At 66.9% G+C, this 57,671-nt stretch carries 44 protein-coding genes and 1 tRNA gene (2 of these 45 running past the window's edge); 28 read left to right on the top strand and 17 right to left on the bottom strand.

Annotation, left to right across the window (positions count from 1 at the left end; genetic code table 11):
• The 5 genes from KME80_RS03255 to KME80_RS03275 all read left to right on the top strand — a co-directional run.
• Window positions 1–274 carry the 3' end of a cellulose binding domain-containing protein gene (locus KME80_RS03255; RefSeq protein ID WP_219500088.1) on the top strand. It extends 1,055 nt beyond the left edge of the window, so only the last 274 of its 1,329 coding nucleotides appear in the window; its start codon lies beyond the left edge, outside the window; it ends in the stop codon at window positions 272–274.
• 455 nt (window positions 275–729) lie between these two features.
• On the top strand, window positions 730–1,767 hold the full coding sequence (locus KME80_RS03260; RefSeq protein ID WP_219500090.1) for a ketoacyl-ACP synthase III family protein: 1,038 nt from the start codon (window positions 730–732) through the stop codon (window positions 1,765–1,767).
• Window positions 1,764–2,033 (top strand): acyl carrier protein, encoded by a 270-nt coding sequence (locus tag KME80_RS03265; RefSeq protein WP_219500092.1) that lies wholly within the window; start codon window positions 1,764–1,766, stop codon window positions 2,031–2,033. The genes KME80_RS03260 and KME80_RS03265 overlap by 4 nt, the downstream gene beginning before the upstream one ends.
• Window positions 2,030–3,073, top strand: a complete 1,044-nt coding sequence (locus KME80_RS03270; RefSeq protein WP_219500094.1) for a ketoacyl-ACP synthase III family protein — start codon at window positions 2,030–2,032, stop codon at window positions 3,071–3,073. The genes KME80_RS03265 and KME80_RS03270 overlap by 4 nt, the downstream gene beginning before the upstream one ends.
• 45 nt (window positions 3,074–3,118) lie before the next feature.
• A complete protein-coding gene (locus tag KME80_RS03275) occupies window positions 3,119–7,036 on the top strand; it encodes a type I polyketide synthase (protein WP_219500096.1) in 3,918 nt (1,305 codons plus the stop codon).
• An 88-nt stretch (window positions 7,037–7,124) separates the two neighbouring features.
• On the opposite strand, the gene KME80_RS03280 is transcribed toward KME80_RS03275, so the two are convergent.
• Entirely contained in the window at window positions 7,125–7,832 is a 708-nt protein-coding gene (locus KME80_RS03280; RefSeq protein WP_219500097.1) for a hypothetical protein, read from the bottom strand.
• 307 nt (window positions 7,833–8,139) lie between these two features.
• Here KME80_RS03280 and KME80_RS03285 point away from each other — a divergent pair, with 307 nt between their 5' ends.
• The 6 genes from KME80_RS03285 to KME80_RS03310 all read left to right on the top strand — a co-directional run bounded on the left by KME80_RS03285 (window position 8,140) and on the right by KME80_RS03310 (window position 17,476).
• Window positions 8,140–8,874, top strand: coding sequence for an NUDIX hydrolase (locus KME80_RS03285; RefSeq protein ID WP_219500100.1), 735 nt, complete (start codon window positions 8,140–8,142; stop codon window positions 8,872–8,874).
• Window positions 8,871–9,989 carry a 5'-methylthioadenosine/S-adenosylhomocysteine nucleosidase family protein gene (locus tag KME80_RS03290; protein ID WP_219500102.1) on the top strand — a complete coding sequence of 373 codons (1,119 nt, stop codon included), beginning with the start codon at window positions 8,871–8,873 and terminating at the stop codon, window positions 9,987–9,989. The genes KME80_RS03285 and KME80_RS03290 overlap by 4 nt, the downstream gene beginning before the upstream one ends.
• A complete protein-coding gene (locus KME80_RS03295) occupies window positions 9,986–11,950 on the top strand; it encodes a hypothetical protein (RefSeq protein WP_219500104.1) in 1,965 nt (654 codons plus the stop codon). Before KME80_RS03290 ends, KME80_RS03295 begins: the two co-directional genes overlap by 4 nt.
• Before the next feature lie 136 nt (window positions 11,951–12,086).
• On the top strand, window positions 12,087–12,629 hold the full coding sequence (locus tag KME80_RS03300) for a hypothetical protein (RefSeq protein ID WP_219500106.1): 543 nt from the start codon (window positions 12,087–12,089) through the stop codon (window positions 12,627–12,629).
• A 54-nt stretch (window positions 12,630–12,683) separates the two neighbouring features.
• Complete coding sequence (locus KME80_RS03305) at window positions 12,684–13,550, top strand: hypothetical protein (protein WP_219500108.1); 867 nt, start codon at window positions 12,684–12,686, stop codon at window positions 13,548–13,550.
• On the top strand, window positions 13,547–17,476 hold the full coding sequence (locus tag KME80_RS03310; protein ID WP_219500110.1) for a CHAT domain-containing protein: 3,930 nt from the start codon (window positions 13,547–13,549) through the stop codon (window positions 17,474–17,476). Before KME80_RS03305 ends, KME80_RS03310 begins: the two co-directional genes overlap by 4 nt.
• 158 nt (window positions 17,477–17,634) lie before the next feature.
• Here the strand turns inward: KME80_RS03310 and KME80_RS03315 are convergent, their stop codons facing one another.
• Both KME80_RS03315 and KME80_RS03320 read right to left on the bottom strand, forming a co-directional pair.
• The gene (locus KME80_RS03315) at window positions 17,635–18,513 is read right to left on the bottom strand and encodes a hypothetical protein (protein ID WP_219500111.1); all 879 of its coding nucleotides are present in this window, start codon (window positions 18,511–18,513) and stop codon (window positions 17,635–17,637) included.
• Window positions 18,514–18,725: 212 nt separating this feature from the next.
• Window positions 18,726–21,794, bottom strand: coding sequence for a DEAD/DEAH box helicase (locus tag KME80_RS03320; protein WP_219500113.1), 3,069 nt, complete (start codon window positions 21,792–21,794; stop codon window positions 18,726–18,728).
• Window positions 21,795–22,804: 1,010 nt separating this feature from the next.
• On the opposite strand from KME80_RS03320, the gene KME80_RS03325 reads away from it, so the two are divergent.
• Window positions 22,805–24,265: a S1 family peptidase gene (locus KME80_RS03325; RefSeq protein WP_219500115.1), complete on the top strand. Its 1,461-nt coding sequence runs from the start codon at window positions 22,805–22,807 to the stop codon at window positions 24,263–24,265.
• Between the two features lie 1,075 nt (window positions 24,266–25,340).
• Here KME80_RS03325 and KME80_RS03330 read toward each other — a convergent pair.
• From KME80_RS03330 to KME80_RS03340, 3 genes are all read right to left on the bottom strand, one after another.
• Window positions 25,341–26,543 carry an McrC family protein gene (locus KME80_RS03330; RefSeq protein ID WP_219500118.1) on the bottom strand — a complete coding sequence of 401 codons (1,203 nt, stop codon included), beginning with the start codon at window positions 26,541–26,543 and terminating at the stop codon, window positions 25,341–25,343.
• 2 nt (window positions 26,544–26,545) lie between these two features.
• Window positions 26,546–28,663 (bottom strand): McrB family protein, encoded by a 2,118-nt coding sequence (locus tag KME80_RS52565; RefSeq protein WP_219500120.1) that lies wholly within the window; start codon window positions 28,661–28,663, stop codon window positions 26,546–26,548.
• A 233-nt stretch (window positions 28,664–28,896) separates the two neighbouring features.
• Window positions 28,897–30,210: a hypothetical protein gene (locus KME80_RS03340; protein WP_219500122.1), complete on the bottom strand. Its 1,314-nt coding sequence runs from the start codon at window positions 30,208–30,210 to the stop codon at window positions 28,897–28,899.
• Window positions 30,211–31,638: 1,428 nt separating this feature from the next.
• Between KME80_RS03340 and KME80_RS03345 the strand changes: the two genes are divergently transcribed.
• The 5 genes from KME80_RS03345 to KME80_RS03365 all read left to right on the top strand — a co-directional run bounded on the left by KME80_RS03345 (window position 31,639) and on the right by KME80_RS03365 (window position 40,255).
• Window positions 31,639–33,585 carry a type I restriction-modification system subunit M gene (locus KME80_RS03345; RefSeq protein ID WP_219500124.1) on the top strand — a complete coding sequence of 649 codons (1,947 nt, stop codon included), beginning with the start codon at window positions 31,639–31,641 and terminating at the stop codon, window positions 33,583–33,585.
• Window positions 33,582–34,799: a restriction endonuclease subunit S gene (locus KME80_RS52570; protein ID WP_219500126.1), complete on the top strand. Its 1,218-nt coding sequence runs from the start codon at window positions 33,582–33,584 to the stop codon at window positions 34,797–34,799. Before KME80_RS03345 ends, KME80_RS52570 begins: the two co-directional genes overlap by 4 nt.
• A complete protein-coding gene (locus KME80_RS03355) occupies window positions 34,796–37,912 on the top strand; it encodes a type I restriction endonuclease subunit R (protein ID WP_219500128.1) in 3,117 nt (1,038 codons plus the stop codon). The genes KME80_RS52570 and KME80_RS03355 overlap by 4 nt, the downstream gene beginning before the upstream one ends.
• 5 nt (window positions 37,913–37,917) lie before the next feature.
• Complete coding sequence (locus KME80_RS03360; RefSeq protein WP_219500130.1) at window positions 37,918–38,127, top strand: helix-turn-helix transcriptional regulator; 210 nt, start codon at window positions 37,918–37,920, stop codon at window positions 38,125–38,127.
• Between the two features lie 88 nt (window positions 38,128–38,215).
• Window positions 38,216–40,255, top strand: a complete 2,040-nt coding sequence (locus KME80_RS03365; RefSeq protein WP_219500132.1) for a hypothetical protein — start codon at window positions 38,216–38,218, stop codon at window positions 40,253–40,255.
• Window positions 40,256–40,921: 666 nt separating this feature from the next.
• On the opposite strand, the gene KME80_RS03370 is transcribed toward KME80_RS03365, so the two are convergent.
• The 4 genes from KME80_RS03370 to KME80_RS03385 all read right to left on the bottom strand — a co-directional run bounded on the left by KME80_RS03370 (window position 40,922) and on the right by KME80_RS03385 (window position 43,992).
• Window positions 40,922–41,170, bottom strand: a complete 249-nt coding sequence (locus KME80_RS03370) for a GntR family transcriptional regulator (RefSeq protein ID WP_246643939.1) — start codon at window positions 41,168–41,170, stop codon at window positions 40,922–40,924.
• Window positions 41,171–41,757: 587 nt separating this feature from the next.
• Window positions 41,758–42,348: a guanylate kinase gene (locus tag KME80_RS03375; RefSeq protein WP_219500135.1), complete on the bottom strand. Its 591-nt coding sequence runs from the start codon at window positions 42,346–42,348 to the stop codon at window positions 41,758–41,760.
• Window positions 42,345–43,097, bottom strand: a complete 753-nt coding sequence (locus KME80_RS03380; protein WP_308125599.1) for a P-loop nucleotide/nucleoside kinase family protein — start codon at window positions 43,095–43,097, stop codon at window positions 42,345–42,347. The genes KME80_RS03375 and KME80_RS03380 overlap by 4 nt, the downstream gene beginning before the upstream one ends.
• Window positions 43,098–43,620: 523 nt before the next feature.
• The gene (locus tag KME80_RS03385; protein WP_219500137.1) at window positions 43,621–43,992 is read right to left on the bottom strand and encodes a winged helix-turn-helix domain-containing protein; all 372 of its coding nucleotides are present in this window, start codon (window positions 43,990–43,992) and stop codon (window positions 43,621–43,623) included.
• Window positions 43,993–44,143: 151 nt separating this feature from the next.
• Between KME80_RS03385 and KME80_RS03390 the strand changes: the two genes are divergently transcribed.
• From KME80_RS03390 to KME80_RS51665, 9 genes are all read left to right on the top strand, one after another.
• Window positions 44,144–44,473 (top strand): SCO3933 family regulatory protein, encoded by a 330-nt coding sequence (locus KME80_RS03390; protein WP_219500138.1) that lies wholly within the window; start codon window positions 44,144–44,146, stop codon window positions 44,471–44,473.
• Window positions 44,466–45,800 carry an FtsK/SpoIIIE domain-containing protein gene (locus tag KME80_RS03395; protein WP_219500139.1) on the top strand — a complete coding sequence of 445 codons (1,335 nt, stop codon included), beginning with the start codon at window positions 44,466–44,468 and terminating at the stop codon, window positions 45,798–45,800. Before KME80_RS03390 ends, KME80_RS03395 begins: the two co-directional genes overlap by 8 nt.
• Window positions 45,801–45,828: 28 nt before the next feature.
• Window positions 45,829–46,518 (top strand): DUF2637 domain-containing protein, encoded by a 690-nt coding sequence (locus tag KME80_RS03400; protein WP_219500374.1) that lies wholly within the window; start codon window positions 45,829–45,831, stop codon window positions 46,516–46,518.
• A 14-nt stretch (window positions 46,519–46,532) separates the two neighbouring features.
• A complete protein-coding gene (locus KME80_RS03405) occupies window positions 46,533–46,856 on the top strand; it encodes a hypothetical protein (protein ID WP_219500140.1) in 324 nt (107 codons plus the stop codon).
• Between the two features lie 12 nt (window positions 46,857–46,868).
• On the top strand, window positions 46,869–47,030 hold the full coding sequence (locus KME80_RS03410) for a hypothetical protein (protein ID WP_219500141.1): 162 nt from the start codon (window positions 46,869–46,871) through the stop codon (window positions 47,028–47,030).
• Window positions 47,030–47,188, top strand: a complete 159-nt coding sequence (locus KME80_RS03415) for a hypothetical protein (RefSeq protein ID WP_219500143.1) — start codon at window positions 47,030–47,032, stop codon at window positions 47,186–47,188. The genes KME80_RS03410 and KME80_RS03415 overlap by 1 nt, the downstream gene beginning before the upstream one ends.
• Before the next feature lie 135 nt (window positions 47,189–47,323).
• Window positions 47,324–48,646, top strand: coding sequence for a replication initiator (locus KME80_RS03420; RefSeq protein ID WP_219500145.1), 1,323 nt, complete (start codon window positions 47,324–47,326; stop codon window positions 48,644–48,646).
• Complete coding sequence (locus KME80_RS03425) at window positions 48,643–48,834, top strand: helix-turn-helix transcriptional regulator (protein WP_219500146.1); 192 nt, start codon at window positions 48,643–48,645, stop codon at window positions 48,832–48,834. The genes KME80_RS03420 and KME80_RS03425 overlap by 4 nt, the downstream gene beginning before the upstream one ends.
• Window positions 48,831–50,195 (top strand): tyrosine-type recombinase/integrase, encoded by a 1,365-nt coding sequence (locus KME80_RS51665; RefSeq protein WP_219500147.1) that lies wholly within the window; start codon window positions 48,831–48,833, stop codon window positions 50,193–50,195. The genes KME80_RS03425 and KME80_RS51665 overlap by 4 nt, the downstream gene beginning before the upstream one ends.
• 796 nt (window positions 50,196–50,991) lie before the next feature.
• Here the strand turns inward: KME80_RS51665 and KME80_RS03435 are convergent.
• The 5 genes from KME80_RS03435 to KME80_RS03455 form a co-directional block, all read right to left on the bottom strand.
• The gene (locus KME80_RS03435) at window positions 50,992–51,411 is read right to left on the bottom strand and encodes a hypothetical protein (RefSeq protein ID WP_219500148.1); all 420 of its coding nucleotides are present in this window, start codon (window positions 51,409–51,411) and stop codon (window positions 50,992–50,994) included.
• A gap of 128 nt (window positions 51,412–51,539) precedes the next feature.
• Window positions 51,540–53,540: a hypothetical protein gene (locus tag KME80_RS03440; RefSeq protein ID WP_219500149.1), complete on the bottom strand. Its 2,001-nt coding sequence runs from the start codon at window positions 53,538–53,540 to the stop codon at window positions 51,540–51,542.
• Window positions 53,541–53,581: 41 nt separating this feature from the next.
• Window positions 53,582–53,824 (bottom strand): hypothetical protein, encoded by a 243-nt coding sequence (locus KME80_RS03445; protein ID WP_219500150.1) that lies wholly within the window; start codon window positions 53,822–53,824, stop codon window positions 53,582–53,584.
• A 119-nt stretch (window positions 53,825–53,943) separates the two neighbouring features.
• On the bottom strand, window positions 53,944–54,594 hold the full coding sequence (locus tag KME80_RS03450; RefSeq protein ID WP_219500152.1) for an HAD family hydrolase: 651 nt from the start codon (window positions 54,592–54,594) through the stop codon (window positions 53,944–53,946).
• A gap of 220 nt (window positions 54,595–54,814) precedes the next feature.
• Window positions 54,815–54,887, bottom strand: a tRNA-Arg gene (locus KME80_RS03455).
• 207 nt (window positions 54,888–55,094) lie between these two features.
• Here KME80_RS03455 and KME80_RS03460 point away from each other — a divergent pair.
• Together KME80_RS03460 and KME80_RS03465 are read left to right on the top strand one after the other, a co-directional pair.
• Entirely contained in the window at window positions 55,095–55,550 is a 456-nt protein-coding gene (locus KME80_RS03460; RefSeq protein ID WP_219500156.1) for a hypothetical protein, read from the top strand.
• A 425-nt stretch (window positions 55,551–55,975) separates the two neighbouring features.
• Window positions 55,976–57,061, top strand: a complete 1,086-nt coding sequence (locus KME80_RS03465) for a D-alanyl-D-alanine carboxypeptidase family protein (protein WP_308125600.1) — start codon at window positions 55,976–55,978, stop codon at window positions 57,059–57,061.
• On the opposite strand, the gene mscL is transcribed toward KME80_RS03465, so the two are convergent.
• Together mscL and KME80_RS03475 are read right to left on the bottom strand one after the other, a co-directional pair.
• Window positions 57,058–57,459, bottom strand: coding sequence for a large conductance mechanosensitive channel protein MscL (gene mscL / locus KME80_RS03470; RefSeq protein WP_219500158.1), 402 nt, complete (start codon window positions 57,457–57,459; stop codon window positions 57,058–57,060). The two genes, KME80_RS03465 and mscL, sit on opposite strands and share 4 nt — an antisense overlap.
• Before the next feature lie 23 nt (window positions 57,460–57,482).
• Window positions 57,483–57,671, bottom strand: the end of a protein-coding gene (locus tag KME80_RS03475; RefSeq protein WP_219500159.1) for an SAF domain-containing protein. The gene runs 375 nt beyond the window's last position; 189 of the gene's 564 nt are visible here — the last part of the coding sequence; the start codon falls outside the window, past its right edge; the stop codon is at window positions 57,483–57,485.

Below are 57,671 nucleotides of genomic sequence, written 5' to 3' on the forward strand. Positions count from 1 at the left end.
CGGCACCGTGACCATCAAGAACACCGGCACCACGCCCATCAGCGGCTGGCGCCTGTCGTGGAACTGGGCCGGCAACCAGCAGGTGACCGCCTTCTGGAACACCAACCTGACCCAGACCGGCACCCAGGTGGTCGCTCGCGATGCCGGCCACAACGCCAACATCGGCCCGAGCTCCAGCGTCAGTTTCGGGTACGAGGCCAGCGTCACCGGCACGAACGCCCCGCCCGCCGAGTTCAGGCTCAACGGCATCCCCTGCGCCCGCGTCATCGTGTGAGCCCCGGCGCCCGCGGCCCAGGTCGCGGGCGCCAATTTCGGAAAGCCGTAATGGAACCGTCCAATCGGCGGAACCGCAGCTCGGCCGAGAAATGTGCATTTCAAAAATGAACACGTTCCGCCGGGTTGCGGTCACGGAATGAGGCCGTCCAGATTTCGGACCTTATATTGCTTTACCCGAAGGGCGGCCCTATCCTTTCCCCTGTGATCGCCGAGGACAGAGAGAGGGCGCTCGTGACGGCATCGACCGGCGGGAATCGCGCAACTCGACATCGCAAAAACGCCTGACCGCCGACTTCCGAAATTCACGACGCTCTCGTCCGCCGGCCGCCTTTTCCGGCCTCACGCGCCGACTCGCTGCCGCTGGCCGGCTGACTCCGCTTTCCCCTGGTGCTCCGTCCGCACGACGGCGCCCTTGCCATGCTCAGAGTTAGGGGACGTGTGCGTACTTCCAACATGTTCGTCAGGAGCCTCGGCGTTCACGTGCCGGACGCCGTGACCGTCGAGCAGGCGGTCAGCGAAGGCCTGTACCCGGCCGACGAGGCCGAGAAGTTCCAGCAGATCGGCGCCGCCGTCGCCGGCGACATGCCCGCCCCGGAGATGGCCAGGCGCGCCGTCGTGGACGCCTACGAGCGCTGGGGTGAGTCCTCCCCGCGCGAGCTCGACCTGCTGCTCTACCCGTCGGTCTGGCACCAGGGCCCCAACGGCTGGCAGCCGCAGCACTACCTGCAGATGCACCTGCTCGGCGGCGGCGTGCCCGCGTACGAGATCCGCAGCGGCTGCGTCGGCATGATCAGCTCGCTGGAGCTGGCCGCCAGCTACCTCCAGGCCGACCCGGGCCGCGAGACCGCGATGGTCGTCTCCGCCGACAACCATGGCACCCCGCTGGTCGACCGCTGGCGCATGACGCCCGGCGCGCTCATCGGCGACGCCGCCTGCGCGCTCGTCCTCGGCAAGGACTACGGCATGGCCCAGCTCCTGTCGGTGAACGCCACGACGATCCCCGAGGCCGACGCGGTCAACGACGGCGCCTACCCGCTGTTCCCCCCGGACGCCACCGTCGGCCGGGGGCTCAGCTTCGGTGACCGGCACGAGGAGTTCCGCCAGCGGCTCCTCAAGGAACGCGGCACCGGCATCCACCTGACGATCCAGAAGACGATGATGCAGCAGGTCGAGCAGACCCTGGACGAGGCCGGGATCGAGCTGTCCGACATCACCCGGGTGGCCTTCCCGCACGGCCGCCGCGAGGACCTGGACGGGCAGATGTCCTGGCTCGGCATCGAGGTCGAGCAGACCACCTGGGACTACGGCAGGCGCGTCGGCCACTGCGGCGCCGTCGACCAGTTCATCGCCTTCGAGCACCTGATCGCCACCGGCGGGCTCGTGCCCGGCGACCACCTGCTCGTGGTGGGCTTCGGCTCCGGGACGTCGGTCGCCGCGGCGGCGTTCAAGGTGCTCGCGCCCGCCCCCGTGACGAAAGAGGCACGCGCATGACGATCGGACAGACCACCGGCGAGACCACGTACCGGCTGGTCGCCTTCATCCAGGACAACCTCGTCCCGGACGACGCCGACCTGGAGGTCGACGAGGCCACCCCGCTCCTGACGTCCGGCCTGCTGGACTCCCTGCGGACCGCGCGCCTGCTCAACTTCATCCGGAAGGAGCTCGGCGTCCCGGTTCCGGCCGCGAAGCTCGACCCCGAGAACTTCCGCGACGTCACCACGATCGTCGCGATGCTCGACGAACTCGCCTCGGCATGACCCCGCCCGGCACGTACGTCAGCGGGGTGGGAGCCTTCGTCCCCCGCACGGTCGTCAGCGTCGAGAAGGCCGTCGCCAAGGGCTGGTACCCGGCCGAGGAGGCGGAGCTGCACAACCTGGCCGGGGCCGCGGTGGCCGGCGACCTGCCCGCGCCCGAGATGGCGCTGCACGCGGCGCAGAGCGCGCTCAAGCGCAGCGGGCGCGCCCCCGCCGACCTCGACCTCCTGCTGTACGCCTCCACCTGGCACCAGGGGCCCGACGGCTGGCCCCCGCACTCCTACCTGCAACGCCACCTCGTCGGCGGCGACGTCCTGGCCACCGAGATCCGGCAGGGCTGCAACGGGATGTTCACCGCCCTGGAGCTCGCCGCCGGCTACCTCGGCGCCGACCCCGCCCGGCAGGCCGCCCTGCTCGTCGCCGCCGACAACTACGGCACCCCGCTGATGGACCGGTGGCGCATGGGCCCCGGCTACGTCGGCGGCGACGCCGCCAGCGCGCTCGTGCTCACCAGGGAGCCCGGCTTCGCCCGCCTGATGTCGGTGCGCACGGTGACCGTCGCCGAGGCCGAGGAGCTGCACCGGGGCACCGAGCCCCTGTTCCCGCCCGGCGTCACCGTCGGGCGCAAGTTCAGCTTCGCGGCCAGGAACGACCAGTTCCGGAACCAGGTCATGCCCCAGGGCGAGAGCACGGCCGCCCTGTTCAAGATCCAGCGGGCGCTCATGGAGATCGTCGAACGCGTCCTCGACGAGAGCGGGATCGAGGCCCGCGACCTCACCCGGGTCGCCTTCATGAACTACTCCGAGGAGATCGTCGAACAGCGCTGCATGGCCCTGCTCGACCTGCCCATGTCACGTTCCACCTGGGAGTACGGGCGCACCATCGGCCACTGCGGGGCCAGCGACCAGGTCCTCGCCCTCGACCGGCTGCTCACCACCGGGCAGCTCGGCCCCGGGGACCACCTGCTGATGCTCGGCACCGGCCCCGGAGTCACGGTCTCCGGCGCCGTGATCAAGATCCTCGACACGCCTCCGTGGTGCTGAGAGCCGTCACCGAAACCGCGTAGTCATCGAAGGGAAACGAGCGCGATGGTCGATAGTCCGAGCGGGATCCGGCCGGAACCGGTGGCGGTGGTCGGGATCGGTTGCCGCTTCCCCGGCGACGCCGGCTCACCTGACGCGTTCTGGGACCTGCTGTGCGACGGCCGCAACACCACCCGGCCGCTGCCCGCCGAACGCTGGCTCCCGTACGAGAACCGCAGCCCCGAGGACGCCGCCGCGCTGCGCGACGCCGTGCGCCACGGCAGTTTCCTGAGCGACGTCGAGGGCTTCGACGCCGAGTTCTTCGGGCTGTCGCCGCGCGAGGCCGAGCTGATGGACCCGCAGCAGCGGATCCTCATGGAGACCGCGTGGGAGGCGCTCGAACACGCCGGCCTGCCCCCGCACGAGCTGGCCGGCACCGACGCCGGGGTGTTCGTCGGCGTGTGCACCGCCGACTACGGCAGCCGCCTGCTGGAGGACCTGCCCCAGATCGAGGCGTGGACCGGCATCGGCGCCGCGACCTGCGCCGTCGCCAACCGCATCTCCTACTCCCTCGACCTGCGCGGGCCCAGCATGGCCGTCGACACCGCCTGCTCGGCGTCGCTGGTCGCGCTCCACCTGGCCGCGCAGAGCCTGCGGCTCGGCGAGAGCGACGTCGCCCTGGCCGGCGGCGTCAACCTGCTCGTCACCCCCGGCCAGACCCTCACGCTCGGCACCGCCGGAGCCCTGGCCCCCGACGGCCGGTCCAAGTCGTTCGACGCCGCCGCCGACGGCTACGGGCGCGGCGAGGGCTGCGGCGTCGTCGTGCTCAAACGGCTGTCCGACGCCCGCCGCGACGGCGACCGCGTCCTCGCGCTCGTCATCGGCAGCGCCGTCAACCAGGACGGGCACACCAACGGCATCATGGCGCCGTGCGGCGAGGCCCAGGAACACGTGATGACCAGGGCGCTGCGCCAGGCACGCGTCTCGCCCGCCACGGTCGGCTACGTCGAGGCGCACGGCACCGGCACCCGCCTCGGCGACCCGCTGGAGGCCGGCGCCCTCGCCGCCGTCTACGGCACCGGCCGCGCGCCCGGCGACCCGTGCCTCATCGGCTCGGTCAAGTCCAACATCGGCCACCTCGAAGGCGCCGCCGGCATCGCCGGGATCATCAAGGCGGTGCTCGCCCTCCACCGCGGCGAGATCCCGCCGACCGTCCTGACCACCCCGAACCCGGCCATCGACTGGGACAGCTCCGGGCTCAGCGTCGTCACCGAACGGACGGCCTGGCCCGAGAGCGACCACCCCCGCCGGGCGGGCGTCTCCAGCTTCGGCTACGGCGGCACGGTCGCGCACATCCTCCTCGAACAGGCCCCTGCGGAAGCGGCCAAGCCGCCGGCGGGCGAGCCGGCCGCGGCGCGGCAGGGGGAGCCGTCCGGGGCGCGCCTGTTCCCGGTGTCGGCCGCCTCAGAGGCGGCGCTGCGCCAGTACGCGGGCACGCTCGCCGAACAGCTCAAGCGCCTCGACCTCGCCTCGGCCGGGCACACGCTCGCCCTGCGGCGCACCCACCTCGGCCGCCGAGCCGTCGTCATCGGCGCCGGCCACGACGAGGTGACCACCGGCCTGCGCAGGCTCGCCGACGACCTGCCGTCCGAATCCGTCCTCACCGGCGACGTGCTGCCCGACCTGGGCCCCGGCCCCGTCTGGGTGTTCTCCGGACAGGGGTGCCAGTGGCGCGGCATGGGCCGCGACCTGCTCGCCGAACCCGAGTTCGCCGCCGTCGTCGACGAGATCGAGCCGATCTTCGCCGAGGAGATCGGCTTCTCCCCCCGGCAGGTCCTCACCGAGGGCGCCCTGGACGGCATCGACCGCGTCCAGACCATGATCTTCGTCATGCAGCTGGGACTCGCCCGGCTCTGGAACGCGCACGGCGTGCGGCCGACGGCCGTCATCGGCCACTCCGTCGGCGAGATCGCGGCGGCCGTGACAGCCGGCGCGATGAGCGTCGCCGACGGCGCGCGCCTGATCTGCCGCCGCTCCCGGCTGCTGCGCCAGGCCGAGGGCAAGGGGGCCATGGTGATGGCCGGCCTGCCGTTCGAGGAGGCGGCCGAGCGGCTCGCCGGCCGTACCGACCTGGTCGCCGCCATCGCCTCCGCGCCCGGCTCCACCGTGCTGTCCGGCGACGTCGCCGCCGTCGAGGCGGTCCTGAACGAGTGGCCCGCCGAAGGCATCGTGGTCCGCCGGGTCGCCTCCGACGTGGCCTTCCACAGCCCCCAGATGGAACCGCTGGCCGTCGAGCTCGCGGCCTCGCTGGCCGGCCTCCCGTTCGGTGCGCCCCGCATCCCCATGTACACCACCGCGCTGCCCGACCCCAGGTCGACGCCCGTCCTGGACAGCGCCTACTGGGCGGTCAACCTCCGCGACCCGGTACGCCTCGCCGCCGCCACGACGGCCGCCGCGCAGGACGGCTACCGGGCGTTCCTGGAGATCTCCCCGCATCCCGTGGTCGCCCACTCCGTCACCGAGACGCTGGAGGAGGCCGGGTTCGAGGACGTCTTCGTCGGCACGACGCTCCGCCGCAACCAGCCCGAACAGGCGACGTTCCTGACCGCGCTGGGCCTGGCGCACTGCCACGGCATCGACGTGGACTGGCGGCGACTGCAGCCCGGCGGCGGCCTGGCCGACCTGCCGCCCTACGCCTGGCAGCACCGCCGCCACTGGCGCGACGCCTCCGGCGGCGACGACAACCGCGGCCACGACGTACGCTCCCACACCCTGCTCGGCGCCGGCACGACCCTCGCGGGCAGCGCGACACGCCTGTGGCGCACCAGCCTGGAGGACGCGAACCGCCCCTACCCGGGCAGCCACGCCGTCAGCGGCATCGAGATCGTGCCTGCCGCGGTCCTGGTGAACACATTCCTGGAGGCGGCAGGTACGGGAGCGGCCGGTACGGGGGCGGCCGGTACGGGGGCGGCCGGTTCGGGGGAGGGCGCTTCGCCGCCCGTACTCTCCGACGTGGAGATGATGCACCCCCTGATGACCGCCGAACGCCGGCAGATCCAGGTCGTCCACGAGCCTCCCGCGATCCGGCTCGCCGCCCGCACGCCCGCCACCCCCGGCGAACCCGAACCCACCTGGCTCGTCCACGTCACCGCGTCGACGACCACCGCGTCGACGGCTGCCGCGTCGACGACCACCGCGTCGACGGCCGCCGATTCGACCGGCGCGGCCACCCGGGCCCCGGACGGCGCACTGCCCGACGCGGACGCGGCCGGACTCACCCCGATCGACCCCGGCTTCGTCCACGCCCGGCTGGCCGCCGTCGGCGTCCCCACCACGGGCTTCGACTGGACGATCGAGACCCTTCTGGGCCGTGACGGCGCCCTCCGCGCGACCGTCCACACCCCGCACCCCGCCGACACGCCCCCCACCTGGGCGCCGGCGCTCGACGCGGTGATGTCCGTGGCCCCCTGCGTGTTCCCCGGCGACCCGGTGCTGCGCATGGTCGTGCACATCGACGAGGTGGCGCTGACCGGCGCCCCGCCGGACACCGTCATCATCGACGCCGCCGTGGACCCGGCAGCCGACGACACGGTCCTCGCGCTCCTGGCCGACGCCGACGGTCACGTGATCGGCCACCTGACCGGCCTGCGCTACCCGGTCATCGACGCACCCGTGGCGGCCGAGGACGACCTCCAGGAGCCCGCGGAATCGCTCGCCGGGCTGTCACCGGAGAAGCTGCGCGCGTACGTCCTCGACGAGACCCGCGCGGAGATCGCGTCGGTGATGCGGCTCGCCCCGGCGGACCTGGCGATCCGCCGCCCCCTCGTCGAGCAGGGGCTCGACTCGGTGATGACCGTCATGGTCAGGCGCCGCCTGGACAAGCGCTTCGGCTGCCGCCTCCCCGCGACCCTGCTGTGGCAGCAACCCACCATCTCCGCCATCGCCGACCACCTGACCACCCTGCTCACCCCCGCCCAGGACTGACCCGCCCGGCCGGCGCACCCGCGTCGGCCGGCCCCGGATCGTCAGCTCACCCCGGGCGAAGGTCATGCCGTCGTGCCCTCGCCCGAAATCAGCCGGCCGAGCCAGGGGAGAGCGGACCGTACCGCAAGTACGAATAAAGGGCATCGGTCGGCAACGCAGCCCAATTACCCGGATAAATCTCCCCATGCTCCGGTTCAGAGCAGCAGGTGATGTAATGCGTCATGAACCGATGAATCTGAACCGGCGTACGAATCTCCACGGCATTCGGAGGAATCTGCAATTCTTGGAACGTGTGCCCCGAGTATGAGTATGCGAGCCGCCGATCACGCGAACGCGCCTCGTTGGCCGTACGCGCGTTCCACACGCTGACCCGCAGGGACAGCGAATCCACCAGCCACAACTCGTAGTCGTCGCGATGATCGGCGAGGTGGGTGATGTAGCGGCCCATGACGGTCCGCGCGACCACCTCGGCCCGCTCGGCGAACGTGATCCCGTCGGAGTGCTCGCTGGGCGCCGGGTGCCAGCCCTTGGCATGCTGGTCGGTGTATTCGACCAGGTAGACGAACTCGTCGGCGATCTCGGGTGCGCCCGACTCGTCGAGTTGATCGGCCGCCATCGCCGAGAGCCGAGCCCAGTCAGCGATGCCCGCATACAGCGTCGCCTGCTGCCTGGACGGCGGAACCCCGTCCTGGGGGGTGGTCTCGTCCAGGTTCGGCATGTTGAGCAGGGCCGCGACCTGGTGGAGCCGGCGAGGGGGAACCAGACGGTCCCGCGCTTCGGTGAGATCGTTCGTCACGGCCTTCAGTGTGGCGTGGCACCCAATGGCGAGTCATAGGAAAGCCCAAAAGATCTTCCTAGCGCGCTTCCCCGTAGGCCGAATGCGGGCTTCAGGGCCCTATTTATCCAGAAATATCCGGACAGTAGCCGGGCGCACGAATGGCACTGGCACGAAATTGTCGGTGGGGCGGCCTAGCGTCCTCGGCATGACCACACCGAGCAGCCGACCCCCCATGTCCGCTTTAGCGCGGAACGTCATCGACGGATGGCGAAGCTAACCACCGCGCTACTTTTTGTCAGATTGACAAAAACGTACAGTCGGCCCCATGAGCGACGACGCATGGGAGCCGCCGGCCATCTTGCTCGCCGTTGACCTGGTGATCCTTACCTTGCGAGAAGCGCGTCTGCACGTGCTGCTCGTCGAGCGCGGCATCGAGCCGTACAAGGGCGCCCAGGCCCTGCCGGGCGGATTCCTTCAGCACTCACAAGAAAGCCTCGTCGCCGCGGCTCATCGCGAGCTCGCGGAGGAGGCCGACCTGGATGTGGAGACGCTTTGCCTGGAACAGCTCGGTGTCTACGACGATCCCGGCCGCGACCCCCGCGGCCGGGTGGTGAGCGTCGCCTTCCTGGCCATCGCCCCGAGGCTGCCCGAGCCGACCGCCGGGACCGACGCCGCCGACGCCGGATGGCAGCCCACAGACCGCGTGCTCTCCGGCGAGCTGAACCTCGCCTTCGACCACCGGCGCATCGTCACCGACGGCGTCGAGCGCGCCCGGGCCAAGCTCGAACACTCCGCACTCGCCACGGCTTTCGTCGGTCCGACGTTCACGATCACCGACCTCCAGGACGTGTACGAGGCGGTCTGGGGGATGCCCCTCGACCCCCGGAACTTCTACCGAAAGATCAAGAAAACTGATGGCTTCATCGTCCCGGCCGGTTCGGCACGCAAGGCCGCGACCGGCCGACCCGCCCGGCTGTTCAGAGCCGGGCCTCGTGAGGCGCTCTACCCCCCGATGATCCGTCCCGCCGATCCGCCGAACGGAAAGGAGCAGGCGCAGTGAGCCCAGTCGTGATCCTCACCGCCCTAGACCTGGAATACCAGGCGATCAAAGAGAAGCTGACCGGCCTACGCCTGCACCGGCACCCGCAAGGCACCCTGTTCGAGGTGGGCCGCCTGGCGAACCGGCGAGGTCGCGTCGCCCTCGCGCACGTCGGCAAGGGCAACCATTCGGCCGCGGTGCTGGCCGAACGCGCCATCGCCGAGTTCCGGCCGGCAGCTCTGCTCTTCGTGGGCGTGGCCGGCGCGCTGCACACGCACATCGCGCTCGGGGACGTCGTGGTAGCCACGCACGTGTACGCCTTCCACGGCGGTACGAGCGAGGACGACGGATTCAAGAGCCGCCCCCGCGTCTGGCAGACCTCACACGCCGCTGAGCAGATCGCCCAGCACCTGCACCGCAGCGGCTCCTGGGCCGACGATCTGGATCCCCGCCCGCAGGTGCACTTCGGGCCCATCGCCGCAGGGGAGGTGGTCCTGAACTCCCGGCTCTCCGAGCACGCCCGCTGGATTCGCGACCACTACAACGACGCGCGCGCGATCGAGATGGAAGGCGCCGGCGTCGCACAGGCCGGTCACCTGAACCGGGCACTGCCCGTCGTCGTCGTCCGCGGCATCAGTGACCGGGCCGACGGCACCAAGGAAGCCACGGACGGCCAGCAGTGGCAGCCGAGAGCCGCGGCCAACGCGGCCACGTTCGCCGCGGCGCTGGCCGAGGAGTTGTCCACCGAAGAACTCGCGACAAGGAGCACCACCATGCCTGAGACCACCAGGAACATCGCCACGGGAAACGCCCGCGTCGGAGTGCAGGCGGGCAGCGTGCACGGCGGAGTGCGGATCGCCCCCGAGACTTCCCAGCCGGAGGGCCTGCCTCAGGCGCTGGCCGGGTTCCGTTCCAGCCTGTGGCAGGCCTGGGCCGACGGACGCCTGGACGAGGCGACGTACAAGGCAGCCGAAGCGGAGCTCGTCGCCGCCGACCAGGCGCTGGAGGCGAAGTCCGCGGAGCGCAAGAACACGCTGACCTTGGCGCTGAAGAAGCTCCGCGGGCTCGTCGGCGACCTGGCCGACCTGGCCGCGCAGTTGGCCGTCATCATCACCCTGGCCCAATCCCTGTCATGACGGACCCAGGACCCCACGTCGAGAACGTGGCCACAGACTCTCATGTCGCCGTGCAGGCAGGGACGGTTCACGTCGATGCCATCTACATGACGACACCGCACGATCCGCCCGAGACCAAGTTCCGGGCCGGTGTCTCCTTCCTCAAAGGCCGCATGCCAGGACCGGCGCGCCACCTCATCAACGAGGCCAGGGTCGGCTACGCCACCAACGAGGTCTACTTCTACTGGCTGCTCGCCATGGTGAGCGGCCGGACGCGGCACGAGCTGACCAAGGACGAGATCGCCCAGCTGCGGGACCGGCGTGCCATCATGCGGCTCTCGGGTGAAGACCCGTGGCGCGACGGCGTACGCATCATCGACCGTCTCCTCGAGTCGGCGGGCAAACCCGAGGAGGACATCCGTGTCGTGGTCAAGGACCTCGACGCGCTCCGCGAACCACAGCGCAGCCTGATCCTGGAGCATCTGGAGCTGTATCTCGAGGGCCCCATCGAGGACCATCTGTGGCGTCTCGCGCTGACGAAGGCCAGGACCGAGCAGATGGCAGGGGGACGGAAGGACCGGATCTGGAAGTTCTTCCACCCGGCCCCGAAAGAGCCACTGCCCTGGATCCCGAGGCCCCCTGACATCCCGTTGTCCACGCGAGCCGGTGCAGTGACGGCCGCGGTCACGTTGGTCATGGCCACTGCCTACCTCGGCCACCTGATCCTGCAGACCGGCCGCATCCTCCTCGTGCTCGCGTACACGCTCGGCGTCGCCGGCGCCTACGTCGGTGCGCGTAACGCCGCGGACTGGCATTTCCGTGTGGTGCGCCGCCGTGCCAAGGACCGGCAGTATCTGGGGCCCACGACCAAGGCCGAGCGCGGCAGCTTCGCGAAGAGGGCGGAGCACCGCATCGACCACTACTTCGCCACGTACCTGCCGCCGGGTGTGGACCGTGACAACTGGATGGTCCATACCAGGGGCATCCGCTGCAGCCTGCGCGACGAACTCGCGGAGGTCTACGGAGAAACACGGGCCGGGGTCGAGAGGATCGCCTGGCTCATCCGGCATCGAGCGAGCGACGCCAGCACCCGCCAAAGAGAAGGCACACTGTGGAGCTATCGTGCGGAACTCGCCACCCCGACACGGACGAAAGCCCTGGCGATACTAGGGGTCCTCACCCTCGCAGGCGCAGGCGGATGGGCTGCGATCGGCGCCGTACCGGTCGAGCCTCTGCGCGCGATCGGCGCGATCACCCTTCTGTTGATCTCCGCCTGGGTCGGTGCCCGCGCCTGGCTCCACATCGTCCTTGAGCGCCGCCGCTACGCCGCGGACCAGCTCGAAAGCGACCAGACCCTGAAGTCCGACCTGGCAGCCCTGGACCGTTGGCGCGCGAAAATGGCGGACAAACCTCGTGATGAGGAGATAGCGGACTGGCTGGACTGCGACCGGAAAGTACTCCTCGACAAGGCGTTGCGGCACTACAGGCTCACCATGAGCCACGTCATCGCTCACGCCTTCATCGAGGCCCCCGCCCGATCGAGCGCCCGCGCGCGCATGAGGGGCGGCCCGTGGCGCTACAAGAAGTATCAGCTCCTGGTCTTCCTCATCACCCAGGAAGGCGTCCGCCAGCTCACGGTCACCCTCGACTTCCTGAACGCCACCTTCCACGACGAGCAGCGGCTCAACTACCGCTTCGAAGCCGTCGCCTCCGTACAGGTCAGCCAATCGGACAACGACGAGCGCACCTTCGAGCTCACTCTCGTCAACGGCGACAAGATCAGCGTCGAGGTGAGCTCCGGGTTCGAGGACCTCCAGCAGGACGAAAACCCTGGCCGGGTGTCCGAAGTGTCCCTGGACGCCGCCGGCCTCCCACACACCCTCCACGTCCTGGAAGGAATCGCCGCAGAGGGGAAAGGCTGGGTCGAACAGCAAGAACTGCGCACGGGCCACCTGACGGCCGCGTTGGCGGATCACGCATGAAGCGCGCTCTGGCCGAGTTTTCCCGGATCGCCCCTCGGCCAGGCTTCCTGCGTCATCCTAGGCGTACAGTCAGCGTCGCCGTCTCCACGGAGGGTCACGCATGTCGCTCTTCCCCTCGTCGGCATCCGATTCGCAAGTGTCGCTACGCAAGCTGGCGACCACCGATTTCCTGGTGGTCGACGCACCTCCCGCCGCCGGCGCGGCGCAGGAGGTCAGGTTCCTGGTCGTCCGTACCTCCAGGGACGGCATCGTCGGGTTGCTGCGCGGCGGTTCCACGGCAGGCTCGGATCAGGCCCCGGCGGCGGGGGCGTTGGTCGTGCCGGAGGAGACCCCGATCGGGGACCTGCTCGCGCCGGGCGCGGCGAGCCTGTTCGACATCGATCCCGACCCGGCCGGGGTGGTGCTCGTCTCGCCCACGGGAGCGCCGACGGCTGTCGTGCCCCAGGAGGTCATCGACGACTTCTTCGCCACGCAGGCCGCCGAGCGCTCGCTCGGTCCCGGGGGAGAGGCGGGCGACAACCGGTTCCCCGATCTGCCGGATCAGGGCCGGCCGCACTACCGGCTGCTGTGCCGGGAGCCCGGGTGCGGCTGGCCGAACGAGGTCACCGAATGGAACCGGCTCCGCCCGCTGAAATGCGGCAACCCGGTCATGGAGCACGACATCCGGCTGTACGCGTAACCCGGGGCGACGCTGATGCTGCCGTTGCTGACAGGCCCGGTCGATCGTCGTTTCATGCTGACCGCGGTGCTCCCCGCGCTCCTCCTCTGCGCCGGACTGTTACTCCTCTGGGCGTACGTGACCGGCCTCTCCCAAGCGCTGGCCGGGTGGAAGGCGCTCGACGCCACCGTCCAATGGCTGCGCTGCGGAGCGTTCGCCGTCGTCGTCGCGTTCGTCTCGCTGCTGCTCACCGCGGCGCAGCCCAAGCTGGTCGAGCTGTTCGCCGGAACGTGGCCGACACCTCTCGGGCGGGCCGCGGCGCGCGTCTGGTCCGCCTACCACAGGGCGCGGCTGCGGCGCTGGAAACGCCTCAGCCGCACCGGATCGCGGCACCAGCAGGCCCGCGCCCGCAAGGCGCTCTCCACCGTCTACCCGTCCCCCGACGTGCCCGAAGAGGTGCTGCCGACCCGGTTCGGCAACGCGCTGCGCCGCTCCGAGCAGTACGCGCGCGCTCGCTACGGCATCAGGCCGAGCTCGGTGTGGCCCCGCCTGCAGCCGATGCTCACCCAGCAGTCCCTCGTCGACCTCGCCGCCGCCCGCACGAACATGATCCTGATGCTCACCCTCACCGTGGTCGCCTGCGTGTTCACGGTCGCCGCGCTGGCGGCCCTGGCGCTCTCCGGCCGCGAGAGCCTTCCGACGGCCGTGTGCGCCGCGACGGGCCTGGTCGTCGGCCTGGCCGCGCACCGCGCAGCCACCCCCGCGGCGGTGCTGTACGGCGGGCATGTCGAGGTCGCGTTCGACCTGCACCGGCGCACCCTGCTCGGGCAGCTCGGGATCGAGCCGCCGGACACGCTGCAGGACGAGATCGTCCTCTGGGAGCGGCTCGCCGCCTTCTGGGACGACGGCATCCCCTTCGACGTTCCCTGGAGTGCCGGATGACTCTCGCCGACCCGCTGTGGTGGTGCTGTTTCGGCGTCGCCGTGGCCATCTGCGTGGCCGAACACCGGCGGACCCGGCCGCGTCGCCGCAGCAGGATGCCCGCGTGGCGCCGCAGGGCCGTCCGCAACAAGCAGGCGCTCTCAGCACTGCTCGTCATAGCGATCTTGGCCGCCGTCCTCCTCGTCCTCACCCCGGTCATGCGGCCCGTAGCGGACACGGTGGCCGGAGCCGTCGTGCTCGGCGCGCTGCTGGGGCTGCTCTCCTTCGCCGGCCTGACGTACCTGCCGGTGGCGGCCACGATCACGTACGGTCCCGTCCTGGGAGACGAAACGCTCTGGGCGGCCGTGGCGCTGCCGGTCGTCGCCGCCGGAGCGCTCGGCGAACTCGCTGACTGGTGCATGACCTCCCGCGGCTGGAGCCGCGATCCGGGCTGGCGACTCGAACGGCTCCGGTGGGCGACCTGGTCACTCCGGTCACGCAACGAGCAGCGTACGGCCGACCGCGAGCGAGGCAGAGCGGACCAGATCGCCCGCCAGCGGACGATTCTCACCGTCCCACCCAGCCGATGGGGTGTCTTCAGCCGGACGCTGCTGTGGTCGCTGATGATTCTGCCCGGCGCCGTGGTCGTGCTGGTCTCGGCGGGGACGTTGGCAGGGGCAGTGCCGTCCGGGCTGCCGCCCGGCTTCCTGATGGCCTCGCTGCTGGGAGGCTGGCTCGCGATCCTGGTGGTTGCCGCGTTCATCACCGTCACCAGCGGTGACGCACCGCTCGCCCGGGAGGCGCTGTCCGTCGGAGCCGTCGCCGAACTGGCCCTGATGGCGTATCTCGTCGCGGGCCCGTTCGGTGACTGGCTGGCCTCGGCCTGGCCACGGGACGGGTCGCCGCTGTGGACCCTGGCCGTCGTGGGCGTCTACCTCCTGGACTCCCACGCCCACAGGCCGCTCCGCACGTCCGTCCCGGCGATCAACGCCGTGTACGCGGTGGTCATGTTCCCGGTCGGGCTGCTGGCGCTCACGCTGTCGGACAGAGGACTGACGCTGCTGCTCATCGGCACGCTCGTCCACCCCCATCCCGGCATCGTCATGGCCGGGCTGACGCTCAGCATGATCTACGTGTTCCGTGCCGGGCTGGTGATGTGGCGTCTGCCGAACCCGAGGGTGACGATCGCCCAGCTGCGCCGCAGCCCCGAACTGCAGCGGCTCAAGCTCTGGGGATCGTGGCTGCACACGTGGGAGAGCGGACTCCCGCAGCGCAGAGGCATGGATCTCATCCGATGGCTGGGGATCGTCCCGCTCCAGATGAGCCAGGGCGTGCCCGTACACCGCCGGGGTGCGGTCCACCAGCAGCCGGGGCTGTCCGACCAGCACATGCTGCCGCTGTTCGACCTGGTGGAGGAAGGGTTGGAGCTGGCCGGGCGGGTGGCAGAACGCCAGCCGGACGCCGTCCAGGACAAGATCTTCGAGGCCATCCGCGCGGAACGGGGATGGGCGACGCTGATGCACTCGCAGACCCTGCTCGCCCTGCGCCGGATCGAGGAGGCGGAGATCCTCGGCGCGCAGGCCGTGGAGCTGTTCGACCGCACCGAGCGGCGGTCCGCCGCCGCACTTGCCCGGGTCGCGCACGGCCTGACCCTGGCCGAGCTCGGCAGGGACGGCGACGCGCTGCGGCTCCTGCGCGGCGTGGCCGAGGACACGGCGATCGATCCCGGGGTGCGGGAGCTGGCGGCCCGCCGCGGGGTCCCCCTTGCCCCGCCCGGGGCGGACCGGGCCTCCTGGCTCGAGCTCGCGGGAAGCGTACAGTCCCCGGCGGCTTTCAAGGCGTTGCTGAGCGAGGACGAGGAGCCGCGCGGTGAGCGATATCCGCCGCTCACCCGGCACGCGATCCTCGCCGTCGGCCGGCGGATACTCAAGCGGCTGCGCCGGTCGGCCGCCGACGGGACGGCGCTCTATCCGACACCGTTCACCGCGCACCTCGAACTGCTCGCGGGCGCCCGCGAGGACGCGTCCGACGGCCGGACCCGACGGGCGCGGCGGGAGCTGCGGCGAGCCCTGGCCTGGGCCAAGGCCAACGGCCAGCGGCTGGCGGCGGCCGAGACCGGCATCGAGCTCGCCCGCCTGGACCGCATGGTCGACCCCGGCAGCGCCTACCGGCTGCTGTCCGAGGCGCGGGCCACGCTGGAGGAACTGCGCGCCGACTACCTGGAGCCCGACGCCCGGATCACGCAGGGCAGGCTGCTCGCCGAGGCGTGCGGCATGACGGTGGACCTGCTGACCGCCGGTGTGCCCGGCCCGGCCCGGCTGTGGCCGGCGGATCCCGCCGCCGCCGCGCTGGAGGTGAGCGAGCTCGGGCGGGCGCGTGTCCTGCTGGAACTCCTGGGCGACGGCGTGCTGAGCAGGGCGAGCGGGCACTGGGCGGCGGCCGAGCGCCGCGCGATCGAGGCCGAGACCGCGGCGCGTACCAAGGTGTCCGGCACGGACGGCGCCGCCAGGGCCGCGGCGATCGGCACGTGGCGCACCGCGCTGCGGGAGCTGAACGAGGTCTGGGCAGGCATGGAACGCCAATCAGCGGCACCGGAGCTGGCCGAGTACGCGGCGCTTCGCCGGGGCACCCCGGCCGGAACGAGCGAGATCCGCGCGCTCCTCACCGGGTCCGCGACACTGCTGCTCGCCTTCCACGTCACCGAGGGGCCCGTGGTCACCTTCGGCGTCACCGGCGCGCACGACGGGGTCCGGGTGATCCGCGACCCGCACTCCGGCCTGAAGGCACGGACCCCGGATCAGCGCCCTGGCCAGGCTCCGGGCACGCCGAAGGAGCTGGCGAGCCGGTTCCTGGCCGAGGCCGGGGAGAACTACGCGGGCCTGCCGGCCCCCGCGCTCCGCTGGAGCGAACCGGGTGACGTCATCTGCCTGGTCCCGCACGGCCCACTGCACCAGGTGCCGCTCGGCGCGCTCGACCTCGATCTCGGCGACGGGGTCACGGGCCCTCTGATCACCCGCAACCCGGTGGTCTACCTGCCCAGCGCCTCGGCGCTCCGGCACGTCCGAGCGCGTACGAAGCCGCGTACGGGGCCGCGAACAGGGGCCCGGCGCGCCGGGGCGATCGTCGTGGCGGACACGATGGCCGACGCGCCCGTGGTGCACGGCCGCCTCCAGGCCGCCGATCTGGCTGCCCGGTTCGGCGCCCGCGTCCTCAGCGGAGCCGAGGTCACCAAGGAGCGGGTCCTCGCCACCCTCGCCGAACAGGGCCGCCTCGACGTGCTGCATCTGGCCTGTCACGGGTTCTTCGACTCCGAGGAGCCGCTCAGGTCCGGCGTTCACCTGGCGGGAGGCGACCTCCTTACCGCGGCGGACATCCTCGACCTGCGCCTGGACGCCGACCTGGTGACGCTCGCGGCCTGCGACAGCGGGCTCGGCAGGCGCCGCCCCGGCGACGAGCTCATCGGCCTCACCCGCTCGCTCCTCTACGCCGGAGCGGCGTCCGTGCTGGTCACGCTCTGGAAAGTGGAGGAGATCTCGACCGTGCTCCTGCTGCGCGAGTTCTACGCCCGGTGGGCGTCCGGCACGTCGAAGGCCGAAGCGCTTCGCCAGGCCCAGCTCTCGCTCGCGGCCCTCCGCCCGGACCGGCTGATCTCCTACCACCAGCAGATCCGCGCCGAGCTCGGCTCATCGGACGCCGGCACGCGACGACAGCTCGACCGCGGATTCGCCGACGCGCTGCTCAAGGCCCGCCGGTTCGCCGAGGCGTACGCGGCCTACGAGGAACTGCTCGCGGCCGCCGTGCCGGACTCGCCGGAGACCCTGGAGCTCACCGCCCTGCTCGCGCGCTCCCGCCGGGCGAGCCGGGCAACGCCCGCGCCGACCGGCTACCGGCCTTACGCCGATCCGTACTATTGGGCGGGGTTCACCCTGGTGGGCGCCTGGCAGTGACCTTGGGCCGCGGTGAGTGGACGGCCATCGCGTGATCCTTCGAACGGTGTGCATCCACGAAGGAGGCCAGGCGATGGCCGCAGATCACAGTCTGACGGCCGAGCAGTCGCCGGCCAGGCAGATCGGGACCGGGGACTCCGACTTGTTGCACGCGGGCCTCAGGTCTGATCGGCGGCTGCCGAGCCGTCCGAATCCCGGGTCACGGGTTCCGGGCCGTTGCGGAACCGGTAGCCGGTCGACCGGAGATGCCGGTATTCGAGCACGGCCAGCACCAGGGCCGTGGCGGCGCCGCAGAGGTTCAGCGTGAGCCACAGCCAGTCGGGCACGCCCTTGGTGTCGCGCGCGATGAGCTCCTGGCCGCTGATCAGCAGCATGAGCACCGTTGTGCCGATCGGCGCGAGCAGCGGATGGACCTCGCCCATCCAGAACCCGGTGCGCGCCGCCCAGTAGATCGTGCAATACCAGAGGCCGAAGAACCAGGGAACGAGGACGATCGCCGCGAGTATCGCCACGAGAACCCAGAGTGCCGCGCTCCCTGAGGCGTTGATGTCGATGTCACTGGTGAACTCGGCCTCACCATTGGCCAGCGAGGCGAAACTGAGGTTGCTGGCCGCGGCGAAAATCAACACGATCGGCAGGTAGAAAAGGGCCAGCGCGAGCACCGAGCGCCCGATCAGCCGCAGCACGCCGGGCAGCAGCTGGGCGCGGAGCCCGGAGCGCGTGACGACGAATATCGCGAGCAGCGCCAGCGGCAACAGAATGACGGCAAGCCGCCCGGTCTCCATCGCCTTCTGGATGATGTTGCCCCAGACGTCCTGGTAGTGGGAGGTCGCCACCAGGATCACGCCGAGGCCGACAATCGACCGCCAGAACGCCAGCCGGTCCAGCATCCGGTCCTTGGGCGACGGGCCGACCCGGGGCTTGTACAGGAACTTCGCGGTCATCCAGGGAAAGAGCACGGTGGCGATGACGCGCCAGGTCGATTTGCGGCCACCGGGCTCGAGCCTCTGACCGTCGTTCGTCTGCACTGCGGACATCTGGCTCCTCTGCGATATCAACCCGGTACCGCGGACCCCTCGTCTAGCAGGTTGACCGTATAACCAGCGAGTTGGTTCGCACATCCGGTCAAATGTGAGTGGAGTCACAAAGTGCTTGGCGAGCCGACCAACTCGGACAGCATCGCAGGGCATTCCCCGTAGCCTGACTGCTCTATGCCTGATCTGAGCGACTGAGGTGAGGACCGGGTGGCTCAGCCGGCGGTTGCCTTGGCGTAGTGGAATACCTCAGGTGGGAGCCGGTGGTCCAGGCGCCAGACGAAGCGGACGGGTCGCTCGCCCTCGTGGCTCACGTACCGCATCGGCCCCGCGTACGTGTACGGCGGGGCGCCCAGTCCCTCGTCGCGCTTGGACTGCCTGATGAGGAGGTGGATCGTGGATTCGCCCGTCACGTAGCGGCGGGCGGTGGCAGCCGACGAGCGGAGGGTGCTCTGCGACTCCCACTGGAACAAGTCCTCGCTGATCGCCCGGTCGGCGTAGAGCGTGGTGGGGGAGTAGTGGTCCTCCACCTTGTCGATGGTGACGAAGAACAGGTCCGCCCGGTGCTCCTGCACGTATTTGACGCCCTCCCGCATGTGCGCGGGCTTGTCGATGCCGAAGGCGGCCAGCACCTCGTTCTTGCTGTAGCGGGCGTGCACGTGTAGAGGCACGACGGGGTCCAGCGGCGGGGCCACGTGTCGCAGGCCGGAGCGGAGCACGTTCGCCAGCTCTTTCAGCTCATCCGCGCGAGCACCCGTGAGGCGAGCGAACCGGGTCTCCATCCCGGAGATCGGTTCGGTGCCGCCCCACAGCATCGCGTCCAGCATCGCCATCAGGCGTAGCTCGCGCGGCGATTGCGGAGCCTTTCCGGCCAGCACCTCGGTGAGGAAGGCCAGGCGTTCGACGTCGTCGATGTGCAACATCCGGCCGAAGGCCCGTCCGAGCGCCTCGTCACCCGGCGTGCTGCTGAAGCCGGCCGCGTGCCGCAGCGAGGCCCAGCCCTGGCGGCTGCGACGGTAGAGGTCTTCGACGTCCAGCCCGGTCTCCTGCAGGAACGTGGGCAGATTGACGTCTCCGAGGTCGCGGAGTTCTCGTGCCAGGTCCCGCCAGCTGAGGTTGAGGGCCTGCCGGACATTGTCGAGGACGAGCCGGCGTACGTCCCGGTCCAGGTCGATCACGCAACCTGCCGGCAGCGTGGGGAAGCCCTGCTCGATTTCCCGGGCGATGCCGGTACGGCTGGCGCCGGTGAGCGCTCGGTAGCGCCGGTCGAAGCGGAACTGTTTGTGCTGGTGGCCGACGAAGTCGAGCACGGTCAAGCACGGCTTGTCCTCGGCCAGCCGTAGCCCACGGCCGAGCTGCTGCAGGAAGACGGTGGCGCTGTCGGTAGGCCGCAGGAACAGTACGGTGTCGATCTCCGGGACGTCAACGCCCTCGTTGAAGAGGTCGACGGTGAACACGGCGTTGATCTTGCGGTCTCGCAGGTCACGCAGTGCCTGGTCCCGCTCGTCACGCAGGCTGTGCGCGGTGACGGCGACGGAGGGGAGCCCGGCTCGGGTGAAGCGGTCGGCCATGAAGCGGGCATGGTCGATGCTCACGCAGAAGCCGAGGGCGCGCATCCGCCCGACGTCGCCGATCTTGCGTTGCAATGCCTCCAGGACCACGGCGGCACGGCGGTCGTTGCCGGTATAGACGTTGGAGAGCTGGCCCACGTCATACCCCTGGCCCCGGCGCCAGCCGATCTGACGCAGGTCGGTGCCGTCGTGGACGCCGAAATACTGGAACGGGGCCAGCAGTCCGCGTTCCAGCGCCTCCCACAGGCGGAGTTCGGCGGCGATACGGCCACCGAACCAGTGCTTGATGTCCTGGCCATCGGCGCGTTCCGGTGTGGCGGTCAGGCCCAGGAGCACCTTGGGCCGAACTCCGGTGAGCAGTTTCCGGTACGTGGTGGCCTCGGCGTGGTGGAATTCGTCCACGATCACCATGTCGTAGCGGTCAGGCTCAAGGAGCGGGTTGGCGTCCAAGCTCTGGATCGAGGCGAACACGTGCCGCCACTGCTCGGGGCGGGCGCCGTCCACGTACAGCTCGCCGAACGTCTCATCTCGCATCACCTGCCGGAAAGTGAGCAGGCTCTGCCGCAGAATTTCCTTGCGGTGAGCGACGAACAGCACCGACTCCGCCTGCCCGGCCGCGCGCAGCCGCCGGTAATCGAGCGCGGCGACGACGGTCTTGCCGGTGCCGGTGGCCATGACGACGAGGTTGTGCCACCGGTTGTGGATCTGCCGTTCGGCGTCGAGCTCGTCGAGAATTTCGCGCTGGTAGGAGTACGGCCGGACGTCCACGTGCGCGAAGTCGAGCACGACGGCCCGCCCGCCGGCCCGTTCGGCGGACAGGGCGCGGTCCAGCCGCTCGGCGTCATGCTCCGGGTCGTAGGGCTCGAACGACGGATCGCCCCAGTAGTCGTCGAAAGTGGCGGCGAACGTGTCGATCAGGTGTGGCTGTTCGGCCTGGGCGAGGCGGACGTTCCACTCAAGGCCGTGACTGAGAGCGGTGCGCGACAGGTTGGAGGAGCCGACGTAGGCGGTGGACAGGCCGTTGCCGCGGTGAAACAGCCACGCCTTGGCGTGCAGCCTGGTCATCCGGGTGTCGTAGGAGACGCGGATCTCGGCGCCCATGCCCGCCAGCCGGTCCAGCGCAAGGCGGTCGGTGGCGCCGATGTACGTGGTGGTGACCACGCGCAACCTGCCGCCACGCTTTAGGAATTCGTGGATCTCCTCGGCCAGGACGCGCACGCCGTTCCACTTCACGAACGCGCACAGCAGGTCGACGTGATCGGCGGAGGCCAGCTCGCGCTTGAGCTCATGGCCGATCTCCGGCTGTCCGCGGCCGTTGACCAGCAAGGCGCTTCCGGTGAGAGGGACCACCGGCCGCGCTGGGAAGCGCACGCGCCCGCCCGCGTCCCGGCCCCTGGCGATGCCCAGCAACTCATCTGCGGCTTCAACGAGTTCCTCGGGCGAAGCGGCCTCGGGCACCAGTTCACCGATCAAGTCGGCGACCCGGTTGACGATCTCCACCTGCCGCGCCAGCCGCACCGTGTCGCTCTCACCCCGCACCGAGCGGAGCGCCCGGCGAGTGAGGGCAGCCAGATGCCGGGCCAGTGTCTCGTGAGAGTCGGCGAGATCCAAGGACCGGCGATCGATCAGGTCGCGATCGGACACCGCACGCAGCAAGGCGCCCACCTCGCGGGTGATCAGATGCTGGTAGACACCCGGCTGAAGATCGCTCACCTCGGCGACTATAGGACGCGGCCGGCCAGAGCGGTATGCCTTTGCCGAGGTCGAAAAGTGCCTCCCTACTGCGGCTGATGGTGAACTGGATCAAGTGGTCGACTAGATCTGGCGCTGGGGCAGGGGCGGTGAGCGCACCTGTACGAGTGGCTGCTTCTTCTGTGCGTCCTGGCACATTTGCAGCGGCACGACAACCCGTCTAGGCAGAGCCTGGGAACTGCTTAAGGGAGTACGGACCGTCCTGCGACACGAGCGCCGACCATCCCGTCTACCTCATGATCGACAGCCTCTGGCTGTTGAGACTCGCCGTGGGGCAGAGAGTCAGCGCCCGAAGCTGGGCCACTGGACGAGGGCCAGGCCGCCGGACGCGTACACCCTGATCTGGCCGGCCATGTCGGAGGAGCCTGGCCCGCTGTGCGCATCGCCGCTACCTCTGGACGCCAACTTCGCTTCGTCTCTCCACCAGGACCTGCTGCACAGGTCGCCGCGTGTGCAGGCCACAGCGCGGAGGTCCACTTACATGTCTACGCCAAGTGCATCGTCGGGCACGACGAAGGTGCCAAGCGTCGCATCCCTCTGAGTACGTGGGAGCCCTATCGCCGACCTGCACATTACCCCAGGCGGCAGAGGCCGTTCTGAAGCACTTCTATGAACCGGACATTACGGGCTTGCTGGGGGCTGGAGCGTGGAGGCGGTGCAGCACATCGGATCGTGGCAACAGTGTGGCGTGTCCAGAGCCGTGCGCACGTACAAGACTGCAGCGTCCCCCTAAATATGTCGAGCAACAATATGTTCTTTGTTTGAATACGCGATCGCCCACAGTCTGCGGAGGGCGACTGTCCAGATGCAATGCCAGCCCCACAGAATGATAAGAATATCAAGCCTTACTCGTAGAAAAAGGCCATGTTAACTTCGCTCCGGAACTCCCTCAAGTGCGTGGAGGTAAAGTGGCGGATCATTCTTCACAGTTAGCAGGCGGGACCGCGGCAAGGCGGATAACGTTCCTGGCCATGGTGGCGCTACTGCTGCCGTTATCGGCGTTCAGCCTCGCGGGTTCCCCCGCTGTAGCATCTTCCGCTCAGACCGAGACCATGGTACTGGCCGCAGAGTCGCAACCGAAAGTCCACCGTCCAGCACTGGAAAGACTCAAGCGAAACGCGGCTCGCAAGGGGATCTCCCTGGAGCACGCCGTGGCCGCTTACATCGCGCACAAGGCAAAGACGGATCCGGCGGCGACCGCGAACTGGCCAGACGGCCCCGTCGATATCCCCGACGTCACCATCGATGATCTTTCCGCCGCGCACCTCGAAGTCCTGAAGGGTATGGCGCAGGCCCAAGGCGTCAGTTTCAGCGAGGCCATCGAGCGCCACGGATCATGGCCAGCGGCCAAACAGAAGCTGGTCCAGCTCCAGCGCACCTTCAAGGGCGATTTTGCTGGTGGCGAGCGCGCCGCCGACGGCTCGCAGGTCTGGCTCGGCTTCAAGGGGGATATCCCGGCGCCGGCCGTAGAAACTGCCAAAACCCTGCCCTTCCGGGTGGAGCTACAGGGCCGCCTGGGCTACACCGAGGCCGAGCTGAACGACACGAAGAAGCGTGTGCACCATGCCTTACGGGACGACCCTCGCTTCTCTGATGTGGCCAGCTACTACGACGCCAAGACCGGTACTGTGCACAGCCTCGTCGTCCCCGCACCCGCAGCTAAAGCGTCCGTCCAGGAGGACGCCGTCAGTTCGGCGGTGACCTCGCTGGTGACCAATCCGTCCATCACCGTGGACGTGACGGTCACGGAGAAGCCTGTCGCATCCAACTTCTCATCCACCACCACCGCCTCGGCCACCACCTCTGCCGCGGACCCGTACATTCGGGGTGGGGGGAACCTCGGAGACTGCACGTCCAACTTCAATGTGGTAGCCACCTGGGACTATGAGACGCGGCGCCATGCCACGGCTGGGCACTGCTCTAATGGCGCACCGACGAGAACATACTGCAACTATCCCGTTGATGGAGGCAACTGCACCGGGATCAGCTTGACCAACTCATGCTGGTTGGGTTGCGACTACGGTGAAGCTGCGCTGTACACCCGGGGAGGTCTAACGCTCACCCGGACCTTCTACTGGAGTTCCAACCAGAAGGCATACGTGGATGCCGAGGATCCCATCCAGTGGGTCGGTGATGCCGTATGCAAGTGGGGGAAGAGCACCGGGACAACTTGCGGTACTGTGCAGAGAACCAACTGGTCCAACGGCACCGTAGATAATCTCTACGTCACCAACGAACGTGCCGGGACCAAATGTGCCGGTGGTGACAGCGGCGGCCCCGCCTTCACGGGAGGCCCGTCAACAGGCTTCACCGCATATGGCATCGTCGTCGGAGAGGGTGCACTCGCTGGCGAGACGGCACTGTACTGCGCGTACAGCCACGTGACGGTGTACCGCGACGCCTTCGGCTACAGGATTTGGAACCGCGAATAGAGGGGCAAGGAGTAGCGTAGAGGGCTGGACCGCGGCCTTATAAGGCGGTCCAACCCTCCTCGCCAGAAGGGTGGTCTCCGTGAGACGAGTGTCCGCAATCGCTGCGATGCTTGTGGCGGCCGTGAGTCTAGTGGCCTGCACTGCAGACGCTCGCCGAAGCGGGTCATCATCCGCTGCCGCTCCGCCTGAACCGTGCCCGTCGGACAAGGTATGCCACGCCGTTATCGGCACCGATCCGGCCATCGCTGTATACCACGGGGAGTTCTACTCCACCTTGATGCCGTTGACGGCACGGCTTGAGTGGGTGGAGAGTGAGTCGTGTCTTGTGGTTACGAGACATGGTGATCACGATCGTCAACTCAGAACGCTGATTCCCCTATGGCCCGAGGGGACGAAACCGGTCCGAGCGTCAGACGGCAGACGAGGCATCGAGATTCGCCAAATTGGACAGATTTTCGAGGGTGCATTATTTACGGCAGATGGCTCGGACTATCCGCCTAACCTCAAGCCGCCCGTCCCCGGAATCTCTACGCTTACTCAGCCGCCTGGCACGTGTACCGCCCATGACGGATTCTTCATTGTCGAACCATCTGGCATTGGACGTTTGAAAAGTTAGTTTCGCGGGCCCTCTACGTTAGATGCGGCGCATAGCGCACTTGGCTGTAGTGGGGCATGCCAGGAGTCGTGCTAACGCATTTGGCGCGATCAGCCGCAAACGATCAGCAGCAGCCGGACATCGCCGGACACAAGAAGGCCATCAGCCAACGCTTTCCCGGGTCAATCCCTCTTTGTCGCTGCTGGACGATGGGGTCTCGGCTGGATTTGAACCTGTGGCACCCGCTTTAGGAGAGTGGGGGTTGTATCCGTCTCTTTAGGTGGTCTGAGCTGGGCAAATAGCCTACGGGATGCACAAGGTGTACAAGATCATCCCATGTATATCCCCAGCGCTTGGATCGTGAGGGCAACACGCGACCTGAAGCACAAGCCGGCATCTAGACGGAAGCCGCGGCAGTAGTTGAAGATCTTCGCAAGCTTGCCGTCGCGCACCATCAGGTGACCTAAGAACCCCTCCTAGTCAGCTCGTGAGGCGCGCAAGGGAAACTCCTGCAGCGATCTGGTTGGCCAAGGACTGTATGTCGGCGAAGAGACTCTCTGGATCTTGGTTGAGGTTGAGGGAATGACAGACGATGTCGATGCCGGTGTCAGCGATGGGGAAGGTCGTGGGAGCCGCGTTGCCTTTGGCGTAGATCAAGTGCCCACGGCGTACTCCCAGCACGGTGCAGTACACAAGCATCTGGCGGATGTCATCGAGGCCGCCGCCGCCTCGCTCCTTCTCCTGCGAGTATTTGGCATCGACCACTACGCCGGCGCGTTCAACGGGCCCAGGCCGGTACCAGACAAGATCCGGATGCATGGGGAGTCCCGGGGCCAGGAAAATTCCAGGCTTGTCATACCTCCCGCCGAGCATGCGCTTGAGCCGGCTGCCAATGGTGATGCGGACAAAGTTTTCGAACACGTCCTCCATGTCGACTACGAAGCCGTTGCAGGAGATCCGACGACCTTCTCCTTGGTCGACCGAGGTCTGGCGCAGCGTGAGCTCCGCCAGCTTGAGAGCTGTGGCGTAACGAGCGTTTAGCCGGTTGATCGTCGGGAGAGGCCCTACAGTGGGCGTGACCTTGGCGAGTTTGGCGAGCAAGAGACGGAGTCTCCGGCGTGACTCGGCGTCCACGCCCGGCACGGACATCATGCGAAGGACCGCCGCTTTCAAGATCTGGTTCTCTGGGATGTCCGGCGTGCGGTCGCTGTAGCGGATCTGGAGCGGAGTCTGCAATCCGTGCCCGCGATAGAGTTGGTCGGTCTCGCGGAGCCTGCCTCGCAGCACGGTGGAGACCTCATCACGCTCGCGGTAGCCGTACAAGAGCCCAGGTTTAAGGGCCGCGTCGATTTGCCGCCACAGTGGTTGAGCAAAGGCGGGTACGAGTCCCAGTTCTTCCTCAAGGAGGACCTCGTCGTGCTGCCATGGTTCCCTCAGCCCTTCGGTGTAACCGAGGAGGAAGAGCACCCTTCTGATGGGAAACTTGGGCGCGACATGCACGTCACGGCCGCCGATCCGCGCCGAGCCGACCTTGTTGTTCCCCTTGACCTGCCATTTGCCAGAACTCGCGTAGGCCAGCTTTACCAGTCCCAACCTGGACGCCTTAAGGGCCTCTGCTTCCGCATCCGCTAGTTTGTACGGCGAGCCCTTGCCGATCTCGGAGACCGTGATGGGCTCCGGCATGGTCATTCCTCTGACCCGTTGATCGCCTGGCGAAGAACATCAAGGCCATAGCGGCCTTCCACGTCGGTGTTGGAGCCGAAGTTGAGCTCACGGAGCAGAGGCAGGATGTCGGCGTTCCACACCTCGTCCATGGCATCGTTGTCCTCGTACAGGTGCTGGCGCATGACGTAAGAGGGTCCGATCGCTTGATCGCGTCCTTCCGGCAGGTCGTCGGCCATGCGGCGGTTGAGCTCGGCCAGCACATGGGGGATGTCCGACTCGATCTCTTGATCTCTCAACCAGCGCTCCAGCAGTCCCTGGGTGGGCTCCTTGTCTGGGTGGAGTTCGAAGAAGGCGAATCTGCGGCGCATCGCCTGATCGGGGAGCGCGATCGAGCGGTCGGTCGTGTTCATCGTCCCGATGATGAACAGGTTTTCCGGCAGGCTGAAAGGCGAGTCGGGGGAGTACTGCAGGCTGACCTGCTGACTCCGGTACTCCAGCAGGAAGTAGAGCTCGCCGAAGACCTTGTCGAGTTGCGCCCGGTTGATTTCATCGATGATCAGGATGTACGGCGTGCTCGGGTCGTCCTGCGCTTGCTCGGCAAGCTTACGGAAGGGCCCGGCGGTGAGCGCGAAGAAGATCGTCCCACTGCTCCCCTGCTGTGGTCGAAACCCCTCGATGAAGTCCTCGTAAGTGAACGACGGATGGAACTGCACTAGTTTGACCGCCTGGTCCTCGGTCAGGTGCCGGGCCAGTTTCAAGGCGAGATAGGTCTTGCCGGTGCCTGGCGGGCCGTACAAGATGATCTGCTTGCGTCGCCAGAGCAACTGTTCCAGGCGGCTCAGCCAGCCGTGATTGTCAGAGTGGAGTGCCTTGGCCAGGGTCTCGTCGACGTGGTTGAACTGCAGTGGGAGCCTCTCCGGGGGAGCTTCCTCCTCCGGGTGGGTGTACGGCTGGGCGAGCCGGTGCAACTCGTCGATCGCCGAGGTCAGGTCGACCACATAGTCCTGGCTCTGGAGCAGTGCGGGAATCGGTGACGGTAGAGCGCGTAGGTCAAGCGGCGTGCTGACGTTGAACCATTCCACGGTTCGACGGAGATTGGAAAGCCCACCCTGCGATTCGGTGAACCGTGCCTCGCCCGTGAGCCGTCCGAGGTACACATGACCACGGGTGGTCGTGAGCACAAGATCACCTATACGCATTTGGCGAATGAAGCGGGCAAACTCGGCGAGCCGCTGCTCCTGGAATGCGTAGGACTTGTGCTGGTATCCCTCGCGGACCGCTTTGCGCAGCGCATCGAAGGTAAGGTTGGCCGCTGCGGGATCGAGCTGGGATGCCGCCAACGACACCCATCCCTCACGTAGCCAATCATCGACCAGGTTGTAGCCCTCGACTCCCGTACCACGCACCATCCAGGCCCTCTGCATGCCGACGATGTCCGCCCCGGTGAGTTCCTTGCGCAGCTCCCAGAGACTTCGTAGAGCGATCGCGTCGAGCCTCTGCTGCGGAGCGGCCACTCCATCGAGGAACTTAAGACCTTCGCCCTCCAGGCGTTGCTGCAGATCCACACCCCGATAGTTGAAGTGGAGCATGCCCTCTACAGGGAGGCGGCCATCGTGCGTGAGGACGCGATAGGAGGCGGGGACGTTTACCTTGGCATTGGCCAGGAAGTGGGCGACCTCGCGGCCGGAGGCACCAGTGAGCTCAGCTAGATCATCATGAGAAGTCCACTGGCCTGCCTCGACTAACCCGATGGCGTCCACAATAAACCACTGAACGTCGCTGAGATTTTCCAGAGCCTGCTTGCGCTGTTCGTCAATCTCCCGGTACAGACGCTTCAACTCTCGAGCGAGTTCGCTCTCGTCTCGATATCTGTCGAGCGCCTCGATGCCCGCGTCGGTGATTGTCCAGCCGCCGGTCTTCTTCAGCCATCCAACTGTGGCGGCGTCACCGGTCCAAAAGTGCAGGGCCGTCTCCCACCGGGACTGACCACCGCGGCTATGCTCGAGCTCATACGGGGTCGGCGATACCCGTTCTCGTACCTCACCGATCACACGCGCAGCGGCCAGAGGCTCCGGGTGATCTCGGAGTACCTCCAGAGCATTTCGAAGATAGAGCCCGTAGCGGATCTGCTCGGCCACCTGGATCTCCTTCAGCCCTCGACCTTCGCTGGGTGTCGCGGCTCCCGGTCGCTTAGCGGGGCCAGAACCGTTTGGTACAGCCCGCCGGACCTGAGGTCTCCGCCATAGAAACGTAGATCTCCATGATGGCCTTTCCGCCCGAGCGAACACCTGTGTTCCGTATAACTCAGTGGACTGGAGACCCGAAAGTCGGGACTGACCTGGGCAGACATGGCTGATTCTGGCTGCACCCCCTACGGGGACGACTGGCCACGGCGTGCAGTCCGGCGAGGTGAGGAAGTGTCCCAGGCCATGGCGCCCGCCTGGCCTCGTACCAATGCCTCACGGCGCATCACCCCCTGCGCCGCAGCCAACACCTCATCCCAAATCTCATCCGCTGTGATTGCCCCGGCATCTACCGTCTCGGTGTAGCCACCCTGCGGCATCATCTCTGCCGACACTGCCGCCCCCAAACGCCGTACATCGTGCAGATGCCGCAACACCCGTCTCTCCACCGCACGCGCCATCTCACCGGTCGGGCACTCGAGCGTGCTGACCACCTGCCATCCCCACACCTCATGATCCTCTAACCGTGATTTCCCCGCGTTCATGATCCCGACTTTGTGCGCACGCAGCGCTTGCGATGTCACCAGATAAACCACCGCCGGACGATCGGCCCGGAAATGCTCTGTCGCATGCGCATACTTCAGTCGGTAGTACTTCGATGCTGTTTCCTCTGGCAATCGTCCCGTTCGTGCAAGCTCTGCCGTGCCTTCCGCTGTCAGACGTGTCCCATCGATAACCCGAGACACCAGCACATACACCCCTCGGCCATCGATGGCCTTAACCTCCAGGGTCGCCACTCGCAACCCCAGTTGCCTGGCCGCCATGCGTGCTGCCGCACGCGCCCGCACTAGCCCTCCAAAACGTTCCAGTTCATGTGGGCCGATTTCCAACGCTACTATCTCGACTGCATCCTGTTCCGGGGCCTCCGCCTCTACCCGCGAACTGATCAACCTTGACATGGTTCGCACCTGGTCCATCGACGGTCGGAACTGCATTCCTGGCGTGGATAACGCCCGACGCCGTCCATTTGCCCCTAGCGACGACGACACCGCAAACCGCGACGTGCCGATCAGCGTCAGCAACTCCCCACGCCCTTCGACGTCATCGCCCGGCAACTCGCCTACAAATGACCAGCCTGGAACCTCGCGCCTCGTCGCATCGCCTACATCGCCGAGGAACCAGCCGTTAACCACGCCTCCCGGGTTGCCACATTTCACGCACCACAGCTCTGGCCGTGCCGCCCATTTGCGAGCTTTCGCCACGCTCACCGCATAGCCCCACCAGTCGTGGCTCAAGCACCACGCCACCGCCACCAGCTCTACTCGACCACGCAGCCACACACCGGACTCGGCCTCGAACTGAACTGCTGCCGCAGAAAAGGGCAACCCTAGTGAACCTGCCGAACGCAGATCCACAACAGCAGTTCGGACCGCCTCGGTGCGCTCACCCTTAGGCGTCCGCTCCCGCACTTCAACAATCGCGTTCAGCCATACGTCGCTCAATTTGCCCTCCTCTATTCGTACCAGTGGGCCAGACCGCGTGCCCCCAACCGAAGTGATCTTAATGCCGCTGAATGCTCCCAGCGGTGCCCCAACGACCGCTCATTCTGGATGCGAGTGATTTACTGTAGTCGGATGTCAGCGGAATGCCCAGCAGCCTGGTTTGCCGTGAGCAGGACCTGTGTGCCGCCCGCCGGCGCGCGGGTGAGGCAGATGCGAGGCCTTAGTCAATGCCTAACTGCTTCGCTGCTGCGGCGACTATGCGTCCCCGGGACACCAATCGATAGGCCGAGGCTTACGGGCGTCCCAGTGCCTTCAGCTCGGCCAGATGGTCGCGCCATCCATGCCCGGTCTGCTTCGTTGAGGGTGGCGACTCGGTCGATGGTTTCTGTCAACCGGAGGAACGGGTCCAGGCGGCCGACGCCGAAGGCGGTGGGGTGGGAGGTCATGTAGGCGGCGCAGTATGGTAGCCACCAGCAAGACGGCGCCGTGTTGGTGGGGTGGCAGTTCGCCATCAGGTGACCGCGCGGCCGTCGACCCCGATGGGCTGGTCGACGCCTGGCAACGGTGGGTACGTGGTGGGCTTTGAGCCAGCTGGCCACTGCTACTTCCCGGGTGGCGGCGAGGGAGACGTAACCGATGAGGCCGCCGGGAAGCCGGTACAGGACGTTCACGACCAGCCGCATCAACTCAGCTCCGGCGGGGTCGAGTCGGGCTCGGCGGCTCGCTGTGTCGAGTACGACCCGCGCCTCGGCCTCGGCGTTGCTGGCTTGGGGCATGCCTGGATCGCCTCACGGATGCAGTGCCGCGCCTCGGCCACCGATGTCGGCTCTTGTGGAGCTGGCGAGTCTGACAAGCTCTCTCATGTCGTCCTGCGCCCGGTGGGACCGCACTATCTCGGCGTCGGTACGGCGTGTGCTCCGATGGTGGCGGCTTCGTCGGAGTCTCCGGTCGGCATGGTGAGGGAGGCGGGCTGATGCCGGCGCCCCCGGCAGTGTGCTGGTTCAGGATTCGAACCTGCGGCACTCGCTGTAGGAGAGAGGCACCTGCAAGGCTGGCTCATGTGCTCTGAGCTGCGAAGGTGCTTGGTGTCACCCGCGCCATCTGGGAGATCATCCCGTGCATGTCCCCTGGGCCCCGTCGAGGTTCGTTAGGTGGTGGCTTTCGTTGGCCCGCTCGTGCTGCAGGGGCGAGAGGGATGAGGCTCGGCTCTGAGCGCCTCGCTCGAGCATGTGCACGTGCCACCCGTCTGGCACCGCCCCTGCGCCCGGATCGGGTGGGCTTTGGGGCGGTGTGTCGGGCCTCGCGGAACACATCGCCGGCGTGGTCCGATCGCCTCGGGCGCTCGCCGCAATGTCACATTCCTGATGCAGGGATCGCTGTAAAGTCTTTGATACAGAGCAGCACCGGGATGATCGGGAACGAGCACGCATGGCCGAGTCGGCAGAGGCATTCAGGAAGACGACGGCGCGGATCGTCTGGGACACCGCGGACAAGTACCTGCGTAACATCGTCGACGAGGAGGACTACGGCGACTACATCCTGCCATTCACGGTGCTCCGGCGCCTGGAGTGCATGCTCGCTGGCACCAAGGACGAGGTGATCAAGTACGTCGATGCGTTCGGCGGGATGCCTCAGCACCTGATCGACATCGCGGTTAAGGACCGATTCGGGCTTGGCTTTTACAACGTCTCGCCGCTCAACCTCGCCACGATCGCGTCGGTCGACGACAACGTGGACAAGTCCCTCAAGAGCTACATCGACGGGTTCTCGAACAACATCGCCGACATCTGGGTCTCCTTCGACTTCAACCGGCGCGCGAAAGTACTCGCCGACGCCAATCGACTCCACGCCGTCGTCAAGCACTTCTCCACGCTCGACCTAAGCCCGAGCAGCCTGAGCAACACAGGCATGGGCGACGTCTTCGAGGACGTCATGTACCGCGCCTTCAACAAGAAGGGCAAGGCCGCCGGTAACTTCTACACTCCGCGAGACGCCATCAACCTGATGGTGGACATCCTGATCGCGAACGACGACGACACCCTCGCGGGAGAGGGCACGGCGCGTTCGATCTACGACCCGACGGCCGGCTCCGGTGGCATGCTGCTCATCGCCCAGGAAGCGCTGCGGCGCATGAACGAAACGATCGACGTCACGCTCTACGGCCAGGAGCTCATGCCCTCCGCGTTCGCCCTCGGCAAGGCGGACCTGCTCATCCAGGGCGGTCGCCCGGACGCGATTAGGCAGGGCAACACCCTCGTCGAGGACCTCTACGAGGGGCAGACCTTCGACTACGTCCTCTCGAATCCCCCGTTCGGCATCGACTGGGAGGTCGAGGAGAAGCCCGTGCGTGACCAGGCGAAGACGCCCGGCTCCCGCTTCAGCCATGGCCTCCCCAGCATCAGCGACGGGCAAATGCTGTTCCTGGCGCACTGCGCGTCGAAACTCAGTCCGCCCGGAAAGAACGGCCAGGGTGGACGCGCCGCGGTCGTCTCCAACGCGGCCCCGCTCTTCAACGGCGACAAGGGGCCGACGGCGATCCGTCAGTGGCTCCTTGACGAGGACCTCATCGACGCCATCATCGCCCTGCCGCCCAGCATGTTCTACGGGACCGGCATCCCTACCTACGTCTGGTTCCTCGACACGAACAAGGAACCGGAGCGCAAGGGCAAGATCCAGCTGATCGACGGATCGGGCCAATGGACTTTGCTGCGCAGGCCCATGGGCGAGAAGCGCCGGGAGATGCGTGCCGCAGACCGGGATCCGGTGCTCGAGGCGTACAAGGCCTTCGACCACGCGGATCCTAAGATTTCCCGCGTGATGACTCCGGACGACTTCAAGTTCCGGGACGTTCCCGTCTACAAGCAGGCGCGCCTGGCTGCCCGATTCAGCGAAGAGGCGCACGAGGCGCTGCGCGAACGGAAGGACTTCACGGACGAGCACGTCGCCGTGCTCGAATCGCTTAGCGGCACGAGCTGGAACGACCTTCCCAAGACCTTCCCGCAGGCTGCGAAGGCAGCTGGGCTGAAGGCTCCGCTGGGCCTAGTAGACGCCGTGATGAAGGCGATGGCCGTGCCCGACGACTCAGCGCCGCCAGCCGTCGACCGGAAGGGCAACGCGGTCACTTCGAGCGGATGGAAGATCACCGAGCGCGTGCCGCTCAGCGATGACCTCGCCGAGCACATGGCGCGCGAGGTGGTGCCGTTCTCTCCTGACGCCCAGTGGGACGAGAGCAAGGCGAAGCACGGCAACGAGATCCCGTTCACGAGGATCTTCTACACGCCGCGGGCACCGCGACCGCTCGACGAGATCGACTCCGAGGTACAGAGGCTCATGGGCGAACTCGCTGACATGTTCAAGCTGGTGAGCGATCAGTGACCGATCAGGCAGTCCACAAGTCGCTGCTCGAGAGCTCCGCCTTCGTCATGGCTCCGATCGGATCCATCGTCGTAGAGCGGAACGAGAAAGTCGGTGAGACGGAGTTCTCCGCGCTGTCGGTCGGGAAGCTGGGCGTGACGCCCCAGCTCGCTGGCGTCGCCAAGTCACAGACCGAAGGCGATCGGAAGCTAGTGCGCGCCGGAGATCTGGTCATCAACTCGCGATCCGACCGGCGCGGGGCTTCTGGGCTGGCTTACCAGGACGGGAGCGTCTCTGTCGTCTACTCCGTCATGACGCCAAGGCCGGATCTCCTGGTTCCGGAGTACGGCCATCATCTGTTCCGCAGCATCCCGTTCCAGGAGGAGTTCTTCCGTTGGGGCACGGGGATCGTCGACGACCTGTGGTCCACCAACTTCACTCGGATGTCACGCATTCGCGTCCCCTTGCCGCCGTTGGAAGTCCAGCGCGAACTCGCGGCCCGGCTCGACGAGGCCGATGACATGATCGCGAAGCTCGATGAGCTGACCGACGCACTGCGTGCACGGGCAATCGACACGGCTGCGCTGTTCGGTCTCTCCGAGGAGGACTCGCGCCGAGGCGAAGATGCGCAATCTCCGCTGTCCGGGATACCTGAGCATTGGGACCGCACGAAGTTCGGCTACGACTTCACCGAGAGCACCGAGCGGAACGGCGAGAACCCGCCAGGGCCCCTTCTCTCGATCTCCGAGTACCGGGGAGTCGAGCTGAATACGCGGACGGATGGTCAACAGGCGTCCCTGGACGTGGCGAAGTACCGGGTAGTGAGGCCGAACCAACTCGCCGCCAACATGATGTGGCTGAATCACGGCGGGCTCGGCGTTTCGTCGCTCACTGGTTACATCAGCCCTGACTACAAGGCGTTCTGGATCTCGCCGCGATTCCATCCGCGCTACGTGCACCACCTTCTCCGCAGCCCCCGATATGTTGACTACTTCGGAGCCATCGGCACAGGAGTCCGCCCCAACGCCCAGCGAGTCACGAAGACCGCACTCGACATGATGCCACTGCCGCTGCCCCCCATGGACGAGCAGCAACGCATCGCGGACTATCTCGACGGGGTGACGGGTCGCATTGACGGCATGCTGTCGAAGATCGCCAGCCTTCGAGACCTTCTCGTGGAGCGGTCTTCCGCGTTCCTGCTCGACGTCGTTACCGGACGGAAGGAAATCGCGTGAGCCACGCGCAGCTGATGGAGCGCGAGTTCGAGGAGAATATCTGCGCCGAGCTGGCCGAGTGCGGCTGGCTGTATGAGGACGACGGGAGGCCGACGGGCCGCTGGGACGTCGGCCTCGCGATCGCGCCGGCCGACGTGCTCCATTGGCTGAGCACTCAGTACCCGGACGAGTACGAGAAGGCCGTCCCCGGCGACCTGGTCGACGGGCAGAGGGCCGACGCTGAGCGGAAGCTCCTCGAGCACATCACCAAGGAACTCGCCAAGGCCACAAGGATGGACCCGACGACCGGGCACCCTGTCGGCGGCCTGCTCGGTGTGCTGCGCAACGGCTTCTCCTACGCCCAGATCGGCCGCCCCGCGGCGAAGTTCGGCCCGATGATGGCTTTCCCCCCGGCGAATCCGAACCTGACCGAGGTCGTAGAAGCGGCCGAGTCGGTCCGACTGCGGGTCCTGCGCCAGGTGCGCTTCGATACGAAGACCAACGAGAGCATCGACGTCGTGCTCCTCGCCAACGGTCTGCCGGTCGTCACCCTGGAACTCAAGACCGACAACACGCAGACCGTTAACCACGCGATCCGCCAGTACAAGGAGGACCGCAAGCCGGGGAGGAGCCGCCCGCTGCTCGCGCCCGGGCGCGCCCTCGTCCACTTCGCGGTCTCCAACGACCTCGTCTACATGACGACCAAGCTCCAGGGCGGGGACACCGTCTTCCTGCCCTTCAACCAGGGCAACGACGGCCACGCGGGCAACCCGCCGTCGGGCACCGGCTCGTCGACGAACTACCTGTGGCGCGAGATCCTCGCGCGCGCGACCTTCATGCGGGTCCTCAAGGACTTCGCGCTCTTCGAGCCCAGCAAGTCCGGCAAGAAGGACGAGGGCCGCCTCGTCTTCCCCCGGTTCCACCAGCTGCGCGCCGTCGAGCGCGTCGTCGCCGACATCGAGGCGAACGGGACCGGCAAGCGCTACCTGATCTGGCACTCGGCTGGCTCGGGCAAGACCAAGACGATCACCTGGCTCAGCCACCGCCTGATCCGCCACATGAGCGCCGACTCGAAGTCGACGTTCGACTCGGTCATTGTCGTCACCGACCGCACGGTCCTCGACGAGAATATCCGCGACGACATGAACCTGGTGCAGTCGAGTAAGGGGCTCGTCGTCGCCGTCGGCGAGAAGTCCGGCGCCAAGTCGCCGCAGTTGAAGAAGGCGCTACTCGAGGGCGACCACATCATCACCTGCACCCTGCAGACGTTCCCCGAGGTCATGAAGCTCATCGAGGACACCCAGGAGCTGCGCGGGCGGCGCTGGGCCGTGGTCGCGGACGAGGCGCACTCCTCGCAATCGGGCTCCGCCTCGCGCCAGCTCAAGGAGCTGCTCGTCGACGCCGAGCTGGATGTAGGGGAGGACGACATCAGCGCTGACGACCTCCTCATGGCCAAGGACTCGGCCATCGCTGCGTCGAGCAACATCACCTTTATCGCTCTGACCGCAACCCCGAAGGCGAAGACGCTGCGCCTGTTTGGCACCCAGCGCGAGGACCGCTGGGAGGCTTTCGACACGTACACGATGGCCCAGGCGATCGAGGAGGGCTTCATCCTCGACGTGCTGACGAACTACTCGACCTATGACATGTTCCTCCGCGTAAAGGGCACGCTCGAGGGAAAGGCCTCCGAGAGCGAGATCCAGGTCAACACCGGCGAGGCTGTCTCGAGTATCGTCCGCTACGCGAGGCTCCACCCGACCGCGATCGCACAGAAGGTGCGGGTCGTCGTCGAACACTTCCAGCGCAACGTCAGCCACATGCTCGGCGGCCAGGCGCGCGCCATGGTCGTGACGAGCTCGCGCATGGAGGCGCTGAGCTGGTCACGCAAGATGGACGCGTACATCGCCGAAAAGGGGTACGAGCTGCACACACTGGCCGCGTTCTCGGGGGCGCTCACCGACGAGGACGGCGAGAGCGTCACTGAGGTGTCGGTGAACGGCGTGAGCGACGTCGGCAGGGCGTTTCGCGAGGAGGGCGTCTACCGCGTCCTCATCGTCGCGAACAAGTTCCAGACCGGCTTCGACGAGCCGCGCCTCATGGCGATGTACGTCGACAAGAAGCTCTCCGGCGTCGCCACCGTGCAGACCCTCTCCCGGCTGAATCGGATCTACCCTGGCAAGACCGCACCGATGGTCGTTGACTTCCGCAACACCCCGGCGAGTGTCCAGAAAGACTTCAAGCTCTATTACTCCGACGCGCACGTCGACGGCGACATCGATCCCAATGCGCTGATCACGGTGGGAGAGCGGCTCGACACGGCCGGACTCTACACGCACGAAGAGATGGACGCCGTCGCCGACGCATTCCTCCAGGACGCCGGCGGCGAGGCGATCGCCAAGGCCCTGTCTCCGATTAAGAACCGGTGGAGCGGCCAGTGGCGTCAGGCTGTGCTCTCCAAGGACAAGGCGCAGAAGGAGTCCCTGGAGTCTTTCCGGGCCGATGTACTCGGGTACCGCAACGCCTGGCAATTCCTCAGCCAGATCGTCGATTACCAGGATCCTGAGCTGCACCGGCGCGCGATTTTGGCGACGCTGCTCGCCCGCAACCTCCAGACCGTCGGTAGCGACTACGACGACAGCTTCCTCGAGGGCGTGCAGCTCTCCGGCGTCAAGCTTGTGCCCTCCGCCATCAACGAGGACCACTCGCTGAGCGAGGGGAGCGGCGAGGGCATCAAGCTCCCGATCTTCGACGGCGAGCACACGGGCAGCGCCGCGCCGAAGCGCGGCCCGCTCGACGAGGCCATAGACAAGGTCAACGAAATGTTTAAGGCCAAGGGCATCGACGTCAGCCCCAAGAGCGTCTCCGGGTTCATCACGACCTTCTGGGGCTTTCTCGACGCGAACGAGGAGGCGGTGGCGATGGCGAAGAACAACACCGTCGCCCAGCTCAAGGCGTCCGAGGGCTTCAGTGGTGCTGTCGGGCTCGCGGTTCTGAAGACGGTGAACGAGTCGAAAGAGATCCAGTCGTACATGACCGATCCGGCGTTCATCGGACAGATCGCCGACATCGCGGCGGACGCCCTCCACGCCCAGCACAGCTCCGACCCGGACGCGGGCTCCGAGGCCGAGGGGTAAGGCGCATGGACGAGGAGTCCGAGGCGAGCCTCGGTGACGTCATCCGCGAGGTCCGCAAGAAGCAGGGGTGGTCGCAGGGGGAGCTCGGCGAGAAGTCCGGGGTATCGCGCCCGACCATCGCGCGCATCGAGGCGAACAATGACGTCACGACTGCGACCATCGCCAAGGTCGCTCGTGCCCTCGGCCTGAAGCTCGAGCTGAGGGACGACGACTGATCATGCGGGCCGACGCGAGCACGTCCGACCACCGCCGTTTTCGGAGCTCGTCGGTACGGTCGGTGTAACGGCTGCGAAAGGATGAACTATGGCGTTGACGACGTCCCTTGCGGGCCGAGTCCGGAACACGAGCCTGCCCAAGAGCCACGCGCTCCTGCCGCTCCTAGAGGCGATCGTCAACGGCATCCAGGCAATCGACGCTCGGCGCGACGGCTCCGGCAAGCCCGGCCAGATCGACGTGAGGGTGCATCGTGACTCACAGGCGGAGCTGGACTTCGGCCCCGTGGGGCCCGGGCGTGCCCCCATGAAGCCGATCATCGGCTTCACCGTCGCGGACGACGGCGTGGGATTCACGGCGCAGAACATGTCCTCGTTTGAGACCTTGGACAGTGACTTCAAGTCCGACCTCGGCTGCCGCGGCATCGGGCGGCTCCTGTGGCTCAAGGCGTTCGACAGGGTGTCGGTCCGCAGCGCGTACGAGGACGAGGACGGGAAGCTCCGGGGACGCCAGTTCAAGTTCTCGGTCGAGCGCGAGGTCGAGCACGACGGCGGCACAGACGGGTTCGCGCGCCCAGGCGCGGTCGTGCGCCTCGACGGTTTCAAGGAGTCGTTCCAGCAGCACGCGCCGAAGGGCGTCGACGCCATCGCGCGCGAGGTGTTCGAACACTGCATCTGGTACTTTCTCCGGCCAGGCGGAGCGCCCGTCGTGACGGTCGCGGACGACGACGAGTCGGTGTCGCTGGCCAGCCTGATGGACGAGTTCGTCGATTCGGCGATGTCGTCGTCGACGATCGAGGTTAAGGGCCAGAAGTTTGACATGCTGAACCTCCGTCTGAAGTCTTCCACGCGACACTCCGTCCCCCGCCTTCATTGGTGCGCAGCGAGCCGCGTCGTCATCGAGGAGAACCTGAGCGGGAAGGTGCCGGGACTCCACGGCAAGCTGAAGGATAAGAACTCCGGCGAGTTCGTCTACGCGTGCTACCTGACCTCGAACTTCCTCGACGAGCGCGTCCGCTCCGATCGGACGGCCTTTGACATCAGCGACCGCATCGCGGGCGAGCCGCTCGTCGACGATCTCTCGCTGGACGACATCCGCGAAGCCGTCCTCGAAGAGATTGGGGAGATCCTGAAGGATCCGCTTGAATCGGCCCGCGAGCAGGGCAAGCAGCGGCTCCACGACTTCGTGAGCAAGCGTGCCCCGCGATACCGACCTGTGCTGGCCAAGATCGAGGAGCGCGGTATTACGGTCGATCCGTCGGTCAAGGACCAGGACCTTGAGCTTCAGCTCCACCGGCACCTACAGAAGATCGAGTCCGAAGCGTTCGTGCAGGGGCAGGAGATCTTCGCAGAGGCCGATGCGGAGCCGGCGGAGGACTACGCGGAGCGGCTCGCCGCCTACCTCAGCACCGTCAGCGAGATCAACCAGTCGGATCTGGCCGCGTACGTTTCGCGCCGCCGGACGGTGCTGGATCTGCTCGGGCGTCTGATCCGCGCGGATAAGGACGGGAAGTACAGCCGAGAGGACGCGATCCACTCGCTGATCGTCCCCATGCGGACGGACTCCAACGAGGTCGCCTCTGACGGGTCGAACCTGTGGATCATCGACGAGAGGCTTGCGTTCCACGACTACCTCGCCTCCGACAAGACGCTGAAGAGCATGCCGATCACGGGGTCCCAATCCACAAAGGAACCCGACATACTTGCGACCCGGCTCATCGACTTGCCGGTGCTCGCGGCGGAGGGGCAGAAGCTGCCGCTGCCGTCGATTGTCGTAGTCGAGATCAAGCGCCCAATGCGCAAGGACGCCACCGAGGACAAGAACCCGATCCAGCAGTGTCTCGATTACGTGAAGAGGATTCGCGCAGGGGGAGTGATGACGGCGACGGGGAGGCCGATCCCGCCGACTCACGAGCCGCCAGCCTTCTGCTACATCATCTCCGACCTCACTGACAGGATGATCGAGCGGTGCGAGATCTCGAACCTGCGGCCGACCCACGACGGCCTCGGGTACTTCGGCTTCAACGACTCCGCCAAGGCGTACATCGAGGTCATGAGCTTCGACGGGCTGGTCAACTCCGCCACGGAGCGGAACAGGGCGTTCTTCGACAAGCTGGGGCTGCCAAGCTAGGGCGCGTATGTCTACGGTCCAGTGAGGTTCGAAGCTGGAGGCATCGGGAGAATCGAAGCGTTGAGCTGCCCCGTCTATAGCACAAACGATGCATGCCGATGCCGCTATGCCAGGGGACCTGGCACCGGTGATTACCCGAGGCAACCCGGTGGCAAGTCGACCCGGAGCGCAGGCCCGTCAGGGCCGAGCACCGGGGCGGCGCGGCAGTCGATCGCCCTGACCCCGTATGGCGGAACCGAAGTCAGCGATCGTCACGGCCTCAGCCTGGGCTGCCCGCTCCGGTCGATGACCTGCTATTGGACCAAGGCGTGACGCAATTGGGTCTGATGTACACGCGGCGTGACGGTGCAGGGGGGCGCAGCCCCTTGCAGCTCTCCCGATGATGCCTCAGCGACCTGAACGGCGCGCCCTGACCATCGTGCTGGCTGCGCCGGTCTTCTATCGTCTGGCGTTCCATCTCGGTGGTTTGGAGCGCGCGGGCGGCGCCGGCCGGGACCGGCCGAAGAGCCGCAGCCCGGCCGGCTGGTCGACCGCCGCGCGATGCGGGCCGCCGTAGGCGGGCCGCCTTGAAACCGTGGAGAAAAGTCTCATCCGGTTGAGCATCCATGCCGCTGACCTGTGGTTCTCATGGTCTCTACGGCTCTGTGGTGGCCTGTTTGGAGAGGCTCAGTTCTCGGGCGCCCCGGACTCGCCGGCTGGGTTGACGAAGCTTCCGAGGTTCGCCACTGTGTAGATCAAACCCTCTTCGCGTAGCTGGCGTATCGCCTTGCGGATCGTGTCCCGGGCTACACCGAACTCCTGGACGAGGCGGACCTCCGACACCAGATGCTTGGGCGGGTATTCGCCGCTGGCGATGCGCGAGCGGAGCACATCGGCGACCTGTTGCCAGCGAGGGCGGTCGGGCTCGAAGTCCATCACGGTGTAAGGGTAGAAAGGGGACGCTACAGGTCTTCATTCGCCTCTACCGATCTATATCGATCCCTCGGTACCCCTAGGGGTAGACAGGCTTCCTCTGTTGCTCCTACGCTCGGGGGTATGCGACTACTCGGCTGCGTCCCTATCGCGCTTCGCACTATGCGGCTTGGCCGGTCCACCGACCATCGCGACGGGGATTCGATCCCTGCCGGGGGATGCTGTGATCATTCTCCGTACGTCGAGATCACGAGGCTCGACCGCTGGGCGCTTGGGGTGCGCCTCGAAACGCTAGCTGTCCCGCTCTGGGGACAAGGGCGCTCGGTGGTGCTGCTGTGAGCTGCGCCGTCCTACAGTTCGAGTACCACGGTCTGCACGCGATCACTACGCAAGACCACGCTGAGCCGGTTGACTGGGCGCCCAGCGTCAAGCGCACCGATCGGATCCGGGTTCGCGAGCACACCTGTATCTGTCGGAGTCCGATCTTTGAACTCTGTACGGCTGGAGGCCTCTGGTTTGTCCGGCGTCTCACTGATGAGGACGAGGCCGCGGTCGAGAGCGCTCGGGTCTCCGCCCGCGTTGCCCGAGACCTATGGGACCGAATCCTGAGTGGTCAGGCGCGGTGAATGAAGACTGTCGTCCTGCCGATCACTGAATGCGCATGCAATCTGGCGTGCTATGGCTTCCGGAGCGATCTCGTCAGTCTCATAGCGGCAGTAAAACAGGCTGTCGTCGTGAGCGCGCCGATCGGCCAAGGTCTCATCCCACGCGCGTAACCGTTGACTCGTGTCGTCATCCAGGCGTTGGCGCGAGCGCCTCTCGCATACCTCGCGCGACACCCAGAGCAGGGCCACCAGCCATGGCCCTGCATCGTTCAGGCGGTGGATGTCGGGGATGTTACCCATGTGGACGATGGGTATCTGCCCGGCTGTAGTCATCCGCTCCACCTGGTAGCGGTCGACGGCGTACGTGTTTCCGTACCGTTGGGTCTCGACGAGTAGTCGTCCGGCGTTCCGCAGCTCGGCCATGCGCTCGGCGCTGATGAACTCGTACTCGCTGCCCCGCCGGTCGCCGGCCTTGAGCTTGCGCAGCAGCACGAACCGGGGATCCAGAACCGTCAGCGCGGCCGTCACCGTGCTCTTGCCGCTGGCCGGCGGCCCGTACAGCACAACGCCCTTCACATCAGAATCCGTTTCAGCGTCTGACGAGTCTGGTCGGCAAGGCTGATCGCAGCTCCGAGGCGGTTGTCCACGGTGGCGTGCGCAGTGGGTGGTGCCGCATCCGTGTCGAGTCCGGCGGCGTACTCCTCCCAGTTCTGAAGCTTCCATGCGTCGCGCGGGGCGCCGCGGAACTCGATGTACTCGCGCATGGATTCGACGTCGCAGCGTACCCACACCACCGCCACATCGATCCCCTTGGCTGCGCACCGGTTCGTCAGTCTCGACACCCAATCGGGATCGGCCAGTTCGGCGATGAACGGTGCGGAGAGGATGGCCGACGTACCCACCTTGAGATTGTCGAAGGCGGTCTCCATCAGGCACCGGTACTCCAGCGGCCGTACTTCGCGCAGATAGAGGTCCGTGTGCCGGTCGTGCGGGTCACCGCCGAGTGAGACGAGCAGCCGTTCGACCATGGCGCGGGTCAGTGAGTCCTTGTCCAGGAACGCCCAGCCGGTGATGTCCGACAGGAACCGGGAGAACTCCGTCTTGCCCGATCCGGCGTAGCCGCCGACGAGCGTCAGGATCGGCTTGGGACTGCCCTTGCCGTGTCGGCGTCGCCAGGCGTCAACGACGCGGTTGAGAAGAGCGTTCTGCTCGGCGTTGGATGGGGCGCCGGAGACTTTGACGAGGGTCTGTTCGATGACCTGCGCGGCGGCGTTGTCAGCGGCGGGGTCGGAGGGTTGAGGCAAATCCGAGATGGAATTTTCCACTTCGGTTATTTCGCCGGGGAGCGGTAGCCGGAAACCAAGGGTTGGCTCATTTGCCTGATATAGGAGGCAATAGGCACGTCGGTAGTGAGGTCCGGGATATACCGATCCCTGTTCGTGTGCCCAGAGTGTCTGAAAATTAGCGGCAGGGGCGGACAGGCCGTGCCGGTGTGCGACCTGACGTAGCTGATCGCCTGCGGCTTCCAAGGTGAGGCCGTGGGCTTCGCGGTGCTGCCGCAGGACCAGGGGCTGCCATCCGGGGCGGTGAATTGTCTTCATCGCATCCTTTTGTGCACTTCGAGGGGGCGGGCGTATGTAAGCGCATGTGTAACCGCCGTGCAGGCAGCAATGAAGGAGCTTAGCTAACGCTCCGTGATACTCGACAGCGCGAATGCGCGATGAACTTACGGCATCCCGCCGGGGATAACGACCAGCCAGAAATGGGGTGCCGAAGTGACCACAAACGAGCGGATTTTGGGTGAGCTTCAGGCCATTCGGTCTGAGATGGAAGAGCTGGCTTGCCGAGTCAGCGAGATCGCTTCGGCCCTTGGAACACGGCCTTCTCCAGATCGGCGATCCGGTCGCCCAGGACCGCCAGAGTGTTCCGCATCTGAGCGAGCTGCTCCATGACCGCCGACGAGGCCGGCTCTTCGGCGGAGAGCGCGGCGGCGGCGTCTTCACGTACGAACACGCCCTTGCCCTGCTGGCCGACGATCAGGTTCTCGGTGCGGAGAACGCTGATCGCCGCCTTGACCACGCTGGCGGATACGTCGTAGCGCTGGCAGAGCTGGGCCGTCGAAGGCAGCGCAGCGCCGGGGGTGAGTGAGCCCGTTCTGATCTGCGCGCGCAGGTCGTCGGCTATCTGGAGGTAGCCGGGCCGACCGGACTTCTCGACCATCCAACGCCTTCCGTGGGGTGCTTACCCCTCCAGTTCAGCACAGCCGCCCGGACATGCCAACCAAGTCTTCGTGGAAGCCCTTGACAACTTAGAATTCCAAGCGTTCTATGTATTCATAGCGTTACGCCTCGACCACTCAAAGGAACCAACCATGCGCACCATCCCCATCCCTGTGGACACCAGCAAGCTCGCTATCACCTGCGTGAAGGCCCCGCGCCCGCGCGTCCTCAACCGCGACACCGGCGAGATCAAGACCGACAAGAACGGCAACACCGTCTACGAAGTCACCGTCTCCGTGGAAGACGAGTTCGGCCGGATCGAGCTCGTCAAGATCGGCATCACGGGGGAGCCGCCCATCAAGGCCGGCCACGCCGTCAACGCGGTCGGCCTGCTCGGCTACGTCTGGGAGATCGCCGGCAAGTGGGGCATCTCCTACCGTGCCACCGCGCTCCTCCCGCTACAGGAGGCCGCGGATGCCTGACGAGTTCTACGCGGTGCTCGGAGTCTTGGCCGCACTCGCGGCCGGACTCTGGGCCTGGCGCCGCTGGCATCACCGCTCGTTCTGGCTGGCTCTCGGCTATCCACTGACCGCCATTTCCATCCTGGCCACCTGGCGCAAGGTCGCCCTCGGCTGCGGGCTGACCAAGAAGCGGCAACGGTTCTGGTTCACCACCGTCCCCGGCCTGGTCGCCTCGACCGGCGTCGTCCGGGTGAAGCGCAAGTTCCAGCGCATCGCCGTCGACACCAAGCCATTCATGTGGCTGCCCATGCCGACCCGCCACGGCTGGCGCGTCACCCTGCACACCCTGGAAGGACAGATCCCGGCCGACTACGCCGACGTAGCCGAACGGCTCGCGCACTCTTGGGGCGTCCACGCCGTACGGGTCACCTCCGACAAGCCAGGACGGGTACGGCTGGCCGCGACCATCCGCGACCCACTGGTCAAGGTCGACGAACTACCGCCCTCGACCGAACTGCTCAAGGTCACCGTCGGCAGGCTGGAGACCGGCGGCCCCTGGGTCGTCGACTTCAAAACCGTCCCGCACTGGCTCAACGCCGGGGCCACACAGTCCGGCAAATCCAACCTGGCCAACGCCCTCATCGTCGGCCTCGCGCCGCAACCGGTCGCCCTGGTCGGCTTCGACCTCAAGGGCGGCGTCGAGTTCACCCCGTACGCGCCCCGCCTGTCAGCCCTGGCCACCACCCGGGCCGAATGCGGCGGGCTGCTCGATGACCTGGTGGCGCTCATGACGGACCGCATGGGCGTATGCCGGATGGCCTCGGCGCGCAACATCTGGCAACTGCCGCCCGCCATGCGGCCGGTGCCGGTCGTGGTCCTGGTCGACGAGTTGGCCGAGCTCTATCTGATGGCCGACAAGTCGGAGAAGGACGAGATCGCCAAGACCTCCACCGCGCTGCTGCGGGTCGCGCAGCTCGGGCGGGCGTTCGGCATCTACCTGTTCTGCTGCGGCCAGCGCATCGGCTCAGATCTCGGCCCCGGCGTCACCGCCCTGCGCGCCCAGTGCTCAGGCCGGGTCTGCCACCGGGTCAACGATCCCGAGACAGCGACCATGACGCTGGGCGACCTCGACCCCGCCGCGCTCGACTCCGCTCGCGCCATCGCCGCGGAGACACCCGGCGTCGCGATCGTGGCGAGCCAGGACGGCCAGTGGTATCGCGCCCGCTCCTTCTACGTCAGCGAAGCCGCGGCCGAACACGCCGCCCACACCTACGCCGACCGAGCCCCGTCCTGGGCCGATGTCATGGCCGCCCAACCCCACCAAGCACCCGACTCCCGAACCGCCTGACCGCCTGACCAAGAAGGGAGGAACCATGATGCGCCGCTGCGCCGCCTGGCTGCTCGACACCGGCCCCGTCCTCGTCCTGGCGCTCATCGCGGGCGCGGGCTCGTTCACCCACATCCGCGACACCGCCACCGAGCACGGCCAGCACGGATGGATGGCCTGGGCCGTAGCCGTGTGCATCGACCTCACCTGCGTCATGGCCGCCCGCGAACGCCAGCGCGACAAAAAGACCGGCCGAGTACGGCGCGGCCCGCTGTCCTGGCCCGTCCTCGTCCTGGCCGGCGGCATCGTCCTGTCCCTGGCCGCGAACCTGCAACAAGCCGACCCAACCGTGTGGGGCTGGATCACAGCCGCCACCCCGGCCGCCGCGTTCCTCGTCGCCGTCTCCATGCTCGAACGCCGCGCCACCACACCCAGCCCCGAACCGTCCCCGGACGTCCCGCAGACGTCCTCGTCCTGGACGACGGCGTCCCCGTCCGTCCCCGTCCGTCCCCAAGCCGTCCCGTACGAGGACCGTCCCGCCCTCGTCCCCGCCCACGAGGACGACGAGCAGGACGACGGCCCGACACCCGACCCAGCACTCGTCGACTACGCCCGCCGTGTCGCCGACGACCATCACACCGCCCACGGCCGGCCCATCACCCGCGACCAACTCCGCGCCCGCCTGGGCGTCTCCAACCAACTCGCCTCAGACCTGCTCCGCACCCTACGCACCCGATGAACAGGAGATCACCGATGACCGACGACCGCACCGCTCTCATTCACGGCCTCATTCGCCTGGCGGTCTTCCTCCAGGCCAACCCCGACGTACCCGCCCCGCGCGGCACCACCGTCCACCACTTCCCCAGGGATGTAGACGACAACGAGATGCGCGCGCAGATTGACGCCATAGCCGACGTGCTGGGCACTCCGATCGACTCGGATGGCGGCCACTACGGCACGTCGAAGCTCTTCGGCCCCGTCGAGTACCGCGCCGTGGCCATCCTCTCCGACGCCCGCACCCGCTACGCCGCCCACGACAGCTACTACGGCTGCATCACGCCCGACAGCCCCGCTTAGGAGGTATCCAGCATGCGTATCCGCCTCGAAGGAAACCGCGCCGAAATCACCCTCGGCATGATTCACCTGCGCGAGGTCTTCGACGTCACCTCGATGTCGCGGGCCTACCCGGACCGCGCCCGGCCTCGCAACTACCGCATGTACGTCACCATCACGCCGCGCAAGAGCCGGTGATGACCATGACCGAACAGCCCTGGGCCGACTGGGTCCAGATCCTCGACGCCATCCCGATCGCCAGCTACCGGTGCTGCACCTGTAACGGCATCGGCCTCACCGACAACAACACCTGTGCCGACTGCCATGGCAGTGGCCTCGACAACCACGGCGCTTAACCCGTGCTGTAGCGCCCCCCGCCTGGCCACACATCCGCCAAGACGTCCGCCAGGCCGGGGGCCATCCCACACCAGATGACTGGATAGGACGGTTCCATCTTGCCCTGCCTTGCCCACTCCCACGCTGTAGCCGGGATGATCGACCGGCTCAACCACCCCGACTACGACCGCTGGGCCGCACAGATCAAGCGCTCCGGCGGCTGCCGCCAGCCCATCCACCTACGCGGCAAGGTCGAACACTACGACCAGGCCACCGGCCACCTTCTGCACCGCTACACCACCCGCACCGAACCGGACGGCATCCTGCGCGTCCCCTGCAAGACTCGCCGTGCCACTCGCTGCCCTGCCTGCGCCGAGACGTACCGCGCCGACACGTACCAGCTCGTCCGTGCAGGGCTGGTCGGAGGCAAAGGCGTGCCGGAAACGGTCAGCGCGCACCCGTGCCTGTTCGTCACCCTGACCGCTCCTTCCTTCGGCGCGGTGCACGTCCGCCGGGAGAAGAACGGCAAAGTCCTGCCCTGCCACGCCCGCCGTAACGCCGAGACCTGCCCGCACGGACAGGTGATGTCCTGCACCGCTCGGCACTCCGCCGACGATCCCCGGCTCGGTGAGCCGCTCTGCTCCGACTGCTACGACTATGAGGGCTCGGTCCTGTTTAACGCCGTCAGCCCGGAGCTGTGGCGGCGCTTCACTGAAGCCCTCCGCCGGCGCTTCGCCAAACTCTCCGGCCTCACCCTCAAAGCCCTGCGCGAGCAGGCCGTCATCTCCTTCGCCAAGGTCGCTGAATACCAGCGGCGCGGCGTCGTTCACTTCCATGCCGTGATTCGCCTCGACGGACCGGACGGCCCTGCCTCGCCGCCCCCGGCCTGGGCAAGCGCCGACGTTCTGGCCGACGCCGTTCAGCACGCGGCGGCTGTCGTGACGACCGACGTGAAGCCGCTCGGCCGTACCTTCCGCTGGGGGAGTCAGCTTGACGTCCGCCGAATCACCATGGACGGCGACCTTACTGACCAGGCCGTAGCCGCCTACATCGCCAAGTACGCCACCAAGGCCGCCGAATGCGTCGGCACTCTCGACCGGCGCATCCAACCCCTCGACGACCTCGATGCGCTCCCGATCCGGCCACACGCCCGCCGTCTGATCGCCGAATGCATGCGCCTCGACGACCTGGCCGACCTCCGACTCGCCCAGTGGGCCCACATGCTCGGCTTTCGCGGTCACTTCTCCACCAAGTCACGCCGCTACTCCACCACCCTCGGCCAACTCCGCGCCGCACGCGAGGAACACATGCGTGCCGAAAACATCACCACCGGCCGCCTGCCCCTCTTCGACGAGGACACCGTCCTCGTGATCGCCCACTGGGAGTACGCCGGACAGGGATTGTCCGCCGGCGAACTGCTCCTCGCCGCAGCCATCACCGGTACCCAGCTTCCAACTGCTGAGAGTGGTGCCCGATGAGCAGGCGTGACGAACTGCTGACCGTCCCGGAGGTCCTCGCCGAACTGGGTGGAGTCTCCCGCCGCACCTTCTACCGCTGGCGGGAACTCGGCCGCGCGCCGGTCTGCATCCAACTGCCCAACCTCGAACTCCGCATCTGGCGGAGCGACCTCATGTCCTGGCTCGACTCGCGACGGGAGGCAGCGTGAACACCACCTACGACGTGAAGTTCGCCCAGATCCAGCAGCGTTCCAACGGCGGCACGCCAACCTATGTCGCTCGCTGGCGGGTGGCTGGCAAGGAGAAGTCGAAGAGTTTCCGCACCAAGGGACTCGCGAACGCCTTCATGTCCGACCTACGACAGGCGGCCAAGACGGGGGAGGAGTTCGACGTCGCCACCGGATTGCCGGTGTCGATGCTGGCGCCGGAGTCCTTGGGGCCGTCGTTCCTGGAGTTCGCACAGGCGTACGTCCTTCGACGCTGGCACTCCTCGGCCGCTCGCACCCGGGAGACAGATGCCTACGCGCTCCTGTCCCTAATCCCTGCCCTCGTATCAGACGCACCCCGCCGACCTGCCGCCGAAGATCTGCGGGAGGTCCTGCGGATCCATGCCCTCCTTCCTGAGAAGCGGCGGGACGAGCTGACGACGGCACAAGCCGCGGCCTTGGGTTGGCTGGAGCGGGCGTCCCTCCCGCTTTCAGACCTTTGCGAGGCTCGTATTCTTCGTATGGCCCTCGACGCGATCTCGGTGACCTTCGCGGGCGTACCGGCGGGAGCGAACACGGTCCGCCGGAAGCGGGCCGTCCTCCATCATCTCCTGGAGCACGCAGTCGAGCAGAAGGTGTTCGGCAGCAACCCGCTAGACGCGATCAAGTGGACGCCACCGAAGGCCGTGATGGTCGTCGACCCTCGAACGGTGGTGAACCCGGCCCAAGCCAGTCAGCTCCTCGACGCCATACCCAGGGTCGGCCGCAGGCGTGGTCCTCGCCTCAAGGCGCTGTTCGCCTGCATCTACTATGCCGCCCTCCGGCCAGAGGAAGCGGCGGACCTGCGGTTGAGGAACTGCACCTTGCCCGAATCGGGCTGGGGCCTGATCGTCTTGGAGCGGGCGCGACCTCAAGCGACGAAGCGCTGGACCAACTCCGGCGAAACGCACGAGTCGCGCAGCTTGAAGCACCGCGCCGACAAGGAAACGCGCGAGATCCCGATCCCGCCCGTCCTGGTCGCCATGCTCCGCGAGCACGTCGCCGAGTTCGGAACCGCGAAGGACGGACGGATCTTCCAAACGCGTACGGGCGGGACCTATTCCAGCTCCGCGCACTCCTACGTGTGGCAAGAGGCTCGAAAGCTCGCCCTGAACCCGGCGCAGGTCGCCTCGTCGCTGGCGGCAAGGCCGTACGACCTCCGCCATGCGGCGGTCTCGCTCTGGTTGAACGCCGGCGTCCCGGCACCCGAGGTCGCCAAGCGAGCGGGTCACAGCGTTGACGTCCTGCTGCGGGTCTATGCCAAATGCATGGACGGCCAGCAGGAGCAGATCAACAGCAAAATCAACGACGCGTTGGACCCATAGCCGCACGTTTCGAGCTGCTTCGGCCCCGGTAAGCACCGGGGCCGAAGCATTCCAACTGCTTGCCGAACCGAGTCGCTCCCACAGAACCCTGCCACGCTCCGCCACACTCAACGCACGAATAGTGACCAGGAGAACTATGCGCGAAGAGCACAACGACCCCACGCAAGCAGCGGGAGAACAGCCCCTACTGCGTCGTCCGCCCTACGGAATGACGATGCCAAGGAAGGCGAGGCCAACCGGTGCATCAGACGGCCTCAGGTGGCGGAGATACGCAACTCCAACGCCTCCGAGGGAATCCACCCTGACTACAGCAGACCGTCTCACCAGAGCCGCGCTTATTGTCGGCTTCCTAGCTTGCGCTGCCCTGGGTATCTGGTCGAGTACGTGGGGACTCAACAGCAATGCCCTACGGCCCCGGGCCGCTGCGCAGCCAGCGCCGGTCCCCACCGCGATTGCGCGTGCCGACGGTGGCGTGGCAGCCCATACCAAAGTCACGTCCAGTGCCGCGCCTTCGACTGAGCCCGACCGCCGCCGCGAGACGTCGAAGACCAGGAAGCATGGCCGGGCGGCGATCAAAGGGGAGTCCCGCCAGCGAAGCGAGGAAATTCGAGTCGAATCACGGCGGAAACAACCTCGTATCGCCAGCAGGAAAGACAGCGGCTCAAGCAAAACGGCAAGACGCGGCGACGGAGCAGGGGGCCGTACGGTTGCTGCGAAGTGTGATCAGCTTTTCCCGCCAGCTCGCCCAGGGTTCCGTATGCGCAATCGCGTATGCCATGCGATCTATGGATAGCGGTCAGGTTTTCGGGTCGAGGAGTACCGGGCGGAGCTGTCTCACGAACTCGACCACGTCTGCTTGGTGATCGCGACCTGGTGCGCCTTGGTAGAGCCGGATAGAGAGTGTCTTGGTGCCGTCCGATGTCCAGGCGGACACGTAGGCCCCCGAGGGGCGCCCATCTGCATCCTTCAGGATGGCGCTGTACCCGGGGCCCAGCTCGCCTGGCAGCGAGACTCCCTTATCGGCAGCCTTCGCATTCTCCAGCTCCTGAACCGAAGGGACCGCAGGATCGTCCAGCTCGATCTCCAGCCGTACACGTTCGCTCGACTCGGCAGACTTGGTCACCACACAGTGGGAGAAGTTCTCAACCGCACCCGTGCCGCTCGCGTAGAAGGTGCTCAAACCCGTCACCCGTGCGATCGCGTCCGCGGAAAGCATGCCGCACTCGCCGTGCGCTGCAGTGACAGTGCCCAAGGGACGTCTGTCCGGTGGTGGATCGAGAGGCGTTGAGCAGGCCGCGAGGACGAAGGCCGCGGTCAGAAGCAGTGGGGCGGATGCTCGGGCCCTCATTCTCTGGCCTCCGGGTATGTCGGTGTTCGCAGCCTGAATCCCGCTCGGAAAGACAGGTCGGTTGCGTGGAACACGCGGGAAGCCGGCGAGTGCTTCAGCCACTCGATATAAGCATGCTCCTGCGCGGTGGTCATGGCGCTTCGGGGAATGATCTGGCCGTCCTTGAGGAAATCTCCGGCTGATCCCTTGGCGTAGTTCTCGTGCGCGTATGGGTGTGTGACGGCTGGAACCGAGCTGTCACCGAACAGGCCATGCCGCATCATCGCCCCGGCCGTGATATCCCGGAACATGTTCTGCGTCATGTCGGTCGCGGTGACGGCATCGCGACGAGCCTTCTCTCCCTCGTTGAACTCGATCCCATCGCTGACGTAGCTCTCGATGAACTCGAACGTCGGGGCTGTCCACTGGCCTGCCGGTGTAAGAGTCAGCTTGAGGGTTCGGGTGACGGCATCCTTGAGCGCTTCGTTGTTCTTGTCGTTGCGGTCCGCCTCGTTGATGTTGGCGACGTTTCCGGCATCGGCGATCAGATAGAGCGAGTTGCTGAGGTCGAACACTCGGGCGTTGAACTCTTGAGAGCTGCTGCCGCTCATACGGCTCTCGATCAGCTTTTGCCGCTGCACGTCCATTTCCGCATCGCTTGCCTGAGGATGGCTGTCGTGCCAGGCTGCGAGGTCGGATTCGACGGACCTCTTGATCTGAGCGGCCTGAGCGTCCAGAACCATCTGGCTGTACTCCCCATGGGCTTCAGCGACCGTCTTGAACGCCTTGTCATCGCTGAAGGCCCACGTCATGGCGGCTTTGACGTCGTCGCGCTCGAACGTGGCGCCATACGGCTGCTTGCCCGGAAGATTCGGGTCCGCGTCCGGCTTGGCCGTCACGCCCATGCTCTCCTTGACCTCGTCGTCTGCGATGCGATGGACATCACCGATGTAGGCGGCGAACACGCGGGCAGCGCTTTGCTTCGTGTCGGGGAGCGTCTTATGAGCTTTTCGATCGGCCCAGAAGTGAACGGCCCAGGAAGCGATCAGGGCCGACTTGTAGCCACGTGACGTGCCCGGTGGCTGCCCGTTGTCTCGGTACGTCATGGTCGCCGCCTCGATGGCGCGCCCCACCTCGTGATTCCCGCCGCTCCACCGGTTCTGCTGCATCAGGAAAGCCAGCGGCTTCCTGGTGGGGTCGGTGAAAAAGTCCTGCGCCACGCGTGGATTGTTGGCCAGTGCGGCTGCGATACCCGGGCCGAACCCCATCATGGGCTGCCGCTCACCGGGAGGCTTCTGCGTGTTGTCGTAGACCTTGTTCGTCAGGTCTCGGACGAAAGCGTCATCGAAGACGCCATGCTGGAGCAGCCTGTTGACTACCAAGCCGGTCAGCGCCTCATCCTGATTCGCCACCAGTTCGTCGGTGTATCCCTTGGGCAGTCGCATGTCGCCGACCCCGCGCGAGGCTGTCCCCAGGGCAACGCTCAAGGCCGCTGCCAGTCGGTCCACGTCGGTAGAGGGCGGATCCTTCCAGTCGCGACTGTGCGGGTTGCCTTGCGAGAAACGGTGGAAGTCGGCCAACAGCGCTTTGAGCTCCCGGGGGCGCATTTCATTGGCGAACGCCACGGCGAAATAGGGGTCTTGCTGGTGCTTGGCCAGCAGGTCGAGAACTTCAGCGGTTGCGGCCTTGTCGCTGAAGTCTCGTTGCTTCCATGCTTGCCGAAGCTTGTCGGCCAGCGATTTGGCGACGGCCGCGCCGCCGGCCGGTGAGTGGGAGACCCATAGAGACTCGTCCGCCCACACGATCCCCTTGTCGAGGCCGATCTTCTGAGTGGCGATGATGAGGTCCAGGCGGCGCTGGAGGTCGGGGGCGCGTTCGGCGATCTGAAAGCCGATGTCCCTGAGAAGGCCAGGGCCACTCATGGCGGTGCCGATCGACCGCAGGGCATTGCCGATCTGCGCGTCCAGGTCTGGCCAGGTCCGTTCCAGACGTTTGATCTCGCCGATGAGCTGCGTCATCAACGTGGGGTCGATACCGATACTCGTCGGAGGTGGGCTCATCAGGAAGCCCTACCGGGTTCGGTGGCGGCTGCGCCGTCGACCAGCGCCAGAGCCCGGTTGAAGACGTTCTTGTAGGCCGCTTCCCACGCCTTGCAGTCCTCGATGAGCCTGTCCGCCGCCCGGCCCTTCATAGCTCCGCTTTCGAGCAGGCCGATGAGCTTGCGCACGTCATTGGCGTGCTGGTCACGTAACTGCTCGATCGTGCGTCGGGCAGCGTTGATCTGCTCTTGTGTCGCCATCATCCTCGGATCCTTCGGATCTTTGAGACGGCTATCCCTGGGATCAATGTGACGATAAGGGGCGTTCGAGTGTTCGTCGAGGGAGACTACCGAAGAGGTATGAAAGGCAACGGGCTGTTCAGCTACTGCGTACTACGCAAGTAGGCGATCCCTGGAATGACGTCGGTGACGACGTGGTCAGCACGATGCTCGTGGCCCTGCCATGTCCCTCGGTCGACCCAAATCGTGCGTAGGCCGGTCGCCTGGCCCCCTTGTATGTCCGCGATGAGGTTGTCGCCGACCATCCAACCGCCCTCGGCGATGCTGGCTCCACACCGTTCGGCGGCGATGTGGAAGAGCCGGCTTTCCGGCTTGCGGATGCCCTCGACGCCCGACACCGCGTACCCGTCCACCGCGTCGGCGAGGCCGGTCCGCTGGAGCTTGGCGAGTTGGTTGTCGGCCATGCCGTTCGTCACGATCCCGACTCGCCATCCCGCAGCGCGGAGCTCGGTCAACGCTTCTCGCACGCCCGGGTAACAACGTACGAGGTGCGGTATGCGCTTGCGGTAAGCGGCCCAGAGTTCGTCGATGCCCTCGGGCAGCGCGAAGTGCTTGCGTATCTTGCGGAAGAAGGCCTCTCGATGCGGGTGCATGTCTCGGTTTTGAGAGGCGAGCCAGGCGACCCCGTCCGGGCCCAGCCGCCGCTGCTCCGTGAACTCCTCGGCCCAGTGCAGGAACGCGGCATCGAGGTCGATGAGAGTCCTGTCGAGGTCGAAGAGGGCCAGACGCTGCACGTGGACACCCTAGGCGCAGGCGTTTCGACGGCAACAGTGCGGCCCTCAAAACCGGTCTTGACCTCGGAGAACGCGCCCAAGATCATCCCGCACATATCCCGTGATCAAGGTCTTGTGGCTGCATACGGGTGCACTCGGCGACCTATCCAAGGTCTAGAAAGCAAGAGACCTGCAGTCGAGAAACCGCAGGTCAGATGGCGAAAAGCCTGGTGGAGATGAGTGCCCCCGGCAGGATTCGAACCTGCGGCACCCGCTTTAGGAGAGCGGTGCTCTATCCCCTGAGCTACGGAGGCGGACGAAGTAAGCCTAGCGAAAGACTGCCACTGCGTGGGCCCTCAGCCCCCACCAACTTCACCGAGGCCCTGCATCCAGGCCGTGCCGTGCCATGGGTGCGCAGGCGGGCGGTAAACACATGGCAACCGGTTACCGGCCGTGGTGTCGCCCGCGGTTACGGTCGGCGCGTGGACAGTAGGCGACGTAGGCAGGCGCGTAGGCGGCCCGTGGTGTTGTTCGCGGCGTTGCTCGCGCCTGCGATCTTCGCCGGCGGGTTGCTGGCGGGGGAGATGTCTCAGTACCAGCACGAGGGCAAGAGGGGCCGGGAGCGGGAGTTCAAGGTGTTCGCTCCGGTGCTGGTGCCTCCGCCTGCGCATCCGGCGCGGCAGTACGTGGCGGCGATGCCTGCGCCTGTCACAGAGGCGGAGACGGAGGCTGGGGTGGAGGTGGTGGACGTTCCCGGGGAGCCGGCGGTGCAGGAGGTGGGGATTACGAGGGATAGTTCGGCGCCGCCAGTCCAGGAGGCGGCCCCGGAGCCTTCGGATCGGGCGCCGGCAGCGCCGTCCGATTCGCAGTCCGATTGCCCGGGGGAGTGGGTGGACACGTGGCTGTGGGAGCTCTGCAGGGAGCATGAGCGGCAGCCGGCGGTGAGCCTCACGGGCGATTTGGCGTCGGGGTTGTGACGGGATCAGGGATCAGGGCGTATGGGCGTACGGGAGCGCACAGGGTGACGTGAAGGCACGTCAGGTGACATGGGGGCGTCACGACTGAGGCCAACCCCTTGAAGCCGGTGCAAGGCGGTATCGGTGCTCCATCGTCTTAGAGCGGTGAACGGGTCGGCATGGCAGCGGAGCCCCGGGTCGGACAGAGGGTCGCCGTACGACCGTATCGGATCTTCGATGGCGCTCCCACAAGCACCCACAAGCCCCCGCAAGCCGCCACGGCATCCCCGAAGCCACACCCCAACCCACACCTCACAAGCCAGGAGCAGTACAAAAGCGTCGTTTGCCTCATAACGGCTCTTCGGAGTTCGGTCCGGGCACTCGGGGGGCTGTAGTAACGTGCGTGCCGGACGCGGGTAACGAGTTTGCAAACGGAGGAGTCGAACGTGCCAGCCCCTCGATCAGCAGGTCTGATCGCGGTCGTCGTGGCGATGACTTCCCTGCTGGGCGCTCCTGCCGAAGCCCGGCAGGCCCAGGACACCCGCCAGGCCCTGGGGACCCGTTCCGACCCCGCCAATCTCACCGAGCTGCGCAAGGAAGCCGAGCGGGCGGCGCAGGAGCTCGAGGAAGCCAACAAGGCGCTGATCAAGCGGCGTACCGAGTTCGAGGCGGCCGAGAAGGAGCTGGAGGGCAAACTGCAGGCCCTCGCGAAGGCCGAGCGGCACCTGGCCCAGATCCGGCAGCCGGTGTCGCAGATGGCCGAGCTGCTCTACATCCAGCCGCTGGCCAGTGACACGATCGTGCCGTTCCTGGCGGGAGACGCCGATGCCGACACCCTGCGGACCATGGCCAACATCAACCACATCGTCATGGTGCGGCAGCAGGCGGTCGACCGGAGCACCGCGCTGATTCAGCAGACGGAGAGGCTGGCCGCCGAGGCGCAGGAGCTGCGCGCGGGGAACCTGCTGGCCGAGGCGCAGATGGCCGCCGAGGTGGATCTGCTCAGGAAGCGGTCGGACAAGGTGGTCAAGTCGCTCACCGCGGCCCTGGTGAAGATGGGCATCAAGATCGACAAGGTGGGCCGGGCGGCGCTGGGGTGCAACCCGCTGCGGGCGGCGACGGCGGGGGAGTATCCGAACGGGCTGATTCCCAAGAGCATGCTCTGCCCGCTCCAGCAGAAGGGGTTCAGCCTGCGGGCCGACGCGACGATCGCGTTCGTCAGCCTGAACGAGGCGTTCAAGCGGCAGTTCGGCAAGCAGATGTGCGTGACCGACGCCTATCGGAGCCTGGCCGAGCAGCAGTCGGTCTATTACCGGCGGCCGGGGTTCGCGGCGGTGCCGGGGCGCAGCAATCACGGGCTCGGGCTGGCTGTAGACCTCTGCGGGGGCGTGGAGCGGTTCCGGTCCCCGGAGTTCAACTGGCTGGAGAAGAACGGCAAGAGGTACGGGTGGTTCCACCCGGACTGGGCCTACAGCAGCCCGTTCGAGCCGTGGCACTGGGAGTACGACCCGAAGATGGACACCCTGCCCTAGGGCGCCGGGGTGAGCTCGGCGGTGCAGTGGGCACAGCGGGTGGCGGCCTTGGGGATCTCCGAGAGGCATTCGGGGCAGGCCCGGTGGGTGATCTCCTCGCGGGCCTCGGCGCGGTCCTTGAAGTGGGTGTAGGGCTTGACGATCAGGAAGTAGATCACGGTGGCCATCACCAGGAACGACACCAGGGCGTTGATGAAGTTGCCGTACATGAAGTTGGACTGGCCGATGGTGATCTTCAGGGACGAGAAGTCGGGCAGGCCGCCGAACGCCGAGATCAGCGGCGTCAGCAGGTCGGCCACGAACGACTGGACGACGGCGTTGAAGGCCGCGCCGATGACCACGGCGATGGCGAGGTCGATGACGTTCCCGCGCATCAGGAACTTCTTGAATCCACTCATGCCAACAGAGAGTAATGGATCGATCACTCTGTGATGGTGATCGACAGGTGCCCTCCTGCCTGGGCGCCGGCCAGGTCGGCGGCCTGGGACCGTGTGGTGGACAGGACCACCAGGGCGCCGTGGTCGCTGGGGGCGTCGGGGATGGTGAGGACCGTCACGTCGTCGGCGACGAGCGCGGCGGGGGCGCCGTCGCGGGCGGCCAGCACGCCGAT

It is taken from the genome of Nonomuraea ceibae, from assembly GCF_019396325.1.
GTDB lineage: Bacteria > Actinomycetota > Actinomycetes > Streptosporangiales > Streptosporangiaceae > Nonomuraea > Nonomuraea ceibae.

What these genes read in the sequence shown, in the direction of transcription:
- KME80_RS03260 (WP_219500090.1), top strand. Translation starts at nt 730, where the DNA reads ATGTTCGTCAGGAGCCTCGGCGTTCACGTGCCGGACGCCGTGACCGTC.
- KME80_RS03265 (WP_219500092.1), top strand. Translation starts at nt 1,764, where the DNA reads ATGACGATCGGACAGACCACCGGCGAGACCACGTACCGGCTGGTCGCC.
- KME80_RS03270 (WP_219500094.1), top strand. Translation starts at nt 2,030, where the DNA reads ATGACCCCGCCCGGCACGTACGTCAGCGGGGTGGGAGCCTTCGTCCCC.
- KME80_RS03275 (WP_219500096.1), top strand. Translation starts at nt 3,119, where the DNA reads ATGGTCGATAGTCCGAGCGGGATCCGGCCGGAACCGGTGGCGGTGGTC.
- KME80_RS03285 (WP_219500100.1), top strand. Translation starts at nt 8,140, where the DNA reads ATGAGCGACGACGCATGGGAGCCGCCGGCCATCTTGCTCGCCGTTGAC.
- KME80_RS03295 (WP_219500104.1), top strand. Translation starts at nt 9,986, where the DNA reads ATGACGGACCCAGGACCCCACGTCGAGAACGTGGCCACAGACTCTCAT.
- KME80_RS03305 (WP_219500108.1), top strand. Translation starts at nt 12,684, where the DNA reads ATGCTGACCGCGGTGCTCCCCGCGCTCCTCCTCTGCGCCGGACTGTTA.
- KME80_RS03310 (WP_219500110.1), top strand. Translation starts at nt 13,547, where the DNA reads ATGACTCTCGCCGACCCGCTGTGGTGGTGCTGTTTCGGCGTCGCCGTG.
- KME80_RS03315 (WP_219500111.1), bottom strand. Translation starts at nt 18,513, where the DNA reads ATGTCCGCAGTGCAGACGAACGACGGTCAGAGGCTCGAGCCCGGTGGC.
- KME80_RS03325 (WP_219500115.1), top strand. Translation starts at nt 22,805, where the DNA reads ATGGTGGCGCTACTGCTGCCGTTATCGGCGTTCAGCCTCGCGGGTTCC.
- KME80_RS03330 (WP_219500118.1), bottom strand. Translation starts at nt 26,543, where the DNA reads ATGCCGGAGCCCATCACGGTCTCCGAGATCGGCAAGGGCTCGCCGTAC.
- KME80_RS03345 (WP_219500124.1), top strand. Translation starts at nt 31,639, where the DNA reads ATGGCCGAGTCGGCAGAGGCATTCAGGAAGACGACGGCGCGGATCGTC.
- KME80_RS03360 (WP_219500130.1), top strand. Translation starts at nt 37,918, where the DNA reads ATGGACGAGGAGTCCGAGGCGAGCCTCGGTGACGTCATCCGCGAGGTC.
- KME80_RS03365 (WP_219500132.1), top strand. Translation starts at nt 38,216, where the DNA reads ATGGCGTTGACGACGTCCCTTGCGGGCCGAGTCCGGAACACGAGCCTG.
- KME80_RS03370 (WP_246643939.1), bottom strand. Translation starts at nt 41,170, where the DNA reads ATGGACTTCGAGCCCGACCGCCCTCGCTGGCAACAGGTCGCCGATGTG.
- KME80_RS03385 (WP_219500137.1), bottom strand. Translation starts at nt 43,992, where the DNA reads ATGGTCGAGAAGTCCGGTCGGCCCGGCTACCTCCAGATAGCCGACGAC.
- KME80_RS03390 (WP_219500138.1), top strand. Translation starts at nt 44,144, where the DNA reads ATGCGCACCATCCCCATCCCTGTGGACACCAGCAAGCTCGCTATCACC.
- KME80_RS03395 (WP_219500139.1), top strand. Translation starts at nt 44,466, where the DNA reads ATGCCTGACGAGTTCTACGCGGTGCTCGGAGTCTTGGCCGCACTCGCG.
- KME80_RS03400 (WP_219500374.1), top strand. Translation starts at nt 45,829, where the DNA reads ATGCGCCGCTGCGCCGCCTGGCTGCTCGACACCGGCCCCGTCCTCGTC.
- KME80_RS03405 (WP_219500140.1), top strand. Translation starts at nt 46,533, where the DNA reads ATGACCGACGACCGCACCGCTCTCATTCACGGCCTCATTCGCCTGGCG.
- KME80_RS03410 (WP_219500141.1), top strand. Translation starts at nt 46,869, where the DNA reads ATGCGTATCCGCCTCGAAGGAAACCGCGCCGAAATCACCCTCGGCATG.
- KME80_RS03415 (WP_219500143.1), top strand. Translation starts at nt 47,030, where the DNA reads ATGACCATGACCGAACAGCCCTGGGCCGACTGGGTCCAGATCCTCGAC.
- KME80_RS03420 (WP_219500145.1), top strand. Translation starts at nt 47,324, where the DNA reads ATGATCGACCGGCTCAACCACCCCGACTACGACCGCTGGGCCGCACAG.
- KME80_RS03425 (WP_219500146.1), top strand. Translation starts at nt 48,643, where the DNA reads ATGAGCAGGCGTGACGAACTGCTGACCGTCCCGGAGGTCCTCGCCGAA.
- KME80_RS03435 (WP_219500148.1), bottom strand. Translation starts at nt 51,411, where the DNA reads ATGCTTTCCGCGGACGCGATCGCACGGGTGACGGGTTTGAGCACCTTC.
- KME80_RS03440 (WP_219500149.1), bottom strand. Translation starts at nt 53,540, where the DNA reads ATGACGCAGCTCATCGGCGAGATCAAACGTCTGGAACGGACCTGGCCA.
- KME80_RS03445 (WP_219500150.1), bottom strand. Translation starts at nt 53,824, where the DNA reads ATGATGGCGACACAAGAGCAGATCAACGCTGCCCGACGCACGATCGAG.
- mscL (WP_219500158.1), bottom strand. Translation starts at nt 57,459, where the DNA reads ATGAGTGGATTCAAGAAGTTCCTGATGCGCGGGAACGTCATCGACCTC.